Genomic DNA, 41,754 nt, shown 5'->3' with positions numbered 1-41,754 from the left:
AAGCTATGTAGATATGGATCTACACGTTGAAGGTGTAAAAAAGTAATCTAGCTTTCTAGCTCTCTGACAGGTATCAACATTATTTAGAAATATCAAAAGTTTGGTCGATACTAAATAGGTCAGCAGTTAGAAATAGAGAAAGGCGCAAAGTTTTCACTTTGCGCCTTTTTTATTGAGATAAATGGCAACGCGTTTAGGTCTGTTTTGTGTCAAACCGTTTAGTACGTTAAAAGCCACCATTTGCCTCTAGCCAGTCAACGTTGCCATGACTGAGTTATCTAATTGAACTACTAATCCCTAATAGTTCAACTTACGATTAGTTAAGCTGTTTCTAGTTCAGCTTGAGGAACCACATTTAGTCGGTCACCGTAGATTGGACGCAGTGCTTGCATCACTTCAATGCGAGTCAACACACCCACCATCACGCCATTTTCTAACACTGGAAGCATATGTGGTTGGCTTACTTTCATCGCTTTTGCACGCTCTTCTAGAGAAAGAGATGTCAAGCGAGTTGCGAAGCCCATGCTTGTCGTCGGGTACAGTTGCTCTTTGTCGATGCATAGGAACTCAGCAACGTCTACTAGCTTGTCGTTTGCATCGATTGCCACAACGTCACGGCTCATTAGGTCTACGACTTTTTGGCCTTTAGTTGGGATGTAATCTTGGCACCAAAGGTCAACCATTACGTCATGAACAGAGAAGATACCCACTAGACGGCCTTCAACATCACAAACAGGAGCGCTAACAAGTTGCGCGTCTAAAAGTGTATCAATCGCGACTGATGTTGGCATTTCAACGCTCAATGTAATTGGTTGAGTGTTCATGATTTGCTTGATAGTAGTTGCTGTGTTCATAGTAATTTCCTTAACTGACGTAATTTCTGTTGTTTGTGTAATAGCGGTAATTTTTGCTGCTTTAAGTTGTGGGCGACGGTAGATACTCCAGTTGGCTAAGCCGACCAATACTGAACCACCTACGATGTTGCCGATTGTCACTGGTATTAAGTTTGCTGTGACAAATTGCATGACGTTTAAGTCTGCGTACTGCGCTGGTGTTGCACCGATTTGCATCCAGAAGCTTTCCGGGGCGAATGTTTGAATCGTGATGCCTAGAGGAACCATGAACATATTCGCCACACAGTGTTCAAAGCCTGAGCTTACGAACATTGCAACGGGTAACACGGTCATCATTGCTTTGGTCATTGCGTTAGCAGAGCTGAACGTTAACCAAATCGCTAAACACACCAACAAGTTACAAAGCACACCCAAAGCAAACGCTTGAACTGGGCTGTGGTGCAGCTTGTGTTGAGCAATGTTTAGAGCGTTTAAGCCCCATTGGCCACCATCCAGTTGATATAAGCCTGCTGCGCTTACCAAAGCCAATAGGAACATGGCACCGATAAAGTTGCCGACATACACTTTGCCCCAGATAGACAGCATCTTAGTGAAGGTGATTTGCTTGTTAGCCCATGAGATGCTGGATAACACTGAGCTGGTAAATAACTCACCACCGCAAATCACAATCAAGATCAAACCCATACTGAATGCAAGACCGCCGGCTAAGCGACTCAATCCCCATCCAGCATCAGCGCTGCCCGTGGTTACCGTGATGTAGAACAAAAAAGCAAGCCCGATGAATGCGCCAGCCATGATTGCCAAACTCAATGTCATGCTGCTGGTTTTATTTGCTTTACTTAATGCAAACTTCTCTGCTTCCGCCATCATTTCTGTTGGTGAGAACAGTTGATGATTTTCAGAAGTGCTGGTTGCCATATCCCCCCCTTGAACAATCCGTCATGTGTAATTCCTAGTGTTAATGACTTGGTTAATCCGTAATGGTTAATCAGTAATGTTTTGCAGGGCTCGTTGTGTCCTGCCATTCCAGATTAGGGCGTTGATGGGTAGAGGTAAAATTGATAATTTTTAGAAACCACATCAAATTTATTGATATAGATTGGGTTACGCGTAGAATGAAATTGATTGCTCATTGGCTTTATAAAAAACGAGCATCAGGACACAAATAATTAAAAGCATTAAGGATGAATTTTGCGTTATTCATTAAAGCAACTCGCGGTATTTGATGCAGTAGCAGACTCCGGGAGCGTTAGTCAGGCAGCAGACAAATTGGCGTTGACTCAGTCGGCGACAAGTATGTCTCTTGCACAGTTGGAAAAAATGCTCGGCAGGCCTTTGTTTGAAAGGCAGGGCAAGCAAATGGCTCTTACTCATTGGGGGATGTGGCTAAGGCCTAAAGCGAAGCGTTTACTGCAAGATGCGCAGCAAATTGAGATGGGTTTTTATGAGCAGCATTTACTAAGTGGAGAGCTCAAACTCGGTGCAAGCCAAACACCAGCGGAACACCTAGTTCCTGACCTCATCAGTATTATTGATAACGACTTTCCTGAGATGCGAATCTCGCTCGGCGTACAAAGTACCGATGCGGTTATTGATGGCGTATTAGATTATCAATATGACTTGGGTGTTATCGAAGGTCGTTGTGATGACAACCGAGTTCACCAAGAAGTGTGGTGTACGGACCATTTAACGGTGGTTGCATCGGCTCATCACCCGTTTGCGAAGCGTGAACGAGTAAGCTTGGCGCAATTAGAACAAGCAAAATGGGTATTACGTGAACATGGTTCGGGTACTCGCAAAGTTTTTGATAGCTCTATTCACCATTTAATTGGTGATCTTGATGTTTGGCGAGAGTATGAACACGTTCCTGTTTTAAGAAGTTTGGTTGCAAACGGCCCATATTTAACGTGTTTACCTTATCTCGATGTCGAACAGTTTGTTGAGTCTGGTCAACTGGTCACATTAAATGTCCCTGAGCTTGAAATGGAAAGAACCTTGTCCTTTATTTGGCGTGCAGATATGTCTGAGAACCCACTTGCTGAGTGTATTAAGCGAGAAGGTAAGCGCATGATGAAAGGCAAGCCATCGTTTCTGTAACGATAAATTGACAAAATACTGATAACCAAATATGTTGAATAAGCGATTTCGGTCTCTATCTAGTGATAAATACACATCTGCATACATTATTAACGTGATCGTGATCGGCTAAATAAGGGCTATCTTCCCATAGTATGCTTACTTGATTTTAAGTGAGGCTAAATCCGGTTGCGTTCAATTACGTAATTAGGCTTTAGAAATAGTATGAGTACATTAGTCGCGATTTCATTAACAACAGGTATTTTGTCAGGTCTATGGGGATGGATTGCTATCTCTTTCGGCTTATTGTCATGGGCAGGTTTCTTAGGTTGCACCAGTTACTTTGCTTCGCCAACAGGCGGCGTTAAAGGACTAGCAGGTAGCTTATTGACCAACATGACTGGCGTATTCTGGGCAATGGTGATTATCGAAAGCTCAACCTTCGCAGGGTTAGAGATTTTAGGCTACATGATTACTGCTATTGTGGCATTCTTTATGTGTATTCAAGCGAAACAAGCGTGGCTAGGTTATATCCCAGGCACCTTCATTGGTTGCTGTGCGACGTTTGCTGCAGGTGGTGATTGGCAACTTGTAGTGCCATCTTTACTGCTTGGTGGTGTATTTGGATACTTGATGAAAGCAACGGGGCTATGGCTTCACGAGAAATCGACTCAATCTTCGGAAGTTGTTGAACAACACGCTAAACAGGCAAAGGCTTAATTCGTTAACCTAACCTTAGTTAGTCACTGTGAACTCTTGCAAGATAACCCCCAATTAATTTGTATATCGATTTATACAGGCACACCGTTTGGTGTGCCTTTTTTGGTTGAGGCGACTAGCTAAATATTTCATCAGTAGAGCAACTGATAGCATCTATAAAACAAATTATGTTTAGGTATTTCCATTCGCCATGGTGATCACGCGTTTTAATGTCCACCTTAATAAAAGCGGAATGCATTCTTGTCCTTGATTCTCGCAATGAGAAACAATGGCGAGTGCAAGGTCGGGTTTTGCATGTTTCTTCAATACCTTGGCAACCACTTTCTTTGGAGGGATAGGGTGATCGTATGGAATCTTAACCATGTCACGGAAAAAGCTCTCAAATCCATTCATATATAGGTAATGCTCGATATCTTTATCTGGCAGTTCCGTGAGTCGATGTCTTTCCTGATCATTACCAAGCTTCGATAGCACCGTTGCTGCGTATTTTTTACCCGCCGCATCGCCGTCAGTTACCACATGCCAATCGATGCCAAACTCTTGCGCGACCTTAATCAGTGCCTTAAGTCCTGATTGGGCGAACTCAATAATCTGCACACCTTCTGCTGCTAGGTTATAGCCACATTGGTTGGCAAGTTCATTGAACAACCAAACCTCGGTTTCACCTTCTACTAATAGCCAACAGCGAGCAAATAGTGCCCCAGAGCGGTGGAAGCGGATATGAAAACCAATTCGTCGAAGTTCATCCTTACTGAAATGGTTCATGTTGAGTTGATTGGCGATGGTTTTGTCTGACTGACGAACCAAGCGACGAATCGATTGAAGTGGGACCGCCGCAAGTAGGTCGCCACTGTTGGTGGTCAGGATTTTCTGCATGGGCAATTTCTGCATCAAGCTCCAAGCCCTTGCCAAGTGTGTTGGGTGCAATCGACCTTCTGGATCTTCAAGGATCAACAGAGGGCGCGCACATCGCCTTAAGTCGTTTGGCCCTTTAGCTTGTAGATAAGCGTTAAGTAACCCCATGAATAATAAGCGAGTTTGTTTGTTCTTGGTCTCTTCGACGAGTTGATGAATACTCTGATCATTGGTACCCGCAGAATAAAGCAATCCGTCTCGCTGTTTTCTAGGGTTACGACGAGAAGTACTTTTGAAAGAAAAATAGTGCTCAATCAAACTTTGCATCGACTCTAGGCTACTGCGCATTTCACCTTTATTAACATGTCCGGGTATCGCCATAAGACGGCGGCAGGTGTTGTCTATTCGTTTTTCTATTCTTGCTTGTCGACCATTACCGTTATTGGCGCCGTTTCCATTTGTTGTGCCATTGCTCGTGTGATGGTTCCCGTTCCCGTTTGAATTTGCATTAGTTGCGTGAACATTAGTCGGCAGGTGAGCATTGTGGTTAAGGGACTTGCCGTTGAAAGGACGATCAAAGTGCCTTGCATCACGCAAACGGATAACGGGATGTAAGGTCATTAATTCTTGAGCAAGCTTTTCTGAATGATGAAGCTTGAGCGGATTACCGTCCAAACCAAGAAATGCATAGTGTGTTGTTGTCTCATACTGTTCTAACGTCGCGCTGATGCGATAGTAGATGCGAAATACGCCAAATTCATCTTGAACCCAAATAGGTTTGAGTTTGCGATAACGACCTGCGTTAAGTTCGCTCTTATCGTTAGCTTTTAAAGCGAGAACAATTTGAAGATGTTGAGACTGCGGGTGTGAAACAGAGTAATCGACATGAAAATCGGTCATTTCAAAGTGATATGGCACACCGTCTGAGGGCAGAATGACGGAAAGGGCATCCAATAATGAAGACTTACCCCAAGTATTTTCACCAATAAGCGTGGTTAGCTCGTCAAACGCGAGTGACATGCGCTTGATACCTCGAAAGCCAGAAATCTCGATTCTTTCTAGTTGCATAGGCTTACTCCTAACGGAAGGCTCTGCTAATTATTTGAAAGCTAACAGATATCTTTAATCATAATCGAAAAATCCAAATCCGGTATGCTCACCTGTCACAAAACCCGTTGTTTATTAATACGGTGCAAAATGAGATTTTTGATCTATCTCGAGTATTTTTTTGCAGTGCAGTTTCATAAAATTCACGATTCTGTCATGATTCTCGACCTAGTATGAAGGGACAAAGAGAGAAGAAAATATGACTAAAAAGAATAAGCCGACAAAAATAGTGTTGGCACACATCAACGACACCCACTCATACTTTGAACCAACCTCGTTACAGCTATCACTTAAAATGAACAACCACATCATTGAACCTTATGTCAGTGCTGGTGGCTTTGCTCGAATTTCAACACGCTTCAAACAAATAGAACAAGATGCCCAGCGTCAGAAGGTTGGAACCTTGTTCTTGCACGCTGGTGACTGCTTCCAAGGCACGTTGTACTTTTCCTTATTCAAGGGAAAAGCCAATGCCGATTTGTTGAATGCCCTTAATATAGATGCCATGACGCTCGGTAATCACGAGTTAGACATGGGTAATGAGCCCGTTGCGATTTTCGCGAAAAGAATCAAATTCCCGCTGTTGGCCGGTAACTGGAATCTAACGAATGAGGATATCAATAAAACTCATACGCTAGCGGACAACGACATTGTTAAGCCTTATCGGCCTGAAACACGAAGTGCTTCTTTTATAACGAAAGAGTTTGATGGCGAGAAGGTCGCAATATTCGGCTTAAGCATCGACAAGATGGCAGGCATCGCTAACCCAGATATCGATACACCGTTTGAAAATGCTTTGGAAACAGCAAAAGCGACCATTGAGCAAATCCATCAAGCAGGCATCAACAAGATTGTGTTACTTAGTCATCTTGGTTACGAGGCTGATTTAGAGTTAGCAGCCAACGTAACAGGTATTGGTGTCATCGTTGGTGGTCATAGTCATCGCTTACAAGGTGATTTCTCTGATATCGGCTTAGTTAAAGATGATGAATACGGTGTGAAAATTGGCGATACCTATGTTGTCCAAGCGGGTTTCCACGCCATGAGCTTAGGACACTGCGAAATCGAGTTCGATTCTCAAGGCAAAGTGACGCACTTCAATGGTAAAAACGAACTGTTATTAGGACGTCGACTCTTTATAGACGCGAAACTGAGTGAAGTAGGGCAAGACGATGCCCACGATATGGCGTGTGAGTTTTTAAACAATCACCCTAATATTGCAGTGTGTAAGAAAGATCCTGAGCTGCAGAGCATTCTGACGGATAAATACCAGCCGCGAGTTCGAAAGCTTCAGCAACAAGTGATTGCTCATGCAGACACTAAACTTCGCCATGTACGTATTCCAGATGCTAAAGGCCCGAGTCAACTAGCCCCCTTGGTTGCTCAATCATTTCACCATCTAATGAACAAGAAAGGGCATCAGGTTGACTTTGCCATTCACAACGCCGGTGGTGTAAGAAATTCACTGAACAGCGGCGATGTCTCTGTTGCCGATATTGCCGGAAAACTACTACCGTTTGCCGTACCTATTGGTGTGTATGAAGTAAAAGGTGAAACGATCGCTGGCATGCTTGAAGGTGCAATCAATAACGCGATTGATAATGGTGTCGTGGGCACAGGTTCAGGTAGCTTTCCTTATACACATAATTTGAGGTTTTGTTACCACAAAGAAGCGCCTATAGGACACAGGATTCACCATCTAGAAATTCACTCTGATGATTCAGGTTGGCAAGCTGTTTCTCGCAACCGTATTTACCGGGGCGCGTCGTCAGCCTATACAATGAAAGGCAAAGAGGGCTATAACGCTGTGTTGGATATGATCGGTGATGGCACGGTCACCACTGACTCTATGGCAGACTGCTTCATCGAGTTTCTGCAAGACCACCCAGAGTCGCTTCACCTCAATGAACCGTTGAATTGCATGGAGTGTTTTAGATAACTAAAGCTGATACTGATATTTAACACTATTACTTTGGGTTATTTATAAAATTGGCATTGTTTATGCTTTATCTCTGCAGGTCGCCTTCTTGTGGAGATATGCATGGATAAGAAAGATTGGTTAGATGCGGTAGCGGTTGTCGGTTGGGTATCAGTTTGGTCAGCGTTAGTGTATTTAATACCTGCCGCAGGGCTGTAAATTGCTCTTTTTGCAACTTCATTACGCAGTGCAATAGTGTGTTTGACTTGCGAATTTATTCTTAGAATCAATTCGCGTGTCTATTTGACAAAGTGGCATCAATCAGAAAGGAGCGTTTGCTCCTTTTTTGCTTTTTCCGTGCAAATTTATATAGACGAAACACAACCAGAGGATTATTATCCACGCGTTTGGGGAGTAGTTAGCGCAAGTTTACATATCGTCATCTCGTTAGGCCAAGAGTCTATCCGGTATGTAAAAGTGAAATCCCATATTTCACTTCAACGAGACCAACGCAATCACAGTCAAGATCCGTAATGGAGCTTGATATGCTTTGTTTGCGGAAGGTCTTTGTACAGTTCTTCCGCCCGGAGGAATAATGAACTCAACTCAATCTCTATTATCTACAAATAGTGAATCCTTTTTTTCATCGCCAATCATGACGACTTATGCGGGCTTTTTCCTGCTAACGGTTATTCTCGTCTCTATTGATATCTATCAGACTCGTGGCGGTAACGTTACTATCAAGAAAGCGGCAATCTGGAGTGTTTTCTGGTTTGTACTTGCGTTTTTGTTTGCTGGCTCGATTTACCTATTTTGGGACATTTATGCGCCGAACAGTGACTACACAGCGCAAAAAGCAACCGTGTCATTCATTACGGGTTACTTGTTAGAAAAATCCCTTAGCGTAGACAACTTGTTTGTTTTTGCGATGATCTTTGCTCAATACCAAGTTCCTGAGCATCTAAGACCTCGTGCGCTTCTTTGGGGCGTAATTGGTGCATTGGTGCTTCGTGCAATTATGATCGCACTAGGCGCACAGCTATTGGCGGAATATCACTGGGTGCTTTACGTGTTCGCTGCGTTCTTGATTGGTACAGGTATTAAGCTGGCATTAGACAAGGGCGAAGAGGAGAGTGTGAATACTCTGCCTGAAAAGCTACTTCGTAAAGTGATGCCGGTAACAGAGGACTTCCATGGCCCTGCATTAATGGTTAAACAGGGTGCTAAATGGGCATTCACTCCAATGATGTTGGTCATCGGTGCGATCGCAGTCATGGACGTGATGTTTGCATTAGACTCTATCCCTGCGATCTTTGCGGTAACACAAGAACCGTTCTTGGTACTTGCGGCTAACGTGTTTGCGTTACTTGGTCTTCGCTCGTTGTATTTTGTACTGCAAGGTATGATGGACAAGTTCATCTATTTGAAACCCGCGCTTTCATTCATCATGGTGTTCATTGGTGTGAAAATGCTTCTGGTTGATAGCGAGTGGGCTATCCCAACTTACTGGTCATTGGCGGTATTGGTTTCTACGATGACGATTGCGGTTATAGCGTCGGTTTATGCGAAGAAGCCAGGCATTGAACAAGTAAATTAAAAACAAATATAACTTATCGAAAAGTCGATAATGAACACGTGGCTGATGAAGTGGAAAATTAATTTATGTAAATTTTCTGTGACATTGGCCACTGTTGTTTGCGGGGTATTTGTACTAAATGCATGATTTAAACACTATATTGAATTTGTACTCACATAATCTGCATATCTATTTTGTGGCATTGTTAATGGTTTGTTTTATTAGAAAAACTAATTCCAAAATCTAATTTTAGTCATTTTTTAACCTGCAAAAGATCACCTATTATTCTTGTCATCAGAACGAAACACATTAATAAATTTATAGAGAGGCAATCATGGCTCAAGCAGTACAAATGAATACTATCGCTGTTCCTAACTCTATGGATAAGAAAACCTACTCGGTTAACTTCAAAGGATTGATTGCACACATTTTCGATATTCTTTTCGTAGACAACTCTCCACGTAGTTACTACGCAAGCGACCTATCTGGTCACATGCAACGCGATATCGGTATTAACCGTTAATCTCAGCGTTAACATGTAAATATAGAATTTTAAGAAAACGCCAGCCTCTAAAGCTGGCGTTTTTGTATCTGAAATAAACTCAATCTCTTCGTAAACTAAGCACCTGAAAGAAAAACCTAGGCATAACGGTCTGTATTTGAGCGCCATTCAATTCGCTTTGTACAAGGATCTCGGTATGTCACACGCCAAACGCAATTCATCATTGATTAAACTTTGTTTATTTGCCTTACCGATCGGCTTCTATTCCTCAGTGTCGCTTGCACAAACCTGGAGTAATGAAGGCCAGCCCGCACAGGTTATCGAGCTCTTCACCTCTGAAGGTTGTTCAAGTTGTCCTCCCGCTGATGCGTATCTAAGTACATTTGAAGATGACCCACAACTGTGGACACAAGTCATTCCTCTCGCTTATCACGTCGACTATTGGGACTACCTCGGTTGGGGGGATAAGTTCGCGAGCAAGGCGTTCAGTCAGAAGCAACGACTGTATAAAGCTTACGGCTTAACAAGTGGGGTTTACACGCCGGGCTTTGTTGTCGATGGAAAAGAGTGGCGCGGTTACTTTAACTGGTTAGACAGAACGTTGCCTTCGCTCAAACAACAAAATAACCCCAAGCTAACGGTCAACTATAAAGGCGATACGTTCAGCGTAAGTTACGAAGGCAAAGGGGATTATGTTGCTCATATAGCTTTGCTGGCGATGAACGAAGTCACCAGCGTTAAAGCGGGCGAGAACAGAGGTAAGAAACTTGAGCACGATTTTGTCGTGGTTTACGATGGTTATCAGCGTGGTGAGTCTGAATGGCAATTTAATATCAATTTTGAGCCACTTGTCGCTACACCAGACGCAGTCGCTGTTTGGTTAACCGAGCCGAATTCGTATGCACCGGAACAAACGGTAGCAGGTTGGCTGAACTAACTGCAACCCACGACAATTGTGTAGCTGGAATACTCTTAGACGAAGTTGGTACGGCGAGTATCGAGGTTCTCACATCGATAACTTCGCGTCTGACGGATATTAATCAGTGAAATAGAAGCGAAAGGGCGATTTAGTTACGTAATACTGCTGAAATACGTTAATATAGCGCGCTATTATTTTAGCTTTGAGTTCCTGCAATTAATGACTAACACCACAGCACCAACCAACTTCTCTGATCTTGGCTTAATCTCTCCTTTGATGGCTCGTTTATCTGAGCTTGAATACCAACAGCCAACGCCTATCCAAGCGCAAGTGATTCCAAGTGTGTTAGCAGGACGCGATTTAATTGCAGGCGCAAATACCGGTTCAGGTAAAACCGCAGCATTTGCACTTCCACTGTTACAAAAGATTCATGAAGATGCCCCTCTGGACCGTCGTTCAGGCAAAGGTAACTTTGTTTCTGGCCTTATCTTGGTTCCTACTCGTGAACTTGCTAAGCAAGTGGCTGACAGCGTTAAATCTTACGCTGTGCATTTCAATGGCGCGATTAAAACGGTTTGTGTGTTTGGTGGTGTATCGGTAAACACTCAAATGCAGGCGCTACGTGGCGGCACTGATATATTGGTGGCAACACCGGGTCGTCTGCTTGACCTTATTTCGAGCAACGCTATCAAACTAGATAAAGTGAAAACGTTAGTGCTTGATGAAGCTGACCGAATGCTAAGCCTAGGTTTTACCGAAGAACTTGATGCAATCTTGAAGCTCTTGCCGAGCAAAAAACAAACCTTGTTGTTCTCTGCAACTTTCCCAGAGCAAGTTAAAACGCTGACTCACGAACTTCTAAGCGATCCAATTGAAGTTCAACTTCAAAGTGCCAATGCGAGCACACTGGTTCAACGTGTATTCGAAGTAGAAAAAGGTCGCAAGACAGCGTTACTCGCACACCTAATTCAACAACATGAATGGCGCCAAGCTCTGATCTTCGTTAATGCGAAGAACAGCTGTGAGCACCTAGCAGACAAGCTTTACAAGCGCGGTATCATCGCAGAAGTATTCCACGGCGATAAAGGGCAAGGTTCACGTACTCGTATCCTAGAAGATTTCAAATCTGGCGAGATTGACGTTCTGATCGCGACAGACATCGCGGCACGTGGTCTGGATATTGAGAAGCTTCCAGTGGTAATCAACTTTGACTTACCGCGTAGCCCGTCAGACTACATGCACCGTATCGGCCGAAGTGGTCGTGCAGGTGAAGTTGGTCTTGCGTTATCTCTGATCGATCACGAAGATTACCACCACTTCAAAATCATCGAGAAGAAGAACAAGATTCGTCTTGAGCGTGAGCAAATTGAAGGCTTTGAAGTGGATGAAGAAGCGACAGCTGAACTGATCGCAGCACTAAAACCTGTTGCGCCACCGGCCGGTACTGGCAAGAAGAAAAAGAAGAAGAAAGCTCCAAAAAACCAAGATGTGTGGCTGAACAACAACTGATCTTGAGTCAGCAAGCCATATAAATCAGCAAGCCATATAAATCAATAAGCTATATGAGTCAGCAAACAATAGACATTCAAAAGGTGCTTAATTGCGCCTTTTTTGTGTCTGTAGGGCTGGGATTTGAGTCGTTAATAAACGACTGTTGCAGTGTTAAACAACCCGATAAGCCGTTCGAAGGATAGCGTCCTCCATAAGAGATTCGGCGATTTAACGCTTTGCTCATAACCTGTTCGGGTTTTGAGCAATTGGGTAACCGCGTGAAGACCTCGATTAAACAATTAGTGCTGGCCACTTCATTTTTCCTGTTTACCCAACACTCTTCTAGTGCTGCTGAATTTGAGGTTAAAGGGGTTAATAAAACTCTCACCGAAAATGTAGAATTATATTTAGAACCTTTAGCCGATGTTCCTGCATCACAGCTATCGAAAACGAAGCTATCTAAACGTATTCAAGATGCACTCAACCCTTATGGTTATTATCACCCACAGCTCGATATCGACCTCAATGATTCTGATAAAGTGATCATTAACATCGATTCTGGTCCTGTCATGCGCATCGCAGAATCGATAGTAAAAATAACAGGTGAAGCTAGCCTAGATGCGGAGTTCATCAATATACTCAATCAAAGCAAGTTAGGCTCAGGTTTAACTTTGTCTCACCAAGAATATGACCAAACTAAGCGTGCGATTTTCTCTTTAGCAAAGCGGAAAGGTTATTTTGACGGCAGGTTTATCGAGTCAGAGATTGAAGTTATTCCTAGCGAGAACATCGCGAATATACACTTGTATTTTGCAAGTGGTCCACGCTACAAGTTCGGTTCTATAAGTATTCCTGATGATGGGGTTGACCCTACTCGTATCGAGAAAATACCCACCTTTAAAAAAGGTGATGACTTTGACACCATCAAGTTAGGTGAACTGCAATCTGATTTGTCAGACACTCAATGGTTTCGAAGTGTCATCGTACATGGTGACTTTGACAAACTTGATGACAACCTAGAAGTTCCAATTGAAATCATTGCCGAGCCAAGTTCTCGAAATATCGTGCAGGTCGGTGGCGGCTATTCTACAGATCTCGGTTTACGCGCCTCTCTCAGTTGGTCAAAGCCTTGGTATAACCGGAGAGGCCACAGCTTTGAAACACAGACATATTTGTCTGAACAGGAGCAATCACTTCAGTTGGGGTACAAAATCCCCACAGAGAAAGTCACAACGGATTACTTTGGTATTCAGTTTGAATCGAAACGAATTGATCATCGAGACACCAATAGCTTTACAAACGATCTTAAGTTCGAACGTTACTGGCAATTAGACAGTGATTGGCAAAGCACCATTTATGTCAAATACTTGCACGAACAGTACCGTCAGGCGTCTGAGGAAGAGCAATCGCAATTACTGTTACCTGGCATCAGTTTTTCTCAGGTTGATCGTAAAAATGATCAGTTGGAGCTCAATCATCGACACATCTATTCTGTCGAGTATTCTGACCCTAGTCTGTTCTCTGACTCAAGGCTGTTGCGGTTGGAAGGAAACAGTGTCCTTTCATGGGATATTAGTGACAGGCAGAAGCTCCATTTCCGCTCCAACGTAGGCATCAACATTGCCAAATCATTATCTGATGTGCCGTCGTCACTGCGGTATTTTGCTGGTGGCGATGGAAACCTGCGAGGTTATGGTTACGAATCTATCTCCCCTAGAGACGAGAATGGTGAACTAACGGGGGCACGTTATATGTTAACTGCTGGGCTCGAATATCAGCATCAAGTCTATCGTTCAATTTGGTTGGGCGCATTTCTTGATGTGGGTGATGCATTTGATCAACAAGCGGATTGGAAGCGTGGGACGGGCGTGAGTTTGATTTGGAACTCACAGTTAATGCCAGTTAAGCTCGATTTTGCTTACGGCTTAGATGCGCCTGAAGGCGACGAATTTCGTATTCATTTTTCCTTTGGTACTCAATTCTGATTTTTGTACGCTGTTTATGCACTCGCGAGGATGCGAACCATCTAATAGGATTCAAGTAAATCGAAAGAGCGTAATAACCTTTGTGCTTTAGCAAACACAAAGGTAAAAACAATGAAAAAGCTACGATTCGGTGTATTTGGTAATATGGGCCCTGAAGCAGATGCTCTGTTCCAAGATATCGTCGCCAAGAAAGAAATTGAACACGGCGCACTTAAAGACTAAGACCACATGGCCATGATAGTGGTGAAAAACTCAGATATCCCCGATCGATCTGAAGTGATTAACGAAGGCGGTACCGATCCTGTGCCTGAACTGATTGAGTCAGCGTGCATTTTAGAACATGCCAATGTTCAGTTTGGCGTAATGACCTGTAACACCGCTCATTACTTTAGACCTGAGGTTCAAAAGCACACCAACGTTTATATCGTCGACATGCTTCAAACCACCGTTGATCAAATCAAAGAGCAGAACTCTGAATCTGTTGTTGGTATTTTATGTACCAACGGCACATACAATTCGGGAATCTATGATCGTTACCTAACGGACGCGAATCTGGTGTTCGTTAAGCCAGATTCCTTTGAGCAAGAGCATAACGTGCATAGTGCTATCTATGGTGAAGTAACCAGTGAGATGACAGAGTGTGGACAAGCAATCCGAGAAACCAACGGGATCAAAGCGGGCGAGTTTGAGCGTAATGCCGCACTGCTTGCTGTAGCGATTCAATCCATCGTAGAGAAGGGCGTTGATACGGTTATTTGGGGATGCACGGAACTTCCTTTGGTTAGAAAGCAACTTGAAACGGCATTTCCAACAGTCACTTTTATTGATCCTATGGAAGCGGTAGCTGAGCGTGTCGTTGATATTTACCGTCACGCTGAGCAATATGTGGAGCGTGGACATGTGGATTACAACATTAATGATGTTAATTCGATCTTCACAACGCTTGATATGGTGAACTACGTAGCCCAAAGAGCGATGACCTACCGTCTATAAGCTCAGATACGTGTATTTGAAACATGAGAAAGCCGCGAATTACGCGGCTTTTTTACATTTGGACTGGAGAAAATTAAAAATTAAGATTCGAAGCTGAACACTTAAAGCTCGAACTCGCCATTCATTTTTCGAAATAACCAATCAGGTACCTTGTTCCATGAACTGTAGTTCGGGTTCTTAGTATGGATTTGTTCCTCTGAAGCCCAGATGGTGTCACCTGATTGTTCTCGCGACACAGCCCAGAACAACTCCTCTTTCTGACGTGTTAAGTAGTGTGTCACTTGCTTCGCAAACTCTTCACTGTCAACCAACACCCCAAACTCAACGTTGAGAAAGTCTGATCTTGGATCGAAGTTAGAAGAGCCAATATAGGTGACACGCTCATCTAAAATTACTGTCTTGTTGTGGTAGTAGGTATCAACATGAAAGTAGTGATCATCATTGATCGCTTGGCTTTTGTACTCATAGATACTTACGCCCTTGTCGAGTAGAGTCTCACGGTGTTTTTCGTAATACGCAGGCACAAAGCCCGAATCATTAGAAGCCGATGAATTCGTCAGTAAGGTGACTTCGGCTTCGCTCTCTCTAAGTGCATCGACGAATACAAACTTGTTATCGCTTGGCACCATATAAGGCGTAGAAATAATAACCTTAGAAGGTGTCGGTACTTTTTGCTTCATCAAGTGTTCAATACGTTGGCGAAAGTAGGGCTTGTTGTCATTGAGTTTCTCCAGTGAGTCAAATACCGGCGTGACAGAGGCTGAAATGAACTTCGGTTGGTTTAAGCTCTTTATCTGCCTTTCGACTTCAGACGTGATCAATGCTTGATTCTTTTCACCTTTGTTCAACGCTTTGGTGAACGCTTGGTATTGCTCTTTCTCTTTGATTTTAATGCGTTCTTGAATTGGCACTACATGCTCACTGTTCCACAACGCTTGGTAGTTTCGGTCGAAAGCAGCAATCACGTCGCCTTTAAACAGCACATCCATATCAAAGAAGTTGGCACTTTCGCTGTAGCCAAAGTAGTCATCACCGATGTTGCGCCCACCGAGGATCATCGATTGGTGATCAACGTTAAAGTATTTCTCATGCAGTCGATTATCTAACTGTTTTTGATGAGTAGAGAAGTTGAGCGCACGACCAATCCAGCCAGCTTTACGTGACTCAAAAGGGTTGAACAGTCGAATCTCAATATTGGCGTGTGAGTCCAACTCCGCAAGCCATTTGTCATTGAATACCAACAAGTCATCCAGTGTGAGGCGCACGGCCACATCGCGGTCAGCGGCGTGTTTCAGCTCGTTTAACAGCATCAGACCCAGAGTGTCGTTTTCCCAAGAGAAGTAAGTCATATCAATCGAGTGTTTTGCTTGGCGAACCTGATCAATGCGGCGCGCAAAGGCTTCAGGCGCACTCGGGATCAAATAGACTTCGGCTTGATGTTCTGTGCTTTGCCAGTTAGCTTCGAAGTCAGGTTCAACATCGGGGTAAGGTTGGGCACATCCTGTGACCAAAGCAATCAACATTATTGTGCATGCTGTTTTTAGTTTGCTAAGTGTCATAACTAACCTGCGTTTAAACATAAAATTTGGATATAGAAACGGCCAGCGAGCTGGCCGTTAAAGTAGGAAGGGTGTTGAATATGTTTAGTTTAGGTACCAGTCCCAAGGCATAAGACCTTGCTCTGCTAGACCCGTTAAGCGACCTTCACGAAGCTTAGGATCAACACCTGGGTTTGTGACATAGTCCCAGTCGAAGGTAGTGCTGTTGTCGCTGAATCCTGCACCATCAATGACAAGCACATTGTCGGTAGCATCGCTGTACTGGTAGCTCTGGAACAATTCATCGCTAAACCAAAGACGCGACATTTCGTTCATAAGGGCTTTATCTTTGCTTGATGGATTTACTTCGCTTCCATCAAAACGTACAGCTTTGTTGAACATAAATGGCAGTTCTGAACCGTTACATGCACCGCTGATGCAACCAATCGTTTTGAATAGATCAATGATTGGCAGTTGGTCGTATTCGCCCGTTTCTTCATTTAGACCTGTTTTATAGTTCCACATGTTAAAGCTTGGTTTGTGCTCAAAGTGGTATAGCGTTGCTTCTACTCCGCTGTTTGCTGCCATGTGACGAGCTGGACCATTGAACAAGGTGTCATTTAGCAAGGTTTTAAATTGCTTCATGTTGTCAAGAGCGCCACCAAAGCTAGATTCTGAGTTAGGGTAGAAATCAGTTAGAGCCAGAATATCTTGGGTTTGCTGGTGGCTAGTGATCTCAACAATGTCGACCAAGCAACCTACGGTACCCGCAATATCGTTGGTATCAATGCATCCAGTCATTTCAAGTAGATCACCTTCTAGCTTGGCACCATAAAATAAGCCCGTTACTGCGCTGTACGCACTGCTTGGCAATACAAGATTTGCTGAAACTTCATCACTTGCTTGCTCAGATAGTTTTTGTTGCAGAAGAACGATGTTGTTTTCATCTTCCAACCAGTTAACCATAGCTAGAGCTAGCTTTGTTGGATCTTCGTTAGTAAGCAGTTCAGGTTCATCATTTGTTAATAACTCGATGACCGTCGGGATTAAGAACGTAGCGCTAAATAGCATGCCAAAGCTGTTCGCTTCATGTGCATTTTCACCTAGGACAGTTGGTACTGATAAGCCTGCTTGCGTTGGTGATTTTGCTGATTCTCTACAGCTACCAAGGAAAGTTTCTTCACACAATATGTAAGGAGCATAAGGCATCAGGTTTGACATTGGCGTCTCATCTGCGGCTGGGCTCAGAATTGGGATTTGCAAAGAACCTAACAACCAATTTTTTAGCTGTTCAATACCATCCAAAGCTGTTTCTTGCGACGCCATGATCTCGTCGACCGAAGTGTCTGCATCAAAGTTATTGTTGCGGCTCTTAGCAACGTCATAACTTGGATACTCGAACCCATAAGGGTTGCTTTGCATGATTGCACGTTGGAAATATTGACCTGCGATATCGTCATCTTGCTGCAAGAAACCGATAGACATAGCACCTGAGCCTTGACCCATAACGGTTACGTTTTGAGCATTACCACCGAAGTCAGCGATATTGTTATGTACCCACTCTAAGGCGCGCTTCTGGTCACCTAGACCATAATTGCCATCTTTGTTCGCGCCTTTAATCCATTGAGTACCTAACTGACCAAGACGGTAGTTAAAGCTTACATAGATGAAAGGCTTACCATCGTCGCTTCCTTGAGCAACCACGGTATCACCTTGGATGAGCGGCTCTGCACCAGAACCGTATTCGAAATCACCACCGTGAATGAATACATAAACCGGTAGTTCTGCGTCAGCATCTACGCCTACTGGGCGCCAGATATTGAGGTTAAGGCAGTTCTCATCTTGTGTTTGTGTTGTCGTTTTTAGTTGAGGACAAGCATAACCGAACTGAGTCGCATCCAAAGTACCTTCAACAAGGTTTACAACTTCACTGGGTTTAAAGCGCTGAGCCTCTGCATATTGAATCCCTTTGAAAGATTCAACAGAAGCCAGTTTGTCGTCTTCGGTATTCGAAGTTATAACCAGTTCTTCTATCGTCGCTTTAATCGTTACGTTACCGATTTGAGCATCAAACGGTTTAGCCGGTGCCGGAACTAACGGTTCGGGCTTGTCTGGGAATGGAACAGTAGGGGCACTATCAGTATCGCAACCTGCTAAGGCAGTAGTAATAGTAAGAGCGATCATTGAACGGTATGCAATAGTCATAAAATGAGTTTCCACAATAGTATTCGGCGTAGTCTGTTTCATCGCTATCTGCGTAGATAACAGAACTACAAAATTTCTTATTAAGAACAACCTGGTTTAAGGGCTAGGCTGGTAATCAAAGTTCGGTGACTAGAATCGGTAGCCAAGGTTCAATGTCACAGCCGAACGAGTTTCGCCTTTGTTGTACAACATGGTCATGTTGTAGTTTTTGCCGATCTGCTTGTTAAAACCTGTTAGGAATGCCCACTGGTCGATATCGACGCCAACGTCATAATCAAATTCGATGTCTCCGGTTTTTACAGTACCTTGCATACGTGAATCTAAACCTTGGTATTCAGCACCAACGAAGAATTGAGCGCGATAATCAACCAATTGGTAGCCCAACATTGGCTGAATCGTCACAATGCCATCACCCCAATCATCCAACCCTTTCAGGCGTGTTTGGGAGTAAGTACCCGTCACTGAGGCAAAGAATTCTTTGTAACCAACAGATAATGTGGTGCCCGCGCCGCGTAAGTCATATTCAAGATGAAGTGGTACATTCAAACGACCACTGTTACATAAGGCAGAGACACCTTCGCAAAGTGCGTTACCTAGCCCTGGCAATTTGTTATTGAGCTTGTCTTTTAAGTATTCACCTGCGGCGCCGGTATAAGAGGCGTCAATATTCGCATCAACGTTTACCTTTCCTACGTACCCGAATACATTCCAGAATGGCAAGATGTTTACGTCGCCGCGTATCGAAACACTTTCCGCTTTGACCGTCGCAACACTGTCTTCCGGGTCAAATAAATCATTCAAGCGCACTCCACCAATCACGTAATCTGTCATGGGTATATCCATATCTTGATTGCGATAAGCCACTGATACGCCGAATGGAAGGGGTAAATCGATACCTTGACGACGCACCATGTCACCCATTAAAGGGAATACTCGATCTAACTTAACACTCGCTTCTTGCATACGAGGATCTGAAACTTCTTTTAGACGCTCTTCATGCAGGACATTAACGCCGTTGTCGTCTTCATAAATTGCGACGGGTTCAGTTACAGCGCTCATGGTCATCGGTTTCGTTTTAGACGTACCCTCGATGTTAGTTGTCTTACGTTCAATAACGACTTTACCAGAGTCTAACGTTTGGAAATCAATCACTTGGTAATAGGTATCGACTTTTGACTTACCAAGATTAAATGGCTTGTCGTTGGTGATTACCATGCGTTTTGGTGTGCCGCCTACAAGTTCAATATCAACATTTAAGAAACGGAAATAGGCGATGTCTTGTGGTAAGCCGTATTTCGAATAGTTGAAGCTAATGGTCACGTCGCCGTTGTCTTTTTCATTGACTTTCACTGACGATGGATCGAAGCTTTCTGCATAATTTCTTAGTCGATACTCAGTGCGCGTAAACTCTTCAATTTCATCGATCAGTTTTTCGTTTTCATCCAGCTCTTGCGGGTTGTATTTGACGCGCAGGTCGATGTTGCCTTTGCTGTCTGTGTTTTTTATCAGATAGACGCTTGAGTCACGAACCTCATCGCCAATTTGTATGGTTCGATGTGCGTGTTCAACTAGGTGTTCGCCCTGTACGAGTGAACTGATTGCTAGCTTTGGTAAATCATGACTGATGCCATATTTGTCAAATAGTGCTCGACCTTTTTCCATAACTTCGCTGTAAGTCTTGGTTTCTGCCGCAGACGCAAAATTGGGGGTGGTAAGTAATAGGGCGATCGCTAACACAGAAAGAGTATGGGTCTTACAGGCGCTGGTGCGTATTTCAAAAAAACTCATGACGGTTCCCACGCTGAGTAGCCTCAAACCTTCGAGACTCAAACAGTCGATGTAATACTGAACGTCGTGTTCAGTTGTTATGTATTTATCCGTTAGGATTGTTAGTGTGAATGTCGCGACTAAAAATGCATTGCGTCAATCAATGAGAGGATTTTAAGAGGAGGTGGCAGATCGCGTTAATCGCTTTTGATGGACGCTATCCTCACTTAGTAATAATTAGCGTTAATCAATTGATTTATAATGATTTTCAATAGATAAAAAAACGGCCTGTGAAGTAAAAATACTTGGCAGACCGTTTTGTTGTGAGTTGTTAAGCGCATTTAGTTCTAAGCAGTTACCCTCACTCTAAATAGATCAGTAAACAACTTCGCTATCATCAGAATAATCAAAATGTTTACGAGCATCAAAAGTGGCGTTTCAATTCCATAAACAGGTGTGAGGTTGAGCGCACCAGATGTGAGAACAACTAATAAGTTAATACCCAATATTCGGTGTACCATGAGCTTAGGTGTCGCGAACACTTTCCATATCACCATAATGTTAAGGAAGTAGAATAGTCCCAGCTCCCATAGTTCTGTCATTAATGGCATCACAAAGATGTATTGCAACAGAACCACCGACCCTGTACCCAACACACCATAAAAAGCGTCCTTAATAACGCTTGGTGGCATGGTCGGCACCATAGAAGAGAATACACCGGCTAACATAGGAAATATGAAACCACCTGGAACTGGAAGATAAATCCAAACCAACAGCGATGTGATAAACATCGACACGCCTTGCAGCACTTTGCGCCCATCTTCATTCAAATGTTCAACAAACGTGCGATGTGCATGATGCCAAGACACGTCTTTATGATCACCTATGACATTGAGTTCACCCTCAACAAGAGATTGTTCTGGTGTTAATACATCGAACGTCTTCAAGTTGTGAGTAAGAACTGCCCATTGGATATCTAAGTCTGATTCGCTGTTACTTTGTTTGAGTAATGTATCTTGGATATGTGCCATTTCATCGATACGCAAGCGCCATGTTTGGATGTTCTCTTTAAGGTGGTAGCTTCCGGTCAGTGGCAGATCTAAAAGTTGATACAGCTTATCAATATTCGCGGTGTTGCTTTCAAGTGCGGCAATGTCGATGTTGTCTGTTTTTTCCATCGCATCTAACAACGCTTGTTTACTGGTTTCGAAACGTTGTACAAAGTTGAGTTCAGTATTCACAGGCCACACGATGCGATACACAATAGAGAACACAACAACACCTAATAGTGTTTCTTGAAGTCTAAGTACAGCAAAGTGAAAGGTGGTTTGGTTATCAAACCCGCCCATACAAGCAACAATCGAACACACGGTAAATCCTATTGAAAAGATGTAGCCGTATTTCTCGTCACTAGACATGAAAATACAAGTGCCTAAGAACACGGTAAGAAATGTTAGAAACAAAAATCGATCTTGTGAAAACATCGCAATGAGGAAAAAGGCATAACCGGTCCCTAACAAGGTTCCCATTAACCGGTTATGGCCTTTGTTTATTGAATGGGCGAAGCTCTCGTTCAATGCCATCACTGCGACGGCTATCGCAGCCCAATACGGTTTTTCCCAACCAAACCACAACGCTAGGCAGATTGCGATAACGATAGAGAGTGCGACTTTAATCGCGTCTTTAGTCGATGCAGTGAACATAAGAATCACCTAGCTATTTTTGATTATTTTGATCGAGGCAGTCATACCAACACGCAGTTGTACGTCTTCTGGTATTTTGTCTAACTTCACTTTGATAGGGATGCGTTGAGCTAGGCGTATCCATTGGAAGTTTGGATTCACGTTTGGCAATAAATCATTACCTGTGCTGCCGTCTTGCTTCGCGATACCAAAACCAATACTTTTGATATGTCCTTCTAGCTGAATATTGTTGTGCATCATTAAGGTCACATAAGCAGTGTCCTGAGCATCGACACCGACTAAATCAGTCTCTTTGAAATAACCTTCAATCCAGAAGCTATCTTCATCAATTAGCGCAACCACAGGTGAATTCGCGACAACTTGAGAGCCAACACGTAGGTTCAGATTGGTGATATAGCCGTTAGTAGGCGCATATACCTTGGTGTACTCAAGGTTGAGATGTGCTTCTTCTACGTTCGCTTTTGCCAGTTCGACATTTGCGGCGCTGGTTTCTACCGCGTTGTTCAAGTTGTTTAGTGTCAGCACGGGCACGGCACCGGGCGTTCTTTTCTCTAAATTCAACGCGCGTTGCTCTTCGTTTTTGGCTTTGGCGAGTAGGGCAAATGCTTGTTTTTGAGTCGCAAGTGCTTTTCTGTAGGTCGCCTTGTAAATACTCGGATCGATCTCAAAAAGAAGATCGCCTTTTTTTACCTTCGAGTTGTCTTCGACATGCACTTCAATGACTTGACCCGTGACTCGAGGTGTAATCGAGACGATATAAGCGCTGACTTGTCCGTCTCTGGTCCATGGGTTACTTGAGTACGACTGGTAATAGCTATAAACCACAGTTCCCGCAGCAGCCAATAATAAAAGTGTGATGAGATAACGTTTGATCACAGTAAGTGCCTCAAAAAATGGTAATAAAATGGCCGATAGCGCCAGTAAAAATCACGATCAAGCTCAGTTCTGCTATTGCAGGAAAGGCGACGTACTTATGAAGGCCAAACCGTGTCGCGATTGACCCTGTTAGCATTGTCAGTATGTAAGCCAGTGCGATAACCAATAACAGCGGTGGGAAGTAGACTTCATCCCACACAAGCTCATGCGGCATGGTATTCATGGTTCTGTTCTCTATTTGTTTGATGAATGCAACGATAACGGAGTTCGATTTATTGTGATAATCGCTTATAGAGGATCGTACCCATCAAAATCCAACTTTATTCGGTGATTATGCCAACTGCCTCTTTGTTGAGAGCCGTAAGCCAGTAAAACAACGGTAGGTAGGTTGTCGTTCTTGAAGTGGAAACACTTAATTGAAATTGATTTCGAAAATCATCTACTTTTGCCGATTTAAGATAAATATATTTAAAACAATCACTTAAGATGTAAGTTGCACTTCAAAAACTATGCGAACAGTTAAAGTGATGATTTGATCCATCAAATGGGATTACATAATAAAACCTTTTGTTCTTAATATTCGGTTCGAAGCAACGAGATGCTTTATTTATTTTGAATAATCCAACAAATATCATTATTAAGTTATTCGTTAGATTATTTACTCCTTATATTTAGTAACAAGAGTAAATTTGTCATGGACATTATTTCTAATCTGTTTGACATGGCACCATTTGTCGCACTATTTATTACACTCTCATTGGGTTATATGGTTGGTAAAATTACTATCGGCCGATTTGTTTTAGGCGGTGTGGCCGGAACATTATTAATGGGCGTAATTATTGGGCAATTTGGTGTTCAGATTGATCCCGGCGTAAAAAGTATTTTCTTTGCGCTCTTTATTTATGCTGTGGGTTATCAAGGCGGCGCACAATTCTTTAAAGCGCTTAACTTTAGAACCATCAACATTCTGTTGTCTGCGGTTGTTATGACGGTTTCAGGCTTATTGTGTGTACTTGCCGCTGCGTGGTTGTTTGACTTAGATAGAGGTACTGCTGCGGGCCTAGCTGCCGGTGGTTTAACTCAGTCTGCGATCATTGGTACTGCAGGCGATGCGATCGCCCGTTTGGGTGGTGTGTCTGAAGAAGCCAAACATCTGATGCAAACTAACGTTGCTGTAGGTTACGCTGTAACATACATCTTTGGTTCTCTAGGTCCAATCCTAATGGTGACATGGGTATTCCCAACACTAATGAAATGGGACATTCGCTCTGAAGCAATCAAAATGGCAGAAGCGAACTCAGATGGTAATGCAGAGCTTGGTGCTGGTGAATTCAATGCGATGACAAAACTTGAGACTCGCGCTTTTGAAATCAAAGCAGAGAGCAAACTGAATGGTTTGACACTAGCCCAAATCAATCAAGATTCAATAGACGCATGCATCGAAGTTATCGAGCGTGATGGCAAAGCGATTGAAGCAGACAAATTTACTAAGCTTCAACAAGGCGATGTTCTGGTTATCACAGGTACTCGTAAAGCCATTGGTCAGTTGAAAGGTGACTCTGTTGGCTCTGAAGTTGTGCTTCCAGAAGAGTACGAAGTCATTGAAGAGAACCGTCAGCTTATCGCAGACAACAAACAACTGATTGGCCGTACACTAGGTCAAATCAAATCAGAAGCGAACAAAGGCACTTACCGTGGTGTTTATGTGACTGACTACCTTCGCGAAGGTGTATCAATCCCAGTTCACGCTGACCTTGTTGTTAAGAAAAATGATGTTATTCAATTAACTGGCTCACCAAGCGATATTAATCGTGTTCAAGGTACAATCGGTAAGCCAATGAACTCAGCAACAATGACTGACTTCATTGTACTAGGCATGGGTATGGTATTGGGTCTTTTGATTGGCCTAATCAACTTCAAAATTGCAGGTATTCCGGTCACTATCGGCTCTGGTGCAGGCTGTCTAGTGTCAGGTCTGATTGTTGGTTGGTTACGCAGCCGTAACCCACATGTGGCGCAATTCCCAGAATCAGCAGCAAGCTTTATTCGCGACTTCGGTCTAGCAGCATTCGTGGGTATCGTTGGTCTTGAGGCTGGCCCTCAAGCGGTAGACACCATCAAAGAACACGGTATGAGCCTACTATTCTTGGGTGTTGCGGTAACCATCATTCCACAGATTATTTCGTTCTTCTTCTCTTACTTTGTTTTGAGAATCAAAAACCCAATTGAAGCACTTGGTTGTGTGACTGGTGGTCGAAGTGCAAACCCTGCGTTTGCGGCATTGATGGAAAAAACAGGCAATGCAACTCCAGTATTCTCATTCACAGTGACTTACGCAGTAGCCAACGTGCTATTGACCCTTTGGGGACCAATCATCGTCGGCATTATCTCCGTCAACGCTGGTATGTAATTCAGACTATAACGTCAGTCTAAGACGTCAATCCAATTAAAACACTAAGCGATTCCCTGGCCAAACATAGGGAAGGGGATCGACTTGCTGAAATTTATGAAAGTAAGGTATCTATTATGACTACTCAAACTCCAACTATCGATTTTTCAAAATTCGCTGACCTAAGCCCATTCGAGCTAAAAGACAAACTGATTGAAGTGGCGCAAGCTGTGCCAGATCGTGCACTTCTTGATGCAGGTCGTGGTAACCCTAACTTCCTAGCAACGCTACCTCGTAAAGCATTCATCCGTCTTGGTGAGTTTGCGGTAGCAGAAGCAGAGCGTAACTACGCTTACCTAGGTGGTGATTTCGGTGGTATCCCTGATGGCGTCGGCATCGTTGAGCGTTTCGACACGTTCGCAAGCCAATATGCAACAGACAAAGGCGTTGATTTCCTACGTCGTGCACTAAGCTACGCAAAAGACCGTCTAGGCATCGAAAAACAAGCGTTCCTAAACGAGCTAGTACTGGCTTACCTTGCGTGTAACTACCCAGTGCCACCACGTATGCTAGTGAACATCGAGAAAGTGGTTAAACAATACATCGCAGAAGAGATGTACGGCCCAATGCCAATGACGACTAACTTTGACCTGTTCGCAACAGAAGGCGGCACTGCGTCAATGACGTACACGTTCGCAACCATGTTCAACAATGGTCTATTGAAAAAAGGTGACAAAGTTGCGCTAATCACGCCAATCTTTACCCCTTACCTAGAAATCCCAGAGCTTTCTGAGTACGAACTAGAGATCGTTGAACTGCGTCTTGATGAGACCACTTGGCAGCTTCCAATGTCTGAAATCGAGAAACTGGCAGATACAGACATCAAACTACTTTGCGTCGTTAACCCTGCTAATCCAGCATCAGTGAAATTCTCTGACGAGACTCTAGAGAACCTAACGAACTTTGTGAATGAGCAACGCAGTGACCTATTCATCATCACTGATGACGTATACGGTACATTTGCCGATGACTTCGTTTCTCTATTTGCAAAACTACCATACAACACACTTTGTGTTTACTCGTTCTCTAAGTACTTTGGTGCAACAGGCTGGCGTCTAGGCACTATCGGTATTCACGATGAGAACGTGTTCGACGATACACTTCGCTCATTCAGTGAAGCGACACAGTGCCAATTGGACGACCGTTACAAAACGCTAACTCCAGAGCCACGTGACATCAAATTCATCGACCGTATCGTTGCTGATAGCCGCAGCGTAGCATTGAACCATACTGCAGGTCTGTCTCTACCACAACAAGTACAAATGGCGATGTTTGCATTAACTTGTCTAATGGACTCAGAAGGTCGCTACAAAGCCGCTTGTAAACGCATCATCCGTGAGCGCTACACAACGCTTTACAAAAACATGGGTGTAGCAATCGAAGAGAACAAAGACCGTGTGGATTACTACACACTACTAGAGCTAGACACGCTAGGTGGCAAACTTTACGGTCAAGAGTTTGTCGACTGGTTCAAAGCTAACGAGAAAGGTAAAGACTTCCTATTCCGTCTTGCTCACGAAACCGGCGTAATCTTACTACCTGGTAAAGGTTTCGACACAGTACACGCATCAGTACGTGTATCACTAGCGAACCTTACTCACCACGAGTACGAGCTAATCGGCCGTGCAACACGCACTGTATTGGATGAGTACTTCGCTGAGTTTCAAGACGCATAAGTTCAAGTCTGGCTTAGAATCAAATACATGATTTAAAGCCGATGACGTCCAACTCATTAAGAATAAGCCTCGGCGATGTCGAGGCTATTCCGACCAAATAAGCACAGTGGTTAGATCGATAAAACTTCCTATCTTGATGTTCCGTTGTGTTTATTTAGTCGTCTTATCCAAGTATTCAAATCCATTTCAAACTGAAAGAGCGACGCATGAAAAGCATTATTTCTATTCAATCTCACGTGGTTTACGGGCATGCAGGAAACAGTTCTGCGGTTTTTCCAATCCAAAGAATGGGACTCGATGTGTGGCCAATCCACACTGTTCAGTTCTCTAATCACACTCAATATCAACAAGGTTGGACCGGGCAAACATTCGGCTCAGATGATATTCGAAACTTGATTCGAGGCTTAGACAACATCAACGTACTGAAAGACTGTGGTGCGATCCTATCGGGTTATCAGGGAAGCGCAGACCAATGTAAAGCGGTTGCCGAGTCGGTTAATTTAGTTAAAGAAAAGAACCACAGTGCACTCTATGTTTGTGACCCTGTAATGGGTGACCCAGATAAAGGTTGTATCGTTGAGGATGGCGTTAGAACCGCCATTACTAAACACTTGCTTCCTATTGCCGATGTTATAGTGCCAAACCAATTTGAACTAAGTGAATTGACCGGCATTAAAATCCTCTCCCTTTATGACGCGGTTACAGCATGTAAGAAAGCATTGGAGCTTGGTCCAAAGATGGTGCTCGTGAAGCATCTTCACTCATTACCCGATGACGCGTTCAGTATGATTTTAGCAACGAAAAAGGCATGTTATTTAGCCCAACGACCGAACATTGAATTTGCTCAACAACCGGTTGGTGTCGGTGACCTTATCTCTGGCCTGTTTACCGCAGGGTTAATAAAGAGAATGTCTCCCGTAGCTGCATTCCGACATGCAAATAACGCGGTCTATGGTGTGTTGGAGCTAACTAAAAGCTATGGCACTTGGGAGCTACAAACAATCAATGCACAATATGAATTTGTAGAGCCTACCCACGATTTCAACGTGGTCAAAATCGGGTAGAGCGTTTAACTCCGATAGTGGTGGAGGGTGTACCTATTCGATGGGTCGCATCCTACAAACGAGATTACGAGCTAAGACTAAACCTAGCTATATTACTCCCAGAAAGAGACGGACTTCACTTTATCCCTATTTATTAACTTCTCTGTTTATAGCTGTTCTTTTGATTAAACAGAGTCTCTGAATCATTTTAGAGAACATTAAATGAGCCTAATTATGAACCGTCTAATTTCCTCGGGTTTTACCGTTGCTTTGTCATTACTTGTAGTGGCATGTAGCTCACCCCACACGTTGGATGTACGCGTACACAAAGACAATTACAAAGAAGTGGTTGTAGAAGAAGCGATATCAGTAAAAGAGCCATTGCGTATGTGGGCGAGTGAGAACCCAGACTTCTTATACTCTCCAATCGATCAAACAACGCCAATTAAAGTGTCAGGTGAGCAACTAAATATCTTAGCTTTGTCAGGAGGCGGCGCGAACGGAGCCTTTGGAGCCGGTATTTTGATAGGGCTGGAAGAATCTGGCCAATTGAAAGACTACTCAATAGTTACTGGCATCAGTGCAGGAGCGCTAATGGCACCATTTGTATTCATCGGCGGAGATGCATTTCCGAAGATGAAGGAGGTGATGTTAAACATCAATGACAAATCAGTGCTCGGCAAAAAGAACTTTTTAAACACCGTGTTTAAAGATGCTTTTACTGACGGTAAAAACTTGAATCAATTTATCGCTCAGGCGTTCCCTGAACCGATGATCGAGCAAATTGCTGCGCGACACCGCAACGGTAAGCGTTTGTTTATTGGTAGCACACACTTTGATTCTGGAGAGCTTGTCATTTGGAATGTGGGCGCAATTGCAAATAGTGACATGCCAGATAAGTCTGAACTTATATATAAGGTTTTAGCAGCAAGTGCTTCTATTCCTGGAGTCTTCCCACCGCAGTTTATCAATGTGAAGTACGAAGGTAAAAGTTATGAAGAACTTCACGTCGATGGTGGTTTAGCCGCTCAAGTATTTTTCAATCCATCTAACTTCGACTATCAGCAGATCTCAGATGCTCTTGGGTTAGAAAAACCACCACAGCTCGATGTTATTCGAAATGGAGCACTGAAAGCGCCGTACCACTCGCTGAGAGATAAGGGTCTAGATTTAGTAGCAAAGAGCGTATCAAGCCTGACTCTTGCTCAAACACGTGGTGATTTATATCGAATGAAATACATCTGTGAAATCAACAACATTGATATGCAATTTACTTACATCGAGCACGACTTTGGTTACGCCAAACGAACCAAAGACATGTTTGATGAACACTATTTATTAACCATATACGAATATGGTTATCACAAAGCAACTCAGGGCAAACCTTGGGTAACAGAATTACCTTAATTTAGGGATATCGTAAAATGAATAAAACAGTTTTAGCGCTACTTATCATGGCAACGTCTAGCGCTGCCATGGCACAAAATGTGACCTCAATGGAACAGCAAAAAGTCGATAACGACATGCTACAACTGGCCGACGTTCAACAAGAAGCGGCGTTGTTCATGGTTGAAGAAAATTCAGACTACGTGGAGATTGACTACATTGGTCAGTGGGTTGACGTGAACAATTACGTCACACATAAAGAAGCTAAAGAACGCCAGCTTCAAAAGACCACCAAGAAATACATTTACTCGCAAACAGGTGAAACTCTAGAATCCATCGAGCAGCGAATTGCTGAGCATATTCAAGTGGACCAACCTAGATATTTCAGTGTCGATGTTTACCGTAATTACCACGGTGATTCTGGGGACTTTAACTATCTAGCTCGAGTTATCGAATACATTTAAGTTATTCGTTTGACATCAACGATAAAACCTACTAGCTTACGTAGGTTTTTTTGTTTCAAATTGAGGAATTATTTTCACTAATATTATTCTGACAAAGTAGATATTTCGCCAACCTGTGATAATTTAAATACATAACGATTAAAAGTAAGCACAACAAAATGAATTTCAGCATTGAACAACTTCTCGCGTTCGTTACCGTTTATGACCAACTCTCTTTCAGCAAAGCCGCCGTTAAACTCAATAAACACAGAACGACAATCGGGCAGGTTATTACTAACCTTGAAGACCAACTCGCGGTAAGCCTATTTGAAAGGGTTGGGCGCTCTGTAAAGCCGACAGAAGACGGGCATCTTCTTTACCATTACGCTAAACAAACCATTGAACAAGCTCGTACCTTCGATAAGGTAGCATTGAGCCTCTCTTATGGCGGGTTGGAAAACATCACCTTTGCTTATTCTGGTGTGATACCTCATCAAATGCTTTTGGATATTCGAAAGAAACTGCGTCGTGATTTCCCGATGATGCGAGTGAACTTTTTAATCCGAAACAAAAAGGATATTAAGAAGGGCCTTCAAAGTGGCGAGTACCACTTTGGATTAGTCAATGTGCATGACAGCCGGGGTATACACAGCTTTGATGCGACTTTTCTAGGTCACATTGAGTTTTCCCCATTCGTTCAAAAAAATGGTGAGTTCTCATCTTTGGCGCAAGAGGATGTACTTTTAGCGTTAAGAAATTCAAAGCAGTTTATCTTGAGATCGTTTATTGAAGAGGGAATGTCAGAAAAAGTAACCATCAGCTCCGATAACGAAGAAGTCGATCAATTGGCGTTAGTTATTAAAATGGTTGAAGCCGGTTTAGGGTGGGCACTGTTACCAAAAACGTTTGCTCATTCTGAATTTTCCCATTACGACATTGAACCTATACAGTCGTCTGAAATGCACCAAGGATTCAAATTCGGTTTTGCGCTTTGGTGCAATCATTCTAAGCAAGTGAAGGATGTAAAATTATCGGTTTTATCTGTTATACAAGAACATGTTGATCGACTATTGAGTCAATATTAGCAAAGGAAGAATGTAGGTAACTTATTAATAGAGGCTCATTTATATGAGCCTTTTGCGTTTCTGTCATCTCGAAAGCTCTTTAATTTTGTAGGGCGACATCCTCTATATAGGAGTAGGGCAACACCATTATTTGGCCTATTCTATGCCCGTCGATTAAGGACCCCCTTTATTGGCAATAAGTGTTTAATTTCTATGTTTATTGCAAGGAAGCAAACTTTCGGCCGGGTTTCGTCACCCGGTCTTTTTTATGAGGCAAATTTTATGACTCGCTGCGGCGGCATTGTTCTTCTTTCCTGCTTTTTATTTACAACATCTTCTTTCGCATCGTTTTATGATCCTGTTGATGGTCAATTTGATATGGGGCATCACCTTGCGGAAAACGCATATGGCTTTTTGCCTATCCCAATTTTGATTACCGAGCCTGCGGTGGGGTACGGCGGCGGTGTGGCTGGTTTGTTTTTACATGAGACGGATGAGGAAAAGCGACAAAGAAAGCAAGCTGCTCTTTCTGCCATAGATGGTGGTGCGCAGTTAGTACCCTCAGCAATGTCAGTAGTGGGCGCAGTAGGGACAGAGAACGAAACTTGGTTTGTATTTGGTGGCCATAGACGATCTTGGATGAATGATTCCATTCGTTACACAGGAGGCGGCGGCTTTGGTGTTGCGAATTTGGATTTGTACACATCAATCAACTGGGGCCCCATAGATCATGACCTTAGAATAGGCACGTCAACTTCGGTAGCCGTACTTTCACAAAAGGTGCAGTTCCGGATTGGGCATACGCCTTGGATGTTGGGAATAAAGCAGTTATTAGCTAAGTCTGAGATTGAATTTGATAACATGGTTTTAGACCGAATTTTGGGTAACGAATCGGTTACTTCTGGTTTAGGGTTGGAGGCTGAATATGACACAAGAGATAATTTATTTTATCCAACCAAAGGTTACAAATTGTCTGCAGATTACATGGTGTACGACGATGCGATTGGCAGTGATTACAATTACCGAAATTTGAACATAGATGGCGAAGCCTATATCCCAATTGCCAATAAATGGACGTTAGGCTTGGCTGCAAATTATCAAAGCTTCGAACAGCAAGACCTGTTTGTATCACCCACAGCGAAACCGTACGTGTCGTTACGCGGGGTGTCATCTTATCGGTACCAAGGAGATGAGATTGAAACAATTCAAGGCCAATTGACGTATAGCATCACTCATCGTTGGAAGGTGTCTGGGTTTTACGGTTCAGGGGTTGCAAAGCAAGATAACGGCATAAGCCACGACAGTACCGTCAATGCCGGAGGTGTCGGCTTTCGATACCAAATCGCGAGACGTTACGGTTTGCACCTTGGGATGGATTATGCGCAAAGCCATGAAGAACGCGCTATCTACTTTAACGTAGGCAGTGGTTTCTAGAACAACGGAATAGGTTAAATTTTTCCAAGAAAAAAGGCGCTAATTAGCGCCTTTTCGTTTTCTATCACTTTCTTACAGTAAGATTACTTCTTACGGCAGAACTCAGCGATTACGTACATTGATTGACCGCCGTTTGTTTTACCAGAAACAAGCTTAGGATCGTCACCAACGCTGATACCACGAATAACAGTACCTTGCTTAATCACTTGGTTAGTACCTTTGATTGGCAGGTCTTTGATTACTGTTACGTCGTCACCTTTCTTAAGTTCAACGCCATTCACATCAAGAGGCTTGTCATCAGCAGACATGCCGATTTGTGCCCAAACTGATGTTTCTTCTTCAAGGTACATCATGTCTAGCGCGTCCTGAGCCCAGCTTTCTGTGTTCAGACGAGTAAGTTGACGCCATGCCGTTACTTGAACTGGCGCTTCCTGGCTCCACATGCTGTCAGTCAGACAACGCCAGTGGTTGATATCTTTAGGATCGTCAATCTCACCAAGACATTTGTCACATACCATGATGCCGTGATCCACTGTTACGTGGCTGTGTGGCGGCACTGCGTATGCAGTAAGAGAAGAATCAGAACCACATAGTTCACATTTAGATTGGCAGCGTTCTAGCATAGTAGCTTCAGAAGACATAATGGACTCACATTTATTAGGTATTAAATTACGGGGCTATTATCCACTTTATTTACAATAAAGAAAGAGGTCGTACGGTATTCTGTCTTGATTAATTTTAGCTGAGATCAACCATTTGTGTTTTAAAGTTTTATGCAAACGGTCAACTAGGGGACTTGTTCGAACGACAGAGACAAAAATGCCAGCGGTTAGGCTGGCATTTGGTTTCATTTAGAGCTCGTTATTATTCCAATACAGAGGCTGCGTTGGACACTGTACTCAATTTGTTGTTTACCAAGAAATCTTTTGCTTGTGCCTGCATTTCTGCATGGTGAGCGGAATCTAAAGGTAATGGTGTTGTATCGTCTTGTGGGATAACAAAGGTACTGTGCGCTGCAACATTGTTAAATTTCACAAATTCGTTAGTTCCGGCACTGCTAGGTGTCGCACTACTTGAATCAACAACAGTTAGGTTAAGCTTGGTTGCCAACGGTGTTGTTCCCGCGAATGGAGCGCTTGCTACAGAGTTAGGTACTGTATCATCGCCTTGAACTTGCCCAATATAAATAGGTAGTACAGGTGAACCAGAGCTTAACAGGTGGACAGCGTTAGTGAACGGGTCTATGGTATCTAACACGGTTTGAGCTGCATACGCGAATTGCTGAAATGCTGCCGTCATCACTGCTAATTGTGCTGTGGTTGCATTGCTTTCAAACGTTTCATAGCAGATTTTGTCTGATAGATTGGAACAGGTCGCACTTGCGAAAGTCGCGTATTCCGTTGAAGCGCTCAACGCAACATTGTGTTTAACCTGAGGACCAAACTCCGTAGAACCGAGTAGAAGGTTAGATATTTGACCGCCAGAGTTTTCAAAAGCTGCCGAACTAAACGAATACAGAGCATCAGCCGTTGGACTACCTAACGTACGGTTAGAGGCAGCAACAGCTGTCGTTCCAACAATACCGCCCAAAGAGTGACCTAAAAATTTAACCTGTGAACCTGTATTTAGATTAAATGCACTCAAAGGTGAACTAGCAAGTAAACCAGCTTGCAAAGAAGCGGTTAACGAAGCTCTCAAGCCCATTACATCTAACGCACTTTGTCGAACGTTATCGCGCGCTACTGGCAAGTTAGTTAGGTTTAAATAAGCTAAGACGTTTGCATTTGCTGAGCGTGTATCATCTAGACTACGTGTACCGTGGATTGGTAAATCTATTGCTAGAACCGCTGTATCATCGCCCACTAAATTATAAGCAAACGCATAAGCATTCTCTTTAGCAGAGGTAATACCATGTTGATAGATAACAACGTTTTTTGGTGTTGCCCCATTCTTAGTAAATAACAAGAACTCTACATTTTCTAATGACTTAACTTGAGGAACAGGAGAGTATTTCGTAATAACTCTTTCGCTATCAAGCGAAGAGCCATCAGCTAGTGTAAGGTTCAAACCTACCAGTTTAAGTTGTTCTGTTTGGCTTGTCGCTAAGACACTGGTGTCGATACCAGCAGCAACTAATTGAGCAGCCATATTGGCTTGTTCTGCGCTATCGCTTAAAGCATTTGAAACTTTGGCAAGGCTCGGCATGCCCGATTCAAAAGGTTGAGAGTTCCATTCATTACTGCCTTTCTCTAAGTAATGAGGAAGTTGAACGAACCCTTGGCTAACATTGACGTTAGCACCTGAAGCATCATACATCGTCTCGATGGCTACTTTTGCTTTTGTAATCTTAGTCGCGTCGCCACCACCAATATACTTATCAAAATCAGTGTCACCGCTAAGTGCATCTTTGAAAGGTTCTGACGTTCCAAACTGCATCGCATAAGCTGTCGACAAGTCAACAGAGTTAGGGTTTGCGCTACCTGCCCAAACGCTATTGAGGTTTGCTGCAGCCAACCCTGTAGCTGTTGCCGCTTTGGTAGCGAAAAGGGAATCACCTATAGACTCAGTCGTAAACCACGTCGAATAAATGATGTTTTCAGTATCAAGGTTAATAGCACCTGCAGCCGTCGCTCCAGCAAAGATCTTTTCAACACCTTGAGTGACTTGTTGTGCTTGAGCTAGGCTACCTTCGGTGTACGTTACCGCACTAGATTTCAGTGCAGCATAACTTGCCGACATGCCAACAGGATCACCATTAATATCCGTGAGTTCATTTGACAGCGCCAACACGTATTCACTTGAAGCATCTAAGGAATCATTGAACACAATTGTGAAGGTGTCAGTTGAGGCACTAGATAGAACGTTGAAATCAACGCCTAAAGTCAATATTCCAGCGACACTAGGTGCAGTTTCAGATGTGAGTGAGCCGCTAAGTTTTAATAGGTAAACCCCACCAGTAGCTACACCGTCAGCTAAGCCAGTACCTTCAAAGTCCATGATAATTGGCATTGAAGTTGACCAGCCATCCATTGTATTCATTGCTGCGATAGGGTTGGTTAATGAGTCATCACCGCCAGTCGGCAAGCCAAGTGTACCGTCGCTAGCATCCATCAACGCGAAACTAGGAAGAGGAACTGCAATATCAGCACCCGTTAATTGAAACTTGATGCTCGTCGCTTGTCCGAGTGAATCTTGAATGTATTGCTCATATTGAATCGCTGTTGACGCACCTGAACTCGAAGAGTCATCACCACAACCAGCAAGAAACATTGCTGAAGCGAGCAGCGAAACATTAAATAACTTTTTCATGTTTTAATTCCGTTTAGTTGAAGGTGTAGTTCATTTGAATTGCAGATAGGTAAGCGACTGCATCACCAGAGAATTCAAGTTCTTGCCCTAGTTCATTGGTTTCTTTGAAGTCACCATCTTTACTTTGTACAAGGGCAAAACCAGCATCGAAGGAAAGGTTAGGGCTGTACTGGTAAGTTAAACCTGCGCTGTACCAGAAACGGTCGCTATCAGGAATACTCAACGTCGCTTCACCAGCTTGCTCGTCATAAGCTAAACCAGCTCTTAAGGTCCATTCTTGGTTTAACTGATAAGTTGCACCCAGTGAGTAACGGTTATTGTCGTCGTAGTCTTCGGTCTTTTTAAAACACTCGCCACTTACACAATCTGAACTTGTCGCTTTAAGCTCTTTGAAGCTACTCCACCCAGTTTGTTGCCACCCGTAGTGAATTGCCCATTGGTCGGTCAATTGGTGGAAAGCTGAAATTTCAATAATCGAAGGCAACGTGATTTTTAGACGTCCTGTTGTTGTCGTAGCACTGCCTTCCACGATGCTGCCCGTGTAATCAGTAAAGTCACCGTCATCAAAGTCGAGGTCTACCTCTGAACGATAAGCGATAGAGAATCGGTTGTTTTCATTCAGTTCATATAACGCGCCCACGTTCCAACCAAATGCAAATGTTTCACCTGTCATACTGATCAGTTTTGTTGAGGCAGGATCTCCAGTGATGTTCGAAATAGAGCCTTGATGACGATTTAGTTCAGCCTCGGCGTAAACAAGGTTCGCACCCGCACCAACACTAAACTGGTCGTTAACTCGATACGCCACATTGGGGTTTAAGTTCACTGACACTAGTGAAGTATCACCTGCAAGATCACCCGCATAAATATCGTCTGGGTAATCGGTAGCAACGCCGTAGTTAGAAAACATACCAATGCCCCAAGCCCATTTATCGTTAATAGGGCTGATGTAGTATGCGGCAGGGACGACTTGCAATGGCGCTACGTCTTTAGATACTTGGCTTTGTCCGCCAGAACCTGGAACATTGTTTTGAGTAATATCCACTTCTGGATCAACGATAGAAACCGCGCCTGAAAATTGGGCTGTATCAAATAGGGTCATTGCGGCGGGGTTTCTCGCTAGTACACTCGCGTTATCAGCTACTGCACCTTCACCTGAAAAGGCACGACCAAGACCTGAGGCAGAATGCTCAGCAACTTGGAAACCAGCCGCAAGTGAGTTACATGCAAATAGTACTGAAAGTGAAACGAGAGAGCGTTGTATTGTTTTCATCCTTGACCCTCCTAGGGCATCGAATTTCGTTATTATGGTTTGAAAACACACTGAGCATTTTTGGTGTTGAAGCTCTAATGTAAATGGCATGTTAAATTCATGTTTTGTATAAAGTCAAAGAAAGAGTTGTTATTTTGTGAGGTTATGTTTTAAAGGGGCGGCACTTTAACATCGATAATATAAGTATAATCAATAATTTATTCGTGGTTGGAGGTGTGACCAGAGTGTTTATGCATCGTTGCGGTATAAATAGTGTTCAATAGCTCAATATGTAAGAACTTTGTTTCTGTTTACCACCATTCGCTAAATCGGCATAATATCGACACTCGTTAGAAGTCATTAAATTGGAATTTTAAGTTTGGAATTACTCGCGATAGAGTTTCTTGGAAAACCGCTTCGTTTAGAAGGATCAATGGCAGGGTGGCAACAGTTGTATTGGGATAACACTTTGGTATCTCAATTAGATGCGACCACAGACCAAGAAGACGCCCGAAAACACGAATTTACACTACGCGCTGGCGAAGAAACGTTGCAGTGTCACGTTGAATCGACCGTTCAGTGGCAACCGTTTGAGATGACGTATAAAGCGTCGGTGAATGGGCAAACCATTACCGAAGGCAATCGAAACACCAAAGATATTGAACAACAAACTCCTGTTGTCGCTCCTAAACCAGAGAAGCGTTTTAGCTTAATTGGGTTGGTGTCGCTTGGTATGAAAGCGCTTAAAAGCGCCAAGCTAATCAAGGTCGTACTTGCTTCTGCGAGTTTAGCGGCCTATTCATGGTTGTTTTCAATTCAGTTCGCTTTGGCCTTAATCGCCTGTTTAATGTTCCATGAGTACGGTCATATTAGAGCGATGAAATACTTCGGCATGAAAACCAAAGGGATCTATTTGATACCATTTCTTGGTGGCTTGGCGTTATCCGATGAAAAGATTAATACGCGTTGGCAAGATGTGGTTATCTCAATCATGGGGCCATTGTTCGGCCTGATATTGTCGTTAGTATTTATGGTGCTGTACTGGGCGACTGGCGAAATGTTCTTTGCCGGCCTTGCAGTATTTAATGCTCTATTAAACCTGTTCAATCTAATGCCGATTTTGCCTCTCGATGGCGGACATGTTCTTAAAAGTATCAGTTTCTCGATGAACAGTGTGCTTGGCATTGTACTTTGTGTCGCGGCTGCCGTTGCTGGTGTGGTATTGAGTTATCAGTTGAATTTAACCCTGTTTGGTTTCTTATTGATCATGGGCAGTGTTGAAATACTGTTTGAATGGAAAGGACGTCATCACAGTCACTTGTTACCGTTAGACAAATACGGGCAAGTCGTGTCGTTCGTTTGGTATGTAGGTTTAGTGAGCAGTTTGATTGGTGTTATCTGGTATTTTGCATCTACTGGTGATCAGCTATTAAGCCTACCATTACAAATTCTTGGTACTTAACGAGTGAGTTTCTGTTGTTGGAATTATCCAGCTGCTTAGTGCACTTGAACTGTTAGCAAGCAAGAAACTGAAAATGCCCTAACCAATATGGATAGGGCATTTTTGTATTTACACCAGCTAGGCGATTCTTACTTAGATTACGCTTTGCAATTTGGTCTTGGTGAACCTGATTGAGGAAGCGTTTTTATCGTTGCTTGTAGATCTTTAATACGCGTACTGTGGGAAGGGTGCGTAGAAAGCAACTCTGGCGGTTGATTACCCCCTGATGCTTTCGCCATGTTTTGCCACAAGTTGACACTTTGGTTTGGATCGAAACCTGCTTGAGCCATATACTCTAAACCAACAACATCGGCTTCAGACTCTTGAGTTCGCCCATACGGTAGAATAACGCCATATTGAACGCCTAATCCTAACGCGGCCATCGTCATACCTTGATATTGTTTGTACTCTGATGCACCTAACGCGACATTAGTAATAGACAAGCCAGTATTAGCGATTTGAGACTGAGACAGGCGCTCATTACTGTGGTCTGCAAGAACGTGTGCCACTTCGTGACCGATAACCGTCGCGAGTTGGTCTTGGTTTACTGCAACATTGAGTAAACCCGTGTAGACGCCAATTTTTCCGCCTGGCAGAGCGAACGCGTTCACTTGGTCGCTATCAAAAACCACCACTTCCCATTCACTAAAACCTTGCTTAGGAATGTGTTGAGTAATACTGTTCGCTACGCACTGTACATAAGCGTTAGTTTTGGCATCTTTACTGATGGGTTGTTCTTTCTTCATTTGTTCAAAAGATTGTGCTCCGAGCTGAGACATGTCTTTATCTGAAAAAAGCAGCAATTGGTTTCTGCCTGTCGGAGAAGCGCTACACGCGGTTAGGCCTGCAAGTGTGAGAAGCGAGGCAAACTTCATCCATGACGTCATACAATATCCTCTGTGTATTCGGTTTTTATGCATGTTAACATCAACTTGCGTAATAGCTAAGGGCTGTAAGATAACTAACAGCGGTAATATAGAAAAAAGCTATGCACGCGATAACAAGATCAATAATTAAGGAACCTATATGAGTATTTGGAAAAAGCCCGTTGACCTAGATACCTTCAACGCGACCTCAAAAAATACCTTAATTGAACACCTCAACATTGTTTACACCGAAGTAAATGACAATTCTTTGGTAGCAACCATGCCGGTTTGTCACTTTACGCACCAACCACTGGGTATGCTTCATGGCGGCGCATCGGTTGTGCTAGCAGAAACGCTTGGCTCATTGGCTGCAAACTTCTGCGTACCAGAAGGCTATTATTGCGTTGGGCTCGATGTCAATGCGAACCACGTAAGGTCAATGCGTGAAGGGCATGTCATTGGTACTGCTGAGCCTATTCACTTGGGCGTCTCTACTCAAGTATGGCAGATCAATATCACTGATGATCGTCAACGCTTAGTTTGTACCAGCCGTTTAACCATTGCCGTTAAGAAACATAAGCGATAACAGACTAGGCAGTCGTACGCTGGTTTTGTCTTTAGAAGAAGTAATCAGTACTTAGAACAAGCAATCAGTATTTAAAGAAGTAACCCGAGAAGCCCATGGTCATAACGTTTAAAAGTGGAAAAGTCATCGCAACCGCACATGAGCTGGTTGTTCGTTTAGATGGTGAGCATAGAGTCACGCTGCAAGCCCAAGTTGATGCAATTCAACTCATCGGAAAAGGGGCAAATGTCATTTCAGCTAACGGTTCTGAGTGTAAATGGTCGATAAAACTAGACGATGAACAGCAGCTCCGTGAAATCGCCAATGAAATTGGCTGCGATGTGATGTAATCCTATACTGTAAAAGCACTTACCCCTTCAGATTGAATAACATCTTAGGATGTCGTACTCATAATTCACAATAAAATTGTGTCAGTAATATTGATTTTACGCCATAAAATAGGGAAACTGAATTCAATGTCCTTTGAATAAGTTTTCCTCTTTATGAGCAGCCCAAGACTTCGCGTTCAATTTGAAACCCTGTTTGAATACTTCGATGGTAAAGATTCTGATGTTCAACTCGACGACATCACGGATGTGCTTTGTTGTACCCGTCGTAATGCCCGAATGGTACTCAACAAGCTTGAAGAAGAAGGGTGGGTAGAATGGTTACCTGCAGCAGGTCGAGGAAAGTTATCTCAACTTATCTTTAAACAGAATCGTTGTGATGTCAGCGAGAACTTAGCAAGACGCTACTTGCAGGAAGGAAAAATTGGACAGGCGCTGTCAGTGCTTGATCACAATGCTGCCAAACTCACGCAAGTTATTCAAAACTACTTGGGCGTACAGTATCAAGAAGGCGAACAAGTTATTCGTTTGCCTTATTACCGGCCGCTTTCAATGCTTAACCCAACCAAATCGATGCGTCGTTCAGAGCAACATATCGCTTGTCAGGTATTCAGTGGGTTGACTCGTCTAGATGAGAATGACCAACTTCAACCCGATCTTGCTCATTCATGGCAAAAAATCAGCGATTACCAATGGCGATTCTTCTTGAGACCCGGTGTTCGTTTCCATAACGGGGAACCTCTGTTAACCAATCATGTTGTGGATACACTGCTTGCACTCGAACCTCTCAACATGTTTTCGCATATCAAAGATGTCTCTTCACCTGCAAATTGTGTAGTAGATGTTTTTCTCACACGTCCAGACAAGTATTTTCCCCTCGCACTAACGGAATCGGTCGCTAAAGTCACATTACCGATCACTTTACGTGGTGAAGACTACGATATTCGACCGATTGGAACGGGACCTTATCGCATTGAAAAGAACGACGAGAAACAACTCGTGTTAACCGCTTTCAATGGGTACTTTGGTTTCAGACCGTTAATTGATCGCGTTGAAGTTTGGGTGGTGGATGAGGCTTATTCTTCAATGGTTTACCCAAGCCTATCTAAGCCTGTTATGGCCGACCGTGGCGATAGCGATGAAGTAGAACTCGATCCTGGTTGCACGTATTTACTGCTCAATAGAAAGAAGGGTATTGCACAAGATCCCGCATGGGCACAGTTTTTATCTAACGCGTTGAATGCGGCGGATCTGTTTGTTCATATTCCAAAAGAGACTGTTATCGATTTGGGCGTGTTACACGCTTATGGGATAAAACCCGGTTGGTATGACAT

The 41,754-nt window shown here is 43.4% G+C and carries 32 protein-coding genes; 20 read left to right on the top strand and 12 right to left on the bottom strand.

What is annotated here, in order from left to right; translation table 11 throughout:
* Window positions 1-320: 320 nt before the first annotated feature.
* Window positions 321-1,772 (bottom strand): formate transporter FocA, encoded by a 1,452-nt coding sequence (focA, locus tag AB4517_RS09570; RefSeq protein WP_017064629.1) that lies wholly within the window; start codon window positions 1,770-1,772, stop codon window positions 321-323.
* Between the two features lie 273 nt (window positions 1,773-2,045).
* On the opposite strand from focA, the gene AB4517_RS09565 reads away from it, so the two are divergent.
* Window positions 2,046-2,951, top strand: a complete 906-nt coding sequence (locus AB4517_RS09565; RefSeq protein WP_136978571.1) for a LysR substrate-binding domain-containing protein — start codon at window positions 2,046-2,048, stop codon at window positions 2,949-2,951.
* 204 nt (window positions 2,952-3,155) lie between these two features.
* The gene (locus AB4517_RS09560; RefSeq protein WP_017059817.1) at window positions 3,156-3,650 is read left to right on the top strand and encodes a DUF1097 domain-containing protein; all 495 of its coding nucleotides are present in this window, start codon (window positions 3,156-3,158) and stop codon (window positions 3,648-3,650) included.
* A 171-nt stretch (window positions 3,651-3,821) separates the two neighbouring features.
* On the opposite strand, the gene AB4517_RS09555 is transcribed toward AB4517_RS09560, so the two are convergent.
* Entirely contained in the window at window positions 3,822-5,573 is a 1,752-nt protein-coding gene (locus AB4517_RS09555; RefSeq protein ID WP_017059816.1) for an ATP-dependent endonuclease, read from the bottom strand.
* Window positions 5,574-5,811: 238 nt separating this feature from the next.
* On the opposite strand from AB4517_RS09555, the gene AB4517_RS09550 reads away from it, so the two are divergent.
* The 7 genes from AB4517_RS09550 to AB4517_RS09520 all read left to right on the top strand — a co-directional run bounded on the left by AB4517_RS09550 (window position 5,812) and on the right by AB4517_RS09520 (window position 14,996).
* Window positions 5,812-7,551 (top strand): bifunctional UDP-sugar hydrolase/5'-nucleotidase, encoded by a 1,740-nt coding sequence (locus AB4517_RS09550; protein WP_372148260.1) that lies wholly within the window; start codon window positions 5,812-5,814, stop codon window positions 7,549-7,551.
* Between the two features lie 574 nt (window positions 7,552-8,125).
* Window positions 8,126-9,127, top strand: coding sequence for a TerC/Alx family metal homeostasis membrane protein (locus AB4517_RS09545; RefSeq protein WP_017059813.1), 1,002 nt, complete (start codon window positions 8,126-8,128; stop codon window positions 9,125-9,127).
* A gap of 313 nt (window positions 9,128-9,440) precedes the next feature.
* The gene (locus AB4517_RS09540; RefSeq protein ID WP_017059812.1) at window positions 9,441-9,629 is read left to right on the top strand and encodes a hypothetical protein; all 189 of its coding nucleotides are present in this window, start codon (window positions 9,441-9,443) and stop codon (window positions 9,627-9,629) included.
* 175 nt (window positions 9,630-9,804) lie between these two features.
* On the top strand, window positions 9,805-10,545 hold the full coding sequence (locus tag AB4517_RS09535; protein WP_372148259.1) for a DUF1223 domain-containing protein: 741 nt from the start codon (window positions 9,805-9,807) through the stop codon (window positions 10,543-10,545).
* Window positions 10,546-10,746: 201 nt separating this feature from the next.
* The gene (locus AB4517_RS09530; protein WP_017069930.1) at window positions 10,747-12,036 is read left to right on the top strand and encodes a DEAD/DEAH box helicase; all 1,290 of its coding nucleotides are present in this window, start codon (window positions 10,747-10,749) and stop codon (window positions 12,034-12,036) included.
* 248 nt (window positions 12,037-12,284) lie between these two features.
* Window positions 12,285-14,003, top strand: a complete 1,719-nt coding sequence (locus AB4517_RS09525; protein ID WP_372148258.1) for an autotransporter assembly complex family protein — start codon at window positions 12,285-12,287, stop codon at window positions 14,001-14,003.
* Window positions 14,004-14,231: 228 nt separating this feature from the next.
* Entirely contained in the window at window positions 14,232-14,996 is a 765-nt protein-coding gene (locus tag AB4517_RS09520; protein WP_372148257.1) for an aspartate/glutamate racemase family protein, read from the top strand.
* Between the two features lie 101 nt (window positions 14,997-15,097).
* Here AB4517_RS09520 and AB4517_RS09515 read toward each other — a convergent pair whose 3' ends face one another.
* From AB4517_RS09515 to AB4517_RS09490, 6 genes are all read right to left on the bottom strand, one after another.
* Window positions 15,098-16,555 carry a phospholipase D family protein gene (locus tag AB4517_RS09515; protein WP_372148256.1) on the bottom strand — a complete coding sequence of 486 codons (1,458 nt, stop codon included), beginning with the start codon at window positions 16,553-16,555 and terminating at the stop codon, window positions 15,098-15,100.
* An 84-nt stretch (window positions 16,556-16,639) separates the two neighbouring features.
* Window positions 16,640-18,739, bottom strand: a complete 2,100-nt coding sequence (locus AB4517_RS09510; RefSeq protein WP_372148255.1) for a carboxylesterase family protein — start codon at window positions 18,737-18,739, stop codon at window positions 16,640-16,642.
* A gap of 129 nt (window positions 18,740-18,868) precedes the next feature.
* On the bottom strand, window positions 18,869-20,527 hold the full coding sequence (locus tag AB4517_RS09505; protein ID WP_372148254.1) for a hypothetical protein: 1,659 nt from the start codon (window positions 20,525-20,527) through the stop codon (window positions 18,869-18,871).
* A gap of 326 nt (window positions 20,528-20,853) precedes the next feature.
* Window positions 20,854-22,209, bottom strand: a complete 1,356-nt coding sequence (locus tag AB4517_RS09500; protein ID WP_017059804.1) for an FUSC family protein — start codon at window positions 22,207-22,209, stop codon at window positions 20,854-20,856.
* Window positions 22,210-22,218: 9 nt separating this feature from the next.
* On the bottom strand, window positions 22,219-23,085 hold the full coding sequence (locus AB4517_RS09495; protein WP_372148253.1) for an HlyD family secretion protein: 867 nt from the start codon (window positions 23,083-23,085) through the stop codon (window positions 22,219-22,221).
* 10 nt (window positions 23,086-23,095) lie between these two features.
* A complete protein-coding gene (locus tag AB4517_RS09490; RefSeq protein ID WP_017059802.1) occupies window positions 23,096-23,308 on the bottom strand; it encodes a DUF1656 domain-containing protein in 213 nt (70 codons plus the stop codon).
* Window positions 23,309-23,779: 471 nt separating this feature from the next.
* On the opposite strand from AB4517_RS09490, the gene aspT reads away from it, so the two are divergent.
* From aspT to AB4517_RS09455, 7 genes are all read left to right on the top strand, one after another.
* Entirely contained in the window at window positions 23,780-25,495 is a 1,716-nt protein-coding gene (aspT, locus tag AB4517_RS09485; protein ID WP_372148252.1) for an aspartate-alanine antiporter, read from the top strand.
* Between the two features lie 116 nt (window positions 25,496-25,611).
* Window positions 25,612-27,210: a bifunctional aspartate transaminase/aspartate 4-decarboxylase gene (locus tag AB4517_RS09480; protein ID WP_372148251.1), complete on the top strand. Its 1,599-nt coding sequence runs from the start codon at window positions 25,612-25,614 to the stop codon at window positions 27,208-27,210.
* Window positions 27,211-27,416: 206 nt separating this feature from the next.
* On the top strand, window positions 27,417-28,274 hold the full coding sequence (gene pdxY / locus AB4517_RS09475) for a pyridoxal kinase PdxY (protein ID WP_017060057.1): 858 nt from the start codon (window positions 27,417-27,419) through the stop codon (window positions 28,272-28,274).
* Between the two features lie 213 nt (window positions 28,275-28,487).
* The gene (locus tag AB4517_RS09470) at window positions 28,488-29,660 is read left to right on the top strand and encodes a patatin-like phospholipase family protein (protein ID WP_017060058.1); all 1,173 of its coding nucleotides are present in this window, start codon (window positions 28,488-28,490) and stop codon (window positions 29,658-29,660) included.
* A gap of 17 nt (window positions 29,661-29,677) precedes the next feature.
* Window positions 29,678-30,103, top strand: coding sequence for a hypothetical protein (locus AB4517_RS09465; protein WP_102394485.1), 426 nt, complete (start codon window positions 29,678-29,680; stop codon window positions 30,101-30,103).
* Between the two features lie 158 nt (window positions 30,104-30,261).
* A complete protein-coding gene (locus AB4517_RS09460; protein WP_372148250.1) occupies window positions 30,262-31,167 on the top strand; it encodes a LysR family transcriptional regulator in 906 nt (301 codons plus the stop codon).
* Between the two features lie 261 nt (window positions 31,168-31,428).
* Complete coding sequence (locus tag AB4517_RS09455) at window positions 31,429-32,580, top strand: BamA/TamA family outer membrane protein (protein WP_017069662.1); 1,152 nt, start codon at window positions 31,429-31,431, stop codon at window positions 32,578-32,580.
* An 83-nt stretch (window positions 32,581-32,663) separates the two neighbouring features.
* Here the strand turns inward: AB4517_RS09455 and AB4517_RS09450 are convergent, their stop codons facing one another.
* The 3 genes from AB4517_RS09450 to AB4517_RS09440 all read right to left on the bottom strand — a co-directional run bounded on the left by AB4517_RS09450 (window position 32,664) and on the right by AB4517_RS09440 (window position 37,162).
* On the bottom strand, window positions 32,664-33,221 hold the full coding sequence (locus AB4517_RS09450; RefSeq protein ID WP_017060062.1) for a PhnA domain-containing protein: 558 nt from the start codon (window positions 33,219-33,221) through the stop codon (window positions 32,664-32,666).
* Between the two features lie 223 nt (window positions 33,222-33,444).
* A complete protein-coding gene (locus AB4517_RS09445) occupies window positions 33,445-35,889 on the bottom strand; it encodes a VolA/Pla-1 family phospholipase (protein WP_372148249.1) in 2,445 nt (814 codons plus the stop codon).
* A gap of 13 nt (window positions 35,890-35,902) precedes the next feature.
* Window positions 35,903-37,162 (bottom strand): outer membrane protein transport protein, encoded by a 1,260-nt coding sequence (locus tag AB4517_RS09440; RefSeq protein ID WP_017064607.1) that lies wholly within the window; start codon window positions 37,160-37,162, stop codon window positions 35,903-35,905.
* Window positions 37,163-37,520: 358 nt separating this feature from the next.
* Here AB4517_RS09440 and AB4517_RS09435 point away from each other — a divergent pair, with 358 nt between their 5' ends.
* Window positions 37,521-38,603 (top strand): site-2 protease family protein, encoded by a 1,083-nt coding sequence (locus AB4517_RS09435; protein WP_372148248.1) that lies wholly within the window; start codon window positions 37,521-37,523, stop codon window positions 38,601-38,603.
* A gap of 137 nt (window positions 38,604-38,740) precedes the next feature.
* Here the strand turns inward: AB4517_RS09435 and AB4517_RS09430 are convergent, their stop codons facing one another.
* Window positions 38,741-39,529 carry a M48 family metallopeptidase gene (locus tag AB4517_RS09430; protein ID WP_017069658.1) on the bottom strand — a complete coding sequence of 263 codons (789 nt, stop codon included), beginning with the start codon at window positions 39,527-39,529 and terminating at the stop codon, window positions 38,741-38,743.
* A 139-nt stretch (window positions 39,530-39,668) separates the two neighbouring features.
* On the opposite strand from AB4517_RS09430, the gene AB4517_RS09425 reads away from it, so the two are divergent.
* The 3 genes from AB4517_RS09425 to AB4517_RS09415 all read left to right on the top strand — a co-directional run.
* Window positions 39,669-40,094, top strand: a complete 426-nt coding sequence (locus tag AB4517_RS09425) for a hotdog fold thioesterase (RefSeq protein ID WP_372148247.1) — start codon at window positions 39,669-39,671, stop codon at window positions 40,092-40,094.
* Window positions 40,095-40,189: 95 nt separating this feature from the next.
* The gene (locus tag AB4517_RS09420) at window positions 40,190-40,423 is read left to right on the top strand and encodes a DUF3389 domain-containing protein (protein WP_017064605.1); all 234 of its coding nucleotides are present in this window, start codon (window positions 40,190-40,192) and stop codon (window positions 40,421-40,423) included.
* A 153-nt stretch (window positions 40,424-40,576) separates the two neighbouring features.
* The coding region (locus tag AB4517_RS09415) for an SgrR family transcriptional regulator (protein WP_372148246.1) at window positions 40,577-41,754 on the top strand (1,178 nt) is incomplete at its 3' end.

This window comes from Vibrio sp. 10N.222.52.C3 (assembly GCF_041474195.1).
Lineage (GTDB): Bacteria > Pseudomonadota > Gammaproteobacteria > Enterobacterales > Vibrionaceae > Vibrio > Vibrio crassostreae_C.
Note: the sequence above shows the minus strand (reverse complement) of the source record. Positions and strands in the feature narration are given on the sequence as shown.

Excerpts from the sequence above, each read along its gene's own strand:
- focA (WP_017064629.1), bottom strand. The coding sequence starts at position 1,772 with ATGGCAACCAGCACTTCTGAAAATCATCAACTGTTCTCACCAACAGAA.
- AB4517_RS09560 (WP_017059817.1), top strand. The coding sequence starts at position 3,156 with ATGAGTACATTAGTCGCGATTTCATTAACAACAGGTATTTTGTCAGGT.
- AB4517_RS09555 (WP_017059816.1), bottom strand. The coding sequence starts at position 5,573 with ATGCAACTAGAAAGAATCGAGATTTCTGGCTTTCGAGGTATCAAGCGC.
- AB4517_RS09550 (WP_372148260.1), top strand. The coding sequence starts at position 5,812 with ATGACTAAAAAGAATAAGCCGACAAAAATAGTGTTGGCACACATCAAC.
- AB4517_RS09545 (WP_017059813.1), top strand. The coding sequence starts at position 8,126 with ATGAACTCAACTCAATCTCTATTATCTACAAATAGTGAATCCTTTTTT.
- AB4517_RS09540 (WP_017059812.1), top strand. The coding sequence starts at position 9,441 with ATGGCTCAAGCAGTACAAATGAATACTATCGCTGTTCCTAACTCTATG.
- AB4517_RS09535 (WP_372148259.1), top strand. The coding sequence starts at position 9,805 with ATGTCACACGCCAAACGCAATTCATCATTGATTAAACTTTGTTTATTT.
- AB4517_RS09530 (WP_017069930.1), top strand. The coding sequence starts at position 10,747 with ATGACTAACACCACAGCACCAACCAACTTCTCTGATCTTGGCTTAATC.
- AB4517_RS09520 (WP_372148257.1), top strand. The coding sequence starts at position 14,232 with ATGGCCATGATAGTGGTGAAAAACTCAGATATCCCCGATCGATCTGAA.
- AB4517_RS09515 (WP_372148256.1), bottom strand. The coding sequence starts at position 16,555 with ATGACACTTAGCAAACTAAAAACAGCATGCACAATAATGTTGATTGCT.
- AB4517_RS09510 (WP_372148255.1), bottom strand. The coding sequence starts at position 18,739 with ATGACTATTGCATACCGTTCAATGATCGCTCTTACTATTACTACTGCC.
- AB4517_RS09505 (WP_372148254.1), bottom strand. The coding sequence starts at position 20,527 with ATGAGTTTTTTTGAAATACGCACCAGCGCCTGTAAGACCCATACTCTT.
- AB4517_RS09500 (WP_017059804.1), bottom strand. The coding sequence starts at position 22,209 with ATGTTCACTGCATCGACTAAAGACGCGATTAAAGTCGCACTCTCTATC.
- AB4517_RS09490 (WP_017059802.1), bottom strand. The coding sequence starts at position 23,308 with ATGAATACCATGCCGCATGAGCTTGTGTGGGATGAAGTCTACTTCCCA.
- aspT (WP_372148252.1), top strand. The coding sequence starts at position 23,780 with ATGGACATTATTTCTAATCTGTTTGACATGGCACCATTTGTCGCACTA.
- AB4517_RS09480 (WP_372148251.1), top strand. The coding sequence starts at position 25,612 with ATGACTACTCAAACTCCAACTATCGATTTTTCAAAATTCGCTGACCTA.
- pdxY (WP_017060057.1), top strand. The coding sequence starts at position 27,417 with ATGAAAAGCATTATTTCTATTCAATCTCACGTGGTTTACGGGCATGCA.
- AB4517_RS09470 (WP_017060058.1), top strand. The coding sequence starts at position 28,488 with ATGAACCGTCTAATTTCCTCGGGTTTTACCGTTGCTTTGTCATTACTT.
- AB4517_RS09465 (WP_102394485.1), top strand. The coding sequence starts at position 29,678 with ATGAATAAAACAGTTTTAGCGCTACTTATCATGGCAACGTCTAGCGCT.
- AB4517_RS09460 (WP_372148250.1), top strand. The coding sequence starts at position 30,262 with ATGAATTTCAGCATTGAACAACTTCTCGCGTTCGTTACCGTTTATGAC.
- AB4517_RS09455 (WP_017069662.1), top strand. The coding sequence starts at position 31,429 with ATGACTCGCTGCGGCGGCATTGTTCTTCTTTCCTGCTTTTTATTTACA.
- AB4517_RS09450 (WP_017060062.1), bottom strand. The coding sequence starts at position 33,221 with ATGTCTTCTGAAGCTACTATGCTAGAACGCTGCCAATCTAAATGTGAA.
- AB4517_RS09445 (WP_372148249.1), bottom strand. The coding sequence starts at position 35,889 with ATGAAAAAGTTATTTAATGTTTCGCTGCTCGCTTCAGCAATGTTTCTT.
- AB4517_RS09440 (WP_017064607.1), bottom strand. The coding sequence starts at position 37,162 with ATGAAAACAATACAACGCTCTCTCGTTTCACTTTCAGTACTATTTGCA.
- AB4517_RS09430 (WP_017069658.1), bottom strand. The coding sequence starts at position 39,529 with ATGACGTCATGGATGAAGTTTGCCTCGCTTCTCACACTTGCAGGCCTA.
- AB4517_RS09425 (WP_372148247.1), top strand. The coding sequence starts at position 39,669 with ATGAGTATTTGGAAAAAGCCCGTTGACCTAGATACCTTCAACGCGACC.
- AB4517_RS09420 (WP_017064605.1), top strand. The coding sequence starts at position 40,190 with ATGGTCATAACGTTTAAAAGTGGAAAAGTCATCGCAACCGCACATGAG.